Source organism: Pseudodesulfovibrio sp. (assembly GCF_028692895.1).
GTDB lineage: Bacteria > Desulfobacterota > Desulfovibrionia > Desulfovibrionales > Desulfovibrionaceae > Pseudodesulfovibrio.
Genome location: NZ_JAQUWN010000015.1, coordinates 1 through 45,476 on the forward strand (window position 1 = coordinate 1; position 45,476 = coordinate 45,476).

Below are 45,476 nucleotides of genomic sequence, written 5' to 3' on the forward strand. Positions count from 1 at the left end.
CCACCCAGGGGCGCGGCCAGGAGCTTGGCCAGGTAGTATCCGGCAAAGGCGCTGCCCAGCCAGGCCCCGCTGATGCGCGCATCCAGGCTGGCCAGGGGCACCACGAACGAGAAGAGCGCCACCCCCAGGGTGGCCAGGAATCCGCTCGCCAGGATGGCGGCCACCGCCCTGCGCCGGGCCGGGCCGCCGCCCGGATGCTCCTGTCCAGTCTCCATCCGCCGAATCCCTCTTGTTGCCGGTCGATCGTCACCCCGCCGCGCGCGGTCCGCCCGTTGCGGGAGGTTCCGGTATAGCCCTCGCCCGCCCTTCCCGTCAAAGGCGGCGGGCGGCTTTCCCGCGTCGCCCTCCGCCCCTTCGCGCCGGCCGACGGCATTATGTCCATATTGACATAGTAGTGGGTTGGACCTATCCAGAGTTTTTTCAGAGCCTGTCCGAAAACGCTCCATCTCCACGGAGGCCATATGAGCACCGAACAGCAACTTCTCGCCGCCTTTCCCGTCAAGGGCGGCCTCCCGGACGAATACACGGCCGTCATCCCCAAGGACTATCCCCGCTATCTCATCGACGGCGAGCTGCTCGAATGGGACGGCGAGATGCAGGACATCCATTCCCCCATCGAGATCAACGACAACGGCGAGTTCTCGCCGCTGCCCATCGGTCGCTGCCCGGTGCTGGACGCGGACGCGGGCATGCGCGCCCTCAAGGCCGCGTCGGCCGCCTACGACAACGGCATGGGCCGCTGGCCGACCATGGGCGTGGCCGACCGCATCCGGCACATGGAGGGCTTCGCCGCCCGCCTGGCCGGGGTCCGCGACGAGGTCGTCCGGCTGATGACGCTCGAAATCTGCAAGCCCCGGCGCGAGTCCGAGATCGAGTTCGACCGGACCGTCGAATACATCGACAACACCCTCTCCGCCCTCAAGGACCTGGACCGGTCCTGCTCGCGCATGGTCATCGACGGCGGCATCTACGCCCAGATCCGCCGCGCGCCGCTGGGCCCGGTCCTGTGCATGGGCCCGTACAACTATCCGTTCAACGAGACCTTCGCCACCCTGATCCCGGCGCTGGTCATGGGCAACACGGTCATCGTCAAGACCCCGCGCATGGGCAAGCTCCTGCTCTCGCCCATCCTTGAGGCCCTGCGCGACAGCTTCCCGCGCGGCGTGGTCAACGTGCTCTTCGGCGACCGGCGGGTGGTCCAGCCCATCCTGGAGGCGGGCGGGGTCAACGTCCTGGCCTTCATCGGGTCCAGCGGCGCGGCCGACGCGCTCCGGCTGCTCCACCCCCATCCGCACCGGCTGCGCTGCGTGCTCGGGCTGGACGCCAAGAACCCGGCCTTTGTCCTGGAGACCGCCGACATGGAGCTGACCGCGCGCGAGATTCTCTCGGGCAGCCTCTCCTTCAGCGGCCAGCGCTGCACGGCCATCAAGATCGTCTTCGTGCACCGCAGCCGGGCCGAGGAGCTGCTCTCCCGCCTGGACGAGGGCATCGCCGGGCTCAAGGTGGGAATGCCGTTCGAGGCCGGGGTCAACATCACGCCCATGCCCGGCAAGGGCAAGATCCAGTACCTGACGGACCTGGTGGAGGACGCCGTGGCCAAGGGCGCGCGGGTGGTCAACGCGGGCGGCGGCGCATCGGGCCGGACCCTGTTCCACCCGGCGCTGCTCTACGACGTCAAGCCGTCCATGCGCGTGTACCAGGAGGAGCAGTTCGGCCCCGTGGTGCCGGTGGTGCCCTTTGACGACGAGCGCGAGCCCGTGGAGTATCAGGTCAATTCCAAGTACGGCCAGCAGATGAGCATTTTCGGCAGCGATCCCGACCAGGTGGCCCGGTTCATCGACCCCATGGTCAACCAGGTCTGCCGGGTGAACATCAACAGCCAGTGCCAGCGCGGGCCGGACACCTTCCCCTTCACCGGACGCAAGGACTCGGCCGAGAGCACCCTCTCGGTCAGCGACGCCCTGCGCTGCTTCTCCATCCGCACGCTGGTGGCGGCCAAGGGCACCGAGGGCAACAAGGAGCTGATCTCGCGGATACTCCGGCAGCGCAGCTCCAACTTCCTGACCACGGATTACATCCTGTAGTCCCCGCCCTGCGAGGGACGGGAATTGGGCGGCGACTCGGGGGAGGCCGCCCTGTTCCTTGCCGGTCCGGTTGAGGCGGCGGCGCGCCGCAACCGGCGGGGGATCACGCTTCGGGGGACAGCTCGGCGCACTGTACCTGGTCCCGGCCATTGCTCTTGGCCCGGTACAATGCCTGGTCCGAGGCCTTCAACAGGGCCTCCAGCAACGCCTGGCCGGACTCCTTCCACATCCGCTCGCCTGTCGAGAAGAAGGCGACGCCCACGCTGATGGTCACCTTGATGGCGTCGCCGTCGCAGCTTGTCGTCGTGGACCGAACCTCGTTGCACAGCCGCTCGGCCAGGCGCCTGGCGCCTTCCAGATCCGTTTCGGGGAGCAGGATGGCGAATTCCTCGCCGCCGTATCGTCCGATGATGTCGCTGGCGCGCAGGACCTTGCGGAACGTCGACGTCACGTTTTGCAGCACGAGATCGCCGGCGATGTGGCCAAACGTGTCGTTGACCTTCTTGAAGTGGTCGATGTCGATGAGCAGGAACGGCAGGTTGCCGCCGTACCGGACGACCCGGTTGATTTCGATCATGCAGGAGTCCATGAAAAAACGCCTGCTGCACACCTGGGTCAGGGCGTCCAGCGACGCCATCTTGTGCAGCGCCTTCATCAGGCGCTTGTTCTCCGTGATGTCGTAGAGCAGGACGGCGAAGCCGAGGTCGTTGCCGCGTGACGAGAGAATCTTGGTGGCGGACACGCTGAAATGGATCGTGTCGTCGCGGTAGCGGAGCTCGACCTCCGTGGGGGCGTCGCCCGCCGTCGTGATCCTGTCCATGAACCCGTCGCGTTCTTGCAGCACTTCGCGGGCGCCGAGGCCGATGGAGGCCTGGGTCAGCTCCGGCAGCACCTTGCTCGCGAACTCGTTGAAGTCGGCGATGTTGAAATCCTTGTCCAGGACCAGAACCGGCGTCTGCATGGTCTCGAAGACCTTGGTCCTCGCGATGGGGGCGATGTTGAACATCATCATCCGCGCCATGGCCAGGGAGAAGGCCGGTATCGGAAGCGCGAGATAGAAAGGGATCATATCGATGCCGGGCAGCGTGACGCCCAGTTGTTCCAGCGCGTTGCCGCACCAGGGGATGATGGAAGCGAGGAAAATGACGTTCGCCTGCCTCTTGCGGTATCCCTTGGACTTTCGCGTCATGTCGAAAAAGAGGACGACGCCGGCCAGGCTCAGCGCCTGCGCATAGGCGAATTGCACATAGTACCAGGCTCCCTTCGCAAAGGACGCGACCGGGAAAGAACCGCTGACGTCCACGTCGAACTTACTGTAATATAAATGATATTCATTGGTAGTGTAGAACAGGACAAGGGTGATGGCGGGGATGGTGAACAGCGAGGCGTGGAGGAGCCGGCTTTTGATCCGGTACTGGTTGTATTCGAAGGCGAAGAGAAACCAGAACACGGGTATGAAGGGAATGCCGAGGTATTCGATTTTCAGTGCGAAGAAGATGCTTTCGGCGGAATTGCCGGACAGTTCCAGCATGTAGCCGAGCGAATAAATGAAGACGCTCGCCATGAAAAAAACGAACGGTCTGCCGCCTGCCGTCTTGATGATCCGCAAGGAATAGCAGATGAGGCTCAGTATCCCCGAGCAGGAAAGGCATAAAAACAGTATCCCGACAAATCTCAGCGTCATCGCGTTGCCCCGGAGGGTCTCGCCGTTGGTCGATCCGCTTGACGCGGGCGCTGCGGGCGTGCGTCCCGTTGCGTCCGCCGCCGTTTCCGATCAATCGGCCGGGCCGCCTGCTTGAAGGTGTCGCAACCCTCTGGCGGCCTGCATGGCCATTCCCGGCGGTTGGGAACTCAAGTGGTTGCCCGTTTTTTTGCAAATGGCGGCCCCGCGCCGCGCTGTCCGGTCCGGGAAACGCTTCCCTGGTGCGCCGCCGCATGGTTTTGCCGTTTTCTCGGGTGAACTCCATGCGCCAAAAACAAGGCGGCCGACGCGCGGCCGGCCGCCTTTTCTTGTCTGGGGAGGGTCAGCTCCACCGGATGAGACGGGGTTCGTACTTGTTGTTCAACCCCGGATGGACCGGAATCACCCTGACGCCATACCGCAGGGGGCCTGGGTGCGTCGGTTCGTAGCCAGCCTGGTATTCCAGGGTGTTGCCCTCGGTGTGCTTGAGCACCATGGGCACGCAGCCGATGACCGCCTCCTCGTTGGGCGTGGCGGCGATGAACTCGGCCAGTATCTCCTCGGTCAGGAGCTGGCCCCGGTCCACCTTGGCCCGGATGGTCAGCCGGTTGCCCAGCTTGAACACGTCGCCCGAGATGCCCTCCACGCTGACCTCCTTGATGGTCACGGTGGAGAACCGGCCGGGGATGCGCTTCTTCCATTCGGCCACCTCGCGGGAGAGCTCGAAGCGGGACTTGGCGCGACGCTTGGCCATGGCCATGGCGGGCAGGTACATGTCCCGGATGTAGTCGTTGACCATCCGGTGGGTGCCGTACTGGATGAAGGCCGTCTTCATGGCCTCCTTCATCCGGTGTATCCAGGAGTGGGGGATGCCGTCGCCCGGGCGGTCGAAGAACTCCGGAACCACCTCGGTCTCCAGGGTGGCGTAGAGGTTGTCCGCGTCCACGATGTCCTGGCTGACCTGGTTTTCGTAGACCAGTCCGCTGCCCACTGCCCAGCCGTTCCTGCCGTCAAAGGCTTCGTCCCACCAGCCGTCCAGGATGGAGCAGTTGGGAACGCCGTTGACCGCCGCCTTCATTCCGCTGGTGCCGCTGGCCTCCATGAGCCGCGTCGGGTTGTTCAGCCACACGTCCGCGCCGGAAACCAGCAGCCGGGCCAGCCGTATGTCGTAGCCCTCCAGGAATATGACCCGGCCCAGGAAGTCGTCCTGCTTGGCCAGGCGGCAGATCAGGTTGATGTAGCTCGCGCCGATGGTGTCGGCCGGGTGGGCCTTGCCCGCAAAGATGACGTTGACCGGCCGCTGCGGGTTGCAGAGGATTTCCTTGATCCGCTGGAGGTTGTGGAAGAGCAGGGTGGGCCGCTTGTAGGCCGTGCACCGCCTGGCGAAGCACAGGGTCAGGTGGTCCGGGTTCAGGGCGTCCAGGAAGGCGCGCAGCCGGTTGGGCGGCTCGCCCTCGCGGGTCCACTGACCGGAGATGGAGCGTCGGACCTCCTCGTAGAGCCGGTGCTTGAGGGCGACGTGGGTGTCCCAGAGCATGCGGTCGTCCAGGGTGTCGAGGCAGCCCCAGTCCTGGCCGTCGGCCAGGGACCGGTGCACCGAGATGCGGCAGGAGGACTCGATGTCGCGGCGCATCCGCTCGTCGAGCCAGGAGGGAATGTGCACGCCGTTGGTGACGTGGCCCACCGGCACCTCGCCGAGCAGGAACCCGCGCCACAGGTCCATCCACATCCGGCGCGACACGTCGCCGTGCAGCCTGCTGACGCCGTTGCGGTAGCAGGAGAGCTGGAGGGCGAGCACGGTCATGTTCAGGTGGTCCGCCTCCTCGGCGTAGATGTGGCCGAGATTCCAGAGGGCGTCCCAGGGTACGCCCATCTGGTCGGCATAGCCCCGGAAGTAGTTCTCGACCAGCGAGCGCTGGAACCGCTCGTTGCCCGCCGGGACCGGGGTGTGCATGGTGAATACCGTTGAGCCGCGCACGATTTCCTTGGCCGTGGCGAAATCCACGCCCTCGGTCTGCATGAGCTGGCGGATGCGCTCGAAGAGCAGGAAGGCGGAGTGGCCCTCGTTCAGGTGGTAGAGGGAGGGCTCGATGGACAGGGCCCGGAGCATCCGGATGCCGCCCACGCCGAGGACGATCTCCTGCTCGATGCGCCCCTTGGACGAGGGCTCGTAGAGCTTGGAGCAGATGTCGCGGTCGGTGCGCGAGTTCTCGGTGATGTCGGTGTCGAGCAGGTAGAGGGTGGCGCGGCCCACATGGACTTCCCATATCTGGGCCTGGACCGTGCGGCCAGGCAGCTCCACGGCCACCAGGATCTTCTCGACCCCGCCGTTGTGCACCGGGGTGATGGGCATGGCCGCGAAGTCGTTCTCGCGGTATTCCACCACCTGCTCGCCGTTGCCGTTGATGCGCTGGTGGAAGTAGCCGTTCTTGTAGAGCAGGGAGATGCCGACAAAGGGCAGGTTCAGGTCGCTCGCGGACTTGATGTGATCGCCCGCCAGCAGCCCGAGGCCGCCGGAGTAGATCGGGATGGACTCGTGCAGGCCGAACTCCATGGAGAAGTAGGAGACCGGATTCTTCCAGGTAATGCCCTGGATGTCGGCCTTCGCCTTCTGGGCCATGTAGTCGTCGAACCGCTCCAGGACCGAGGCGAAGCGGCCCATGAACTCGTTGTCCTCGGCCACCTGGTTCAGGCGGGTGGCGTCCATGGTGTCCAGGAACAGGACCGGGTTGTGGCCGCAGCGGTGCCAGCGGTCCTCGTCGATCCACTCGAAGAGCTCCTGGGAGTCGCGGTGCCAGACCCACCAGAGGTTGTTGGCCAGGTCGCGCATTCGGCCGAGGGAGGGCGGCAGCTCGGTGATGACGGTGAAGGGCCGGAGCCGGGGCTGGGTGGTGTTGACGCCGGAGAAGCTGATCTCGCCCGCCGGGGCCCGGGTCATGCGCTGCACGCCCGCGATGCGCTCGGTGCGGATTTCGGCCGCAGCGTCGTAGGCCTCCAGGTAGCGGGGGTAGAAGTTCTCCCAGGACGCCTCCTCGGCGATGCGCCGGGTCTCGGCGCTGCGGTAGGCGCGCTCGTCCGGGGTCCAGCGGGTGAAGGTGACCAGGTGCTCCGCCAGCTTGGCGCGGGCGATCTCGTAGCTGTCCTCCAGCCGGTTCAGGACGTGGACGCCGGGGTGGCCGCCGGGGTGCTTGCCCATGACCCACTGGCCGAACCCGGCGCGGTCGGCCGTGACCGTGGGCACGGAAAAGGCCGCGCTCTCCATGGGGGTGTAGCCCCACGGCTCGTAGAACGAGGGGAAGACCGTCAGGTCCATTCCGGCCAGGGCGTCGTAGTATTCCAGGTTGAGCACGCCGTCGTTGCCGTCCAGGTAGACCGGGATGAAGATGACGCAGCAGTGGTTGTCCGTGGTGTTGTCGAGCTTGAGCTCGCGGCAGCGGCGGACGATGGGGTCCTGCTCGGCGTCGCCCAGGTGGTGGGTGGCGATGCCCGCGTATTTCTCGATGTTGTACTGCTCGGTCCTGAGGCGCTTGCGGGTCTCGTCGCTGAAGCCCGCGTAGCCGGAGGAGACCAGGAGGAATGCGACCACGGTGACGTCGTTGTCCGTCTCGGCGAGCTTGCGGTCCGCGTCGCCCAGGGCGTCGAGGAGCAGGTCGATGCCCTTGTTGTGGAATTCGTATCGGCCGCTGGTGGCCAGCAGCAGCGTTTTTTCGGGCGTGAGCGGGCGGTCCAGGAACCGGGCGGCCAGGTCCACGAGCCGGGCCCGGGCCTCGGTGCGGGTGGCGGCCACGATGTCGGGCTCGGCGAAGCCCTCCAGGTTGAAGCCGTTGACCGTGACCACGGCCGGGTTGGTGCCCAGCAGGTTGGCGGCCTCGCGCTGGGTGATGTTGGACACGGTGGTGAAGCAGTCGGCCTCGCGGGCGGACACGGACTCCATGGAGTGCTTGGCCGTGACGCCATAGGCCTTGGCCTCCTGGCTGGGCTCGATCTCCTCCAGCCGCTCGTAGATGTCCACCCCCGCGCCGGACATTGCCCGGCCGAGCATGGTGGCGTGGGTGGTCAGCACCGTGGAGACGGACGGCGCGTGCTTCTTGAGGAAGAGCACGCCCGCGCCGGACATCCACTCGTGGAAGTGGGCGAAAACGTCGGCCGTCTCGGCCGCGTCGTCGCCGAATTCCTTGATGATCGTGGCCGCCGCCGAGCTGAACAGGACCGGCTCGATGTAGTCCCAGGCCCCGGCCATGGAGTCCACGCCGAAGTCGTTCCAGAACTGGAAGAGGAGTTTGTCCGGCTCGGGAAAGGCGTTCTGGAAGCCGATGAGCAGGACGTAGGGCTGGCCGGGGATGTCCCAGCGGCCGAATTTGGTCTCGATGCCAGCCGCCTTGGCCCTATCCAGGGCCGGGGCGAGTTCCTCGGGGGCGTCGCAGGGCTCGAACCCGGGGTTGCGGTCGAGCAGCGGGCCCATGGCTACGTATCGGCCCTCGAAGGCCGCGACGGCTTGCGCGGCCTTGCTGCTGATGACGGTGAATATCCCGCCCACCTTGTTGCAGACTTCCCAGGACACTTCAAACAGCCAACGGGTTTCCATGTTTTGATCTCCTGTTATTCCCGGCCGTTGCCGTTGCGGTTGTTGACGGTCAGGGCGAGGTCGTTGAGGACGTTCATGTAGGTGATGAACGCCTGGTGCGGGGTTTCGTAGGGGTTGAAGTACTTGTGCACGTCGCCGTCCGAGAACCACTTGGTGCACATGTAGTAGAAGTGGTCGCTGGTCAGCAGCTCGCGCCAGGTGGCGATGAGCTCGTCGTCGCCGGTGTCCAGGACCTTGTCCTCCAGGGCGTAGGCCAGCTCGGCTGCCTGGTCCTGCATGGAGTTGCCGAGCCAGGCCGAGACGTCGCGCTCCAGGTCGGCCCAGGAGGTGAAGTAGGGCACGTCCAACTGGGCCATGGGGTCCAGGTCGGCCGCGGCCTCGGCCGGGGTGCGGAAAATGAAGTCCGGGTGGGCGAGGATGGCGCGCGGCAGGCTGCGGAAGAACTCGAAGATGCCGGTGTCCGCCCACTGGTGCTCGCCGATGGTCTCGTAGTCCATGAAGAGGTTGACGATGTCGCCGTTGCCCGCGATGGCGTGGACCCAGCCCGCGAACTTGTCCGCGTCGACCGGCCATTCGTCCCAGCCCCGGTCCGAGAAGCGGAAGGCCACGTCGTCGGAGAGGCGGTAGTTCTTGAGCAGGGCCTTGAGCCTGGTGCAGCCGGCGGGCTGGTAGACGTAGTTGGGCGAGCGCCAGCCCAGGACCTGGTCCGCGCCCTCGCACAGGATGTTCTTGTACCCCATCCGCTCCACTTCGAGGGCGAGGTCGTTGCTGTAGATCAGCTCGGTGTTGCGGAAGGTCACGGGCTTCTTGCCGAAGAACTCCTCCAGCACCTTGGCGTGCATCCTGACCTGCCGCCGGAACTCCTCGCGGGAGAAGAGGAAGGACAGGGAGTGGTAGTGGGTCTCGCCGATGAACTCCACGCACCCGGTCTCGGCCAGTTCGCGGAAGGAGTCCAGCACCTCGGGGCAGAACTCCTGGAACTGCTCCATGGCCACGCCGGTGATGGCGAAGGAGATGCGGAAGTCGCCCCGGAACTCGTTGATGAGGTCGAGCATCATCCGGTTGGCCGGGAGATAGCACTTCTCGGCCACCTTGCGCAGGATGTCGCGGTTGGCGTCGTCGTCGCGGTAGTGGTGGCTCACTCCCATGTCGAAGAAGGAATAGCCCTTGTTCAGGCGCATGGGCTGGTGCACCTGGAAATAGAAGCAGACAGGGATCACTGCGCACCTCCGGTCAGTTGCCGGTAGACGTCCAGCACCTTGGCCGCCGCCCGGTCCCATTGGATTTTCTTGAGGCTGCGCCGCCCGGCCTCGACCAGCTTTTGCGCTCGCTCCTTGTTGCCGAGGATGTCGAGAATCTCCCAGGCCAGCCGGTCCACGTCCCAGAAGTCGATCTTGACCGCGTCCTCCAGGACCTCGGCCACGCCGGACTGCTTGGAGACGATGGAGGGCACGTCGTAGACCATGGCCTCCAGCGGGGTGATGCCGAAGGGCTCGGACACGCTGGGCATGACGTAGAGGTCGCTCATGGCGTAGATGCGCTCCACGTCCGCGCCACGGACGAAGCCGAGGAAGTGGAACTTGTCGGCCATGCGCAGCTCGGCCATGCGCTCCACCATGCGCGGAAACATGTCGCCCGACCCGGCCATGGCGAAGCGGACGTTGGGGTTGCGCTCCAGGACCTTGGCCGCCGCCTCCACGAAATAGTCCGGCCCCTTCTGGAAGGTGATGCGTCCCAGGAAGAGGACCAGCTTCTCTTTGAACGGCTTTTGGATGCGCATCTGGCCGATGCGCCGCTCCTTGGAAACGGCGTTGTGGACCACGGTGACCTTGTCCGGCGCGATGCCGTAGCGGCGGACGATGGTGTCCTTGGTGAAGTGGCTGACCGCGATGATCCGGTCCGCCGCCTCGAAGCCCGCGCGCTCGATCTCGTAGACCTGCTGGTTGACGTGCTCGCCGCTGCGGTCGAACTCCAGGGCGTGGGCGTGGACCACCAGGGGCTTGCCCGAGACGCGCTTGGCCTCCATGCCCGCGGGCGCGGTCATCCAGTCGTGGGAGTGGATGACGTCGAACTTCTCGCTGTTGGCCAGGTGCGCGGCCACCAGGCCGTAGCGCACGATCTCGGCCATGAGGTTCTCGCCGTAGCCCCCCGCGAAGTCGTTGGAGAGCTCGCCCATGATCTCCCTTGCGGAGATGGTCTCGGTCTTCTCCAGCAGGGACCGGTACTGCTTCTCCGTCAGGTAGGGCCGAAGCGGCGAGAGCACCTCCAGCACGGAGACCCGCTCCTGGAGTTCGAGGATTTCGGCGACGCCCACCTTGGCCCGGACGCGGTTGGCGCCCACCAGGGAGAGGTGGCGCCCCTCCTCGTCGGAGTCGAGCCGGGGCAGGACGAAGAGGATGTCGGCGCCGAGGCTTGCCAGGCCCTTGGTCAGGCCGAGGCACGCGGTGCCGAGTCCGCCGGAGATGTATGGCGGGAATTCCCACCCGAACATGAGTACTCGCATGGTCACTTTTCACTCAGGAGTTTGTTGAGGCGCACGGCCTCGGCCACGGACCAGGCCTGGGCGATGGTGCCCTTGGGCTGGTGGGGCGGGTTGCCGGTATAGAGCTCGGGCACCGAGGCGATGCCGAAGTTGTCCGGAAAGGCGCGCAGAATGGGCCTCAGGTAGACGCGCAGGAATTCCCTGGCCCCGTCCTTGTCCTCGGCCTGGCGCAGCAGCGCCTCGCCGAAGTGCCCGGCCAGCCAGGGCCAGACCATGCCCTGGTGGTAGGCGGAGTCCCGCTCGTTGGCGTCGCCCCGGTAGAAGGGCGAGTAGCGCGCGTTGCGCGGGGAGAGGGTGCGCAGGCCGAAGGGCGTCAGCAGGTGGGCCTGGACCACGCTGATGACCGCGCGCATCTGCGCGGTGTCGAGCATGGAGTGGGGCAGGGAGATGGCGAAGATCTGGTTCGGGCGGATGGAATGGTCCTGGCCGTGCTCGTTCACCACGTCGCTCAGGCAGTTGTCGTCGCTGTTCCAGAACCGTTTGACGAAGTTGTTCGCCAGGACGTCGGCCGCGCCCCCGGCGCGGTCGGCCAGTTCGGCGTCCACGTCGGCGGCCAGCTCCTGGAAGCAGCGCAGGGCGTTGTACCACAGGGCGTTGATCTCCACGGCCGCGCCGTGGCGGGGGGTGACCGGCCGCCCGTATGCCTGGGCGTCCATCCAGGTCAACTGGGTGTAGGCGTTGCCCGCGTGGAGCAGGCCGTCGCCGTCCAAGCCGCAGAGGTTGACCCGCCCCTCCAGGTGGGCCAGGACGATGTCGCTCAGGGCGGGGTAGAGCCTTTCCATGACGAAGCGTCGGCTGCCGCGGGCCTTCAGGTACTGCTGGACGGTCCAGAAGAACCAGAGGGAGGCGTCCACCGAGTTGTAGGCAAGGTGGCTCGACGCCTGGTCCAGGTAGTTGGGCAGGAGCCCGTCGCGCGCCAGCCCGGCGTAGGCGGCCATGACCTCCTCGCCGAACTTCATCCGGCCTGAATGGAAGGCCAGGCCTGGCAGGGCGATCATGGTGTCGCGCCCCCACTCGCCGAACCAGTGGTATCCGGCGATGACCGAGGCGAACCCGTCCTGGTTGCGGATCAGGAACTGGTCCGAGAAGTACTTGAGCCAGCGGACCTGCTTGCTGCGGTCCTTGCAGGCGGCGAAGAGGGCCTCGCGCCGCTCCGTCTCCTTTTTGCGCAGCCGCTCCAGGTTGCCCGTCTTCTCCACCGAGGCGGCGAAGATGACCGGCTTGCCCTTCTGCAGGGTGAGCTCGAACACGCCGGGCGAGAAGAGGTCCTCCTGGTAGTCGAAGCCCCGGGCGCGTTCCATCAGGTATTCGATGTTGTACGTCCACTTGGGGCCGGGGAAGAATTCCGAGGCGCGGTTGGTGGCCATGTAGAGCGGAGGCATTCCCTCGTAGGGCTGGATCTTGCGTCCGTTTTTTTCGGGATAGGACTTGGGGCGCAGGAACATGTTCTCGCGCGTCAGGGTGTGGATGTCGCGATAGGCCAGCAGGGGGCGGATGCGCAGGGTGGGCTTCACGTTGCCCTCGACCATCTCGTAGCAGACCAGGACGGTGTTCTCCCCGTGGACCGCCAGGATGGACTCGCGCACGAGCACGTCGCCGATGCGGTAGGTGATGGAGGGGCAGAGGCCCTGCTCGAAGCATTCCACGAACTGGTGCCCCGTGGGGTGGTATACGCCGGGGTATTTGTTGGTGGAGAGGTGGAACTCCTTGCCGTTGTGGAGCAGGGAGGTCTCCAGCTTGGAAAGGAGGACGAAGCGCCCCTTGGGCTGTTCGAGGGCCGCCACCAGCAGGCCGTGGTACTTGCGGGTGTGGCAGCCTATGGCCGTGCTCGACGCGTATCCGCCGAGGCCGTTGGTGTCGATCCACTCCTTGCGGGTCGCCACTTCGGTGTTGATGCATTCGTCTCTGGGAATTCGAATCATGATCCACCGCCTGTGATGATGTGTGGTGCGGACTGAACGGGATAAGACCACTTAGTTTTAGATAGGAAAAGGATGTCCCTTGCAAGGGGAAATTGCAAGGATTCGGTTATAATTATGCGAAGAAAGCCCCGGTGTGCAACGAATTGCCCGGACCCGGCGGAGGCGGGCGCCGCGCGGAAATCCGGCCCGCATGTGCGCCCCATGCCACGTCCGCCCGGCCGATATGCGGGGGTGCGTATAAAATTTATTTTTGTCACGGGGTTGCCAATGGCGCGAATCGAGATGATAAATAGGGTAGAGCCTGACTGGAACCTCAAACAAGGAGAGCGGCCATGTGCAAGACCTGCGGTTGCACCACCGGCAAGGACAAGCGGGCGCACCAGCACGCCCACGGCAAGGGCGGCGACCACGAACACGTGCATGAGCACGAGCACGCCCACGTGCACGAGCACACCCACGAGGACGGCGTCACCCATACCCATGAGCACACCCATACCCACAGCCATGAGCACGGCCACGCCCACGAGCACGGCGAAGGCGGCGAGCACGTGCACGAGCACGGCTCCCACAGCCACGACGCGGGCCACGCCCACGAAGACGGCGACGGGCACAACCACAGCCACGGCTGATCCCACGGCGGGCGGCGCAGGACTTTTTCCCCGCCGCCCTTTCTTTCGCCCACGCCCCGGCCGCGCAGGACCGTTCCCGACGCGGCGATCCCCCCTCCCGCGCATTTCCCGTCCCCTGCCGCGTCCTGTGGCCGACGGGCAAAAAATCATCGCCAGATCGGTGCGGCCCGCCGTATTGCTGAATCCTCCGGGTGCGCTCCGCGCGGGCGGCCGTCCTGTCCTTTCCGGACGCCCGGACCGCGTATTTTTTTTCAGTTCACTGGAGAAATGTGCGGCGATGTGTGCTAACAATAGGGCCGAACAAACAGGGGGGACAGCGCTATGCATTTGAAAAACATTCTGAAATGTTTCCCGCTGATCGTCGTGCTGCTGGGTTGCGCGGCATGGACGCCGGCCTCGGCCGCTTCTTCGGACCTGGACGGCGTCAAGGCGCGCGGCGAGCTCCGTCACCTCGGCATTCCCTACGCCAACTTCGTCACCGGCCAGGGGGACGGGCTGAGCGTCGAGCTCATGCAGCGCTTCGCCGCGCATCTGGGGGTGAAGTACCGCTTCGTGCCTTCGGCCGGGTGGGACGAGGTGTTCGGCGAGCTGACCGGCTCCCGGGTCCGGCCCCGGGGCGACGGCGTGGAAGTCCTGGGCCGGGCCGAGATCCGGGGCGACGTCATCGCCAACGGCCTGACCGACCTGGCCTGGCGGCGCAAGGTCGTCGATTATTCCGACCCCACCTTCCCCACCCAGGTCTGGTGCATCGCCAGGGCGGACTTTCCGGCCAAGCCCATCGCCTTCTCGGGCGACATCGGCAAGGACATCGGGGCGGTCAAGGCGCTGCTCAAGGGATACCACGTCATGGGCAAGAACGGGACCTGCCTGGCTCCGGGGCTCTACGGCATCGAGGCCGCAGCGGCCCGCGCCACCAGCTTCCCCGGCAGCCTCAACGACATTGCCCCGGCCATCATCAAGGGGGACGCGGATCTGGCCCTGCTCGACGTGCCCGACTCCCTGGTCGCCCTGGAGAAATGGCCGGGCAAGATCAAGGTCCTGGGGCCCATCTCGCCCGAGCAGGCCATGGGCGTCGGGTTCCGCAAGGACTCCCCCCGGCTGCGCGAGGCCTTCAACGCGTTTTTCGCCCGGCTCAAGGCGAGCGGCGAGTACCGCATGATGGTGGCCAAGTACTATCCGGCGGTCTTCGGCTATTACAAGGCGTTCTTCGAGGGCCGCTAGGCCCGTCGGCGCGGGGAGGGACGGGTTGCTCCGGAGAAACGTGATCGTGGCGGCGGCCGTCATCCCGCTGGCCGCCCTGCTCATGTACATGGTCTGGGGAAACTACTCTTCCCAGGTCAAGCTGCAGCAGGCGGCCAAGGAGCGTTTCGCCGAATTCTCGGCCAGGGAGGCCTCTTCCCTGGCGCATTTCCTGATGGACCGCCGTAACGACATCGAGGACCTCTCCTCCAGTCGGGAGCTTCTGGCCTATTACGAGAACAAGGGACTGGGCATGTCCAAGGAGTACGGCCTGTGGGCCAGCCAGGTGGCCATCGCCGAGCTGCTGGACCGGTTCGTGCGCCGCAAGACAATGCACGGCAAGCGCCTCTACCGGCGGATGGCCTATGTGGACGAGGACGGCAACCTCCTGGCCGACGACCAGGGCGTTCCCGAAGACCCGACCTGCTGTACTGTGGCCGTTCCGGCCGTGCTCGACTCCGCCTCGGCGGCCATCCGCCTGGAGGACGAGGACGGGGTGCGCCGGATGGCCTTCTACCTGCCCTTCGTCTTCCGGAGCAAGCGGGTGGGCACCCTGGTGGCCTGGCTGAACACCGAGGCCATTCTTTCACTCGTCATGGAGGACCTGGGCCGGCGGCGGGAGCACTGGTTCAACTACCTGGTGTTCGGCCCGTCCCTGTACTCCCCGCTGCACACGGTGCCCGCGCCCCTGGCCCGGCTGGCCGCCTCGGGCTGGCCGCAGCGGCCCGGCGAGGTGGTCGCCCGGGTCCTGCCGGTGGACACCGGCGAGGACATGGCGTTCCTGGCCGTCCGCTCCGAGGTGGCGGGAACGGATTTCAGCCTGCTCAGCCTCGCGTCCGAGCCCAAGCTGCTGGGAACCCTCAGCCCGGGCGAGCTGCTGGTCTACACCATCCTGCTGGCCCTGCTCCTGCTGGGCGGAGCCGCGACCATTCTCTGGTCCAGCGCCCGCAACCTGGTCCTGGGGGCCAAGGTGGAGGAGGCGGGACGCCAGGCCCTGCGCATCGAGGAGAAGAACCGCCAGTTGGAGGAGGAGGTGACGGCCCGCAAGGCGGCGGAAGCGGCCCTGCGCGAGAACAACGACGCCCTGGAGGAGCGGGTGGGCAAGCGGACCGCCGCCCTGGAGGATCAGGCCCGCGCCCTGAGCCGGGAGGTCGCGGAGCGGCGCGAGGCCGAGTCGATCATGCGCTTCATCTTCAACAACACCCACGACGCCATCATCATCCACGACCTGGAGGGCAAGGCCCTCGACGTCAACGAGCGGATGCTCGAACTCTACCGGATGAGCCGGGAGGAGGCCCTTTCGCTGGACATCCCCGGCGATATTTCCGGGCCCGGCGTTACGCCCGGGGAGGTGGAGACGATCTGGAAGCGGGTGGTCGGCGGCGAGAGCGTGACCCGCGAATGGGTCGCCCGGCGGCCCGAGGACGGCCACCTCTTCGACGTTCTGGTCAGCCTGAACCGCATCGACATGGGCGGCAAGGCCGTAGTCTTCGCCAACGTGCATGACATCTCCGAGGAGAAGCGACGCCTGAACGAACAGCAGGAGCACCAGGAGTTCCTGAACACCATCTTCGAGGGCATCGGCGCGGCCATCTTCGTCTTCGACCCCGGGACGGGGAAGACCGTGGACTGCAACGTGGTCGGCGAGCGGCTGCTCTCCATGACCCGCGAGGAGATTCTGGACGCCTCCTGCAAGGCGCACATCCAGTTTTCGGGCCAGGCCGCACAGGACCTGCTCTGCCCCGAGCGGCACGACCGCAACGAGTATGAGGAGGGGGCGCTGGCCCTTTCCGACGGCACCTCGCTGCCCGTGTCCCTGCACTCCTTCGACATCCTCATCGGCGGCAAGGAGCACATGGTCCAGGTGGTCTTCGACATCGCCGAGCGCAAGACCCTGGAGCGCAAGCTGAACATCGCCCAGAAGCTGGAGTCCCTGGGCCAGCTCGCCTCGGGCATCGCCCACGAGATCAACACGCCCATCCAGTACGTGGGCGACTCCATCCATTTCGTCAAGGACGCCCTGGAGGACATGTTCAATCTGGTCGGCCTGTACGAGGGCGGCGCGGAAAAGGCCGGGGCCGTGGAGGAGCAGCGGGAGGAGATGGACTACGAGTTCGTGCGCGAGGAGATGCCCAAGGCGTGCGACCGCGCCCTGGATGGCGTGCGGCGAGTGGCCACCATCGTCCTGGCCATGAAGAACTTCTCCCATCCCGGCGAGGAGGAGGCCCGGCCCGTGGACATCAACCGGGCCATCGAGAACACGGTCATCGTCACCCGCAACGAGTGGAAGTACGCCGCCGACCTGGAGACCCGCCTCGCCCCCGACCTGCCCCTGGTCACCGGCTTCCCCGGCGGCCTGAACCAGGTCCTGCTCAACATCATCATCAACGCGGCCCACTCCATCGCGGGCAACGAGGCCACCGGCGACAAGGGGCTGATCACCGTGGCCACGTCCGTCGACGGCTCGTTCGTCGAGGTCCGCATCACGGACACCGGATGCGGGATTCCCAAGGAGAACCTGCCCAAGATCTTCGACCCCTTTTTCACCACCAAGGAGGTGGGCAAGGGCACGGGCCAGGGGCTGGCCATCGTCCACGACATCGTGGTCGAGAAGCACGGCGGCACCATCGACGTGGAGTCCGAGGTGGGCGTGGGCACGACCTTCATCGCCCGCCTGCCCATCGACGGCCCTCCCGCCTAGGCCCGGCTAGTCGAGGGAGGCGACCATGCTCTCCAGCAGGGACGACTGGCTGTCGTAGGTGGCGAGCAGGGCGTCCAGGGCCGCGTACTTGCGCGTCAGCGACGTCTCCAGGATGTCCAGGCGCTCTTCTTCATTGTAAATCTGGTTGTCCAGGCTGGTGGAAATCTCCTCGTAATGGTCGATGAGGATGGTCAGGGTGCCGGTCTCGCCGTCGGTCATGTCGTCCAGGGCGTCGGAGAGGGCGCCGACGATCCCCTGCTTGACCCGCGCCGAGCCCCCGTAGTCGCCGTCCGCCTCCTCGGCCACGGAGAGGTAGAGGCCCTTGGCGCTCGTCCCCGTGCCGGTGATGGTCCAGCCGTCGATGAGCGCGTCCTCGCCGTCGATGGTGGCCGAGACGATCTCCCCGCCCGAGATGGTGTATCGCACGTCGTGCTCCCCCGCCGGGGTCACGGTGTCGATGACCGAGATGACCTGGAAGTGCTCGCTGTCGGACTCGCCCGTGCCCCGCGCCGCGAAGAGCGCGGCCACGGCCGCCGGGTCGTTGTCCAGGGCGTCCTCCAGCTCGTCCTCGTCGAGGAGGATCTGGCCGTAGGTGTCCGAGCCCTCGTCCGTGTCCGTGGCGAAGCCGATCTGGGAGAGGGCGCTGTAGTAGTCGCCGCCCTCGTCCTCGTCGTAGGTCAGGAACCCGAGGGCGCTTGAGGAGACGATGGACTTGATCTGGTTGTACATCATGTCCAGCGTGCTGCTGTTGATGGTGTATGTGTCGTCGTCCCCGTCCTCGGATTCCGAGACCCGGCCGGTGAGCAACTGGATGTCCAGGATGATCTGGTTCAGCCCCTCCACGAACTCGGTGATGGTGTCGTACATGCCGTCGGCGTCGTAGTCGACGGCGACGCGCACGCCTTCGCTGTCCGTGGTCTCCTTGAGGTCGAAGGTCAGGCCGTCCACCACGTCGTCGATGGAGTTGTCGCTGCGTTCGATCCACTGGTCGGCCGCGGACGGAAATCCGTCCACTTTGACCTGGGCGTTCTGGGCGGTCTGGGTGTTGGTGAACCCGGCGGCGCTCATGCCGGAGAGCGAGCCGGTGTCCAGGACGGAGATGGCGTTCTCCTCGCCCATGTCCGAGCTTTTCAGCACGAAATAGTAGCTGCTGCCGTCGTACATCAGGGAGGCCTCGAACTTGTCGCGGGCGTCCAGGCTGCCGTTGACGGTGGAGACCAGCCCCTCCAGGGTGGTCCCTGCCGAGACGTCGATGGAGATGGTCTCCCCCTGGTGCTCCACCTGCAGGGTGGTGGCCGAGGCGGCGACAACGTCCTCCTCCGAGCCGTAGCCCTGGGCGTCGGCGACCCAGATGTCGGCCTGGGCGAGCTGGTTGACGATGATGGTGTGGATGCCGACCTCGGCGTCGCTGTCCGCGGTGACGGCGACCTCGCCGTCGCCGGTGACGGTGGCGTCCATGGAATAGAACTCGTCCAGTTCGTCCATGTCGTCCAGGGTGTCGTTGAAGTCGTCGATCTCGTCGCCGATCTGCTCCAGCAGGTCGATGACGTAGTCGTTCTCCTCCTGCTGGGCCTCGTAGTCCTCCAGCTTGTAGCTCTGGGAATCGATGATGGCGTCGATGATCTCCGAGAAGTCCGTGCCGTTGCCCAGGCCGGAGAAGGTGACCGAGCCCGAGGTGGAGACCGGCTCGTAGGCCGAGATGTCGCTCGAAACCGAGGTGATGTATCCCATGACGGCCCCCTAGATGTAGTTGAGCAGGCTCATCTTGATGATGTCCGAGGAGGAGGAGAGCACGGCCTCGTATACGTAGTTGGCCTGCTCCAGCTCGACCACGAGCTGCGCGGAGTCGGCGTCCTCGATGCCGCTGATGTTGTTGGCGGTCACGGACTTGACCACGGATATGGCGCTGCCGATGTAGGTGGTCTTGTTCTCCCGCGCGCCGATGTCGGCGGCCGCTGTCTCCACGTTCTCGTGGGCGTCGCCGAGCTTGGCCAGGCAATCGGCCACGCCGTCGTAGTCCCCGTTTTCCAGGTAGACGATGCAGTCGCTGATGGTTTCGAAGAGGTTGTCGCCGTCGTAGGCGAGGCCGGTGGAGCCGTCCACGCCGCCGAAGATTTCGCCGCCCACGGAGTTCATGTCCACGTCGGTGCTCTCGGAGATGGCCACGGACATGGCGTTTTCGCTGCCGGTGTAGACCACGGCCTCCCGCAGGTGGAACTGCGTGCCGTTGCCGTCGTCGTCGGCGGCGGTGACGGCGGCGCCGCTCGCCAGCTCCGCCTGGGCCGCGCCCAGGTCGAGGGTGGTGTCGCCGGCGGCCAGGGTGGCGGTGGTCCAGGTCTCGCCGTAGTCGGTGGAGTAGCTGTAGGTCAGCTCGTCCGTGCCCACGGCCCCGTCGCTGTCGAAGCGCACGGCGATGGAGGAGTCCAGTTCACCGGTGAGGCTGACGAAGTCGGCCCGGGTCAGGGAGTCGTTGGGCAGGGTGACACCCAGCCCCTTCTCGTAGGGGGCCTCGCCCGAGTCGTCCCCGCCGAAGACGTAGTCCTGGGCCGAGAACTTGGTGTTGGCGATGGTCATCAGGCTGTCGAGGTAGCCCTCCATCTCGATGGCCATGGCCTGGAGCTGCACGGCGGTGTAGGTCTCGGTGGAGCCCTGCTCGGCAACTTCCTTGGCTGCGGTGATCTGCTCGCTGGCCTGGGACAGGGCTTCGTCGGCCAGGGAGAGGTGCTCGCCGCAGACGGTGCAGTTGTCCGAGTAGCCGGACAGGGCGCTGTTGTAGGCGCGCAGCTCGATGACCTTGCCCATGCCCGTGGGGTCGTCCGAGGGTCTGTTGAGTTTCTTCTGCGAGCTGGTCATGCTGTTCAGCTCCGCGATGTCGCTCAGGGCGGCGTTCATCTGCAGGAGCGACTGGGAGTATATCTGGGAAGTGCTGATCCGCATGGGTCCCTCCTGTCCTAGACCATGTCCAGGATGGTGTCGAAAAGGGTCTGGGTCACGGAGATGATCTCCGCCGCCGCCTGGTAGGCCTGCTGGTGCTTGGTCAGGTCGATGAGCTCCTCGTCCACGTTGACCTCGCTGGCCGAGGCCTGCTGGTTGTAGAAGTAGTCGGAGGCGGTGGCGGCGTAGACCTGGCGGACCTCCGCCGAGGACGCGGCCGAGCCCGCCGAGGCCACCAGGGAGGCCAGTGCGCTGCTCAGCGAGGTCTCGGAGCCGCCCACGGCCACGGGCTCCTCGGCCAGCTCGAAGATGGCCGAGGCCGCGTCGTTGCTTCCTGTGGCCACCAGGCCGTCGTCGCCCACCACGCCCGCGTTGATGTGCGAGACGTCGGACGCGATGGCGCCGTCCACCGCGATGTCGGACGCGCCGGACCCGCTGAAGTAGGTGTTGAGTCCCAGGGCGGCCAGGAGGTTGGAGGCGTCGCCCGTGATCTCGAATTCGTAGTCGCCGGTGGCCGCGATGACGAGCTGGTTGTCGCCGTTGATGGAGGCGGTGACCTCGCCGGTGGCCAGGAAGGCGGCGTTGACGTGATCCGCCACGTCCTGGAGGGAGTCGGAGGGATCGACGGAGACCAGGACCGAGGAGGCCAGGGCGCCGTCGCTGTCGTAGGTCTGGATTTCCAGTTGGTCGGAGGTGATCCTGTCGCCGTAGGCCAGGCCAGCGTTGCTCAGGGCGGCGGCGGTGTCGTCCACGGAGTAGCTGCCGGTCAGGGCGGAGTGGTGCTCCAGGCCCGCGCCCGTGGAGTGGACCGAGTTGACCTCCCAGACCAGGGCCTCGGTGAACTCGTCCAGGTCGTCCAGGGTGGGGATTACGGTGTCGTCGCGGGAGCTGAACAGGCCCGCCAGGCTGCCGCTCGACGTCCGGCCGTCCACGCTGGAGCCGGACGCGTCGGTCATGGGCGTGATGTTCTGGAGCGAGCCGTCGGAGGACTCCCAGTAGAGGCCGGTCTTGGCCACGATGGTGTAGCGGTCGCCCGCCATGTGGTCCTGGGCGCCGTCCTCGAACCAGATGGATACGCCCGCGACCTCCACGGCGGCGTCCTCGTCCCCGGCCGTGTAGAGCATGGTGTCGCCGTCCTCGTCCTCCACCCAGGTCTCGCCGCCGTCCAGGGAGACGCGGAACTGGGCCGCGCCGTCCGCGCCGCCGGTGACGAAGTCGATGAGGATCTCCTCGCTGGACGCGCCCGAGTAGGCGATGGAGCCGTCGTAGTCCGAGGCGCGGAGCAGGGACTGCGTCGCCTTGGCCTGGCCGTAGACGAGGTCGTGGGTCTGAGTGCCGTCCACCAGGGTGTATCCCTCCTCCGTCTGGATGAAGACTTCGCCGTTTTCCTTGTACTGGACGTCCACCCCGATGATGGCGTTGAGCTCGCGGATGAGCTGGTCGCGCTGGGAGATGGAGTCCTGGTCGTCCGGGTTGGCCACGATGGAGGCGTTCAGGTCGGCGATGTCGCCGATGATCTGGTTGGCGCTCTTCACCTGGTCCCGGATTTCGTCGTTGATGGTGTCCGCCACCTCGCCGAGCTGCCCGGCGGCGGTGTTCAGGGCGTAGGCCAGGGTCTCGCTCAGGCCGAGGAGTTCCTCGCGGGCCGACTCGGAGTCCGGGTCGGTGACCAGGCCGTTCCAGGCGTCGAAGAAGTCGCTCAGGATGGCGGAGAGGGTGTTGTCCTCGTCGCTCTGGTTGAGCAGTTCGTCGAGCTGGGAGAGGTACTCGTAGGCCGAGCTCTCCTTGGCCAGGTCGGCGGAGGCGTCCAGGTACTGGGCCTCGATGAAGGCGTCGAGGGTCGACTGGATGGAGGTGATGTCCGCCCCGGTCCCCACGCTCAGCCCGCTGATCGTGATGGAGCTCGTGCTCTCGTATACCGTGACGGTCTTCTGGTAGCCCTCGGTGTCCGCGTTGGCGATGTTGTTGGACGCGTTGTCGATGGACACCTGGGCGTTGGTCAGGGCCCGGGAGGCTATGGAGTAGAGATTGCTGAGCATGGGGGGACCCTCCGGTTCGCCGGGGTTAGCGCTTCATGCTGATGGCCGTGGACAGCAGGGTGTCCGCCGTGGTGATGACCTTGGAGTCCGCCTGGTAGGCCGCCTGGAGGATTATCAGGTTGGTCAGCTCGGTGGCGGTGTCCACGTTGGACTGCTCCAGGGCGTTGGCCACGGTGGTGCCGAACCCGGCGGACCCGGCCGTGCCGATGATGGCCTGGCCCGATTCCGTGGTGGCCGAGTAGAGGTTGCTGCCCTCGAAGTTGAGCCCCTGGAGGTTGGTGAAGTCGGCCAGGGCGAAGGTGTAGAGGTCCACGGTCTGCCCGTTGGTGTAGGTGCCGGAGAGCACGCCGTTTTCATCGATGGACACGTCCACCAGGGTGCCGGGCGCGTATCCGTCCTGGAGCAGGTTGTAGGTGGCCGATGAGTCGCTGTAGCTGGTGGTGGCCGTGGTGCTCAGGACCGAGTTGTTGAAGGTCGGCAGGTCGTCCGGGTCGCTGGCGCCGATGTCGGCCAGGCTGGTGATGGTCGCGGTGTTGGACCAGCCGGAGCCGGTGGAGAAGTCGGTGTTGGTCAGGCCGATGTTGAAGCCGATGTCCTGGTCCGTGTCCGAGCCGGTGAAGTTGGCGGAGAGGAGCGGATTGCCCTCGCTGTCGAAGTCGGCCAGGGTCCAGTTGGACATGTTCATGGCGTCGGCCGTGCCGCTGTTGCTCAGGGTGAAGGCCGTGGTGGAGATGAGCTGGCCCGAGGTGTCGAAGGTGATGGTCCCGGCCATGAGCAGCCCGGCCGCGCTGGTGGTGTTCAGGTCCGAGCCGTTGTAGGTCCGCTGGTCCTCGGACGGGTCGCAGGTGACGAGGTATTCCCAGACGATCTTGTCGTCGTCCGTGGTGACCCTGTCGAAGTACACGGTCAGGTCGTGGGCCGAGCCGTTCTCGTCGTAGACCGTGATGCTCACCGAATAGGAATAAAGGGAGTCGCCGATGGGCGGGTCCTGGGCGCCGTCGTAGTAGGCGAAGAGCGCGGAGTACGGGTCGGTGGAGGAGGTGGCGTTGTCCGTGGAGGTGGAGTCGAGGTTCAGGTAGAGCGAGACCTCGCTGGTGGCGCTGGGCGGCGACTGGGACTGGTCGAGCTGGATGTCGGTCAGGGTGCCGGAGATGGAGCTGTTCTCCATGGCCCACCCCTGGACGCGGTCGCCGTGGGAGTCCACGAGGTAGCCTTCGGTGTCGAAGGAGAAGTTGCCCGCGCGGGTGTAGTAGGTGCTGCCGGTGTCGGGGTCCACCACGATGAAGAAGCCGTCGCCGTTGAGGGCCACGTCGGTCACCGAGTTGGTGGACTCGTATGAGCCCTGGGAATAGTCGGTGCAGACCGTGGCCACGGCCACGCCGTTGCCCACCTGGTCGGCGCTGCCGCCCGCGTACACGGTGGAGTAGAAGACGTCCTCGAACTGGATGGACGAGCCCTTGTAGGCGGTGGTGGTGGAGTTCGCCAGGTTGTTGCTGACCACCGAGGTGGCCTGGCTCTGGGCCTGGAGGCCGGAGATGCCGGTGTACATGGAACCGGTGATGCTCATGTCAATGCTCCTTTTTCAGGTGGTCAGTTGGTTGCGTAGGTGACGTCGGACATGTTGACCGTGCGGCCGTCGGAGAGCGTCAGCAGGACCCCGTCGTCCGTGGTCTCGATGCCGGTGACGGTGCCCGTGGTGGTCGTGGAGACGTCGATCTCGTCGCCGTCGCTGTCGTAGGCGGTGAAGAGGATGGTGTAGGTGCCGTTGGCCACGGTCTGGCCGTCGGCGCCGGCGCCGTCCCACTGGAAGGTGTGGCTGCCGGTCTCGACGTCGGTCATCTCCATGGTGCCTACGATGTTGCCGTCGGAGTCGTAGACGTTGGCGACGATGGCGGCGGCGTCCTCGTCCAGGGTGAGGTAGATGTAGGAGGCTTCGCCGTCGCTCACGCTCACGGTGTGGCCGGTGGCCTCCACTTCCTTGCCCAGGTAGTCCAGGCCGCTGGTGGAATACAGCGTGGACATGACGTCGGAGAAGTCGCCCAGCTTGTCGTCGATGCTGGTCAGTTCGTCGAGCTGGGAATACTGGGTGAGCTGGTTGACCATCTCCACGTTGTCCATGGGCTCGGTGGGGTCCTGGTACTGAAGCTCCGTGACCAGCAGGGTCAGGAAGTCCTCCGAGGTCAGCGTGGCGCTGCTCGTGCTGGCGGTCGCGGTCGTGTCCGAGGACGACGAAAGCAGCGACTCGTAGTAGCTGGTGGAGTCGACGGTGCTCATGAGGCGTTCCTCCGTGTTTCGGGGGCGGCTTCGTGGCCGGGCGGGGGCGCGGCGGCGCCGTAGTGGGCGCGGAGCCGGGCCAGGGCCTGGAACTTCAGGCTGCGCACCGTGCGGGTGGTGATGTCGAGCCGGATGGCCGTCTCGCCGGTGGAAAACCCGTCGCGGAAGAGCAGGGTGATGATCTCGGCCTGGCGTCCGGTCAGGACGCCCGCGGGCAGGCTGAAGGCCGGGGGCGTCTCCTCGGCGCGGTCCAGGGCCTCTTCCTCGCCCAGGACGAATTCCATCCAGCGCAGGTTCTTTCTGTAGTAGTCGATGGCCGTGGTGCGGCAGATGATGTTCAGCCAAGTGATGAAGGAGCTCTTTTCCTTCTTGTACTTGGAAATATAGTCGTACTTGAATATCTTCATGGCCACTTCCTGGTAGATGTCGTCTACTTCGGAAGGGTGAAGATCGATATTCTGGCTTTTGACGAAGTCGTTGATGAGCTTGAATATCAGTTTAGAGTATTTGCTGAACAACACATTGTATGATGCTTCATCGTGAACTTCATTGATATCGAGTGTAATGTTGCTCATATTTGCCTCCTGGTGCGTATTGAGCAACGTGGATGCCAGAAAATATTAGCAACATTGAAAGTAATATTTTATTTTATTCGCTATTTGTAAAACATATGTAAGTTTTATTGATGTAAAGTGTACGCTGTTTTATGTTGTGTTAATGAAACTTGATGAAGAAAGTGATGGTGCTGGCGTTCGCCTGGATGAGCGGGCGGCGGTGAGGAGGGAGGAATCTTCCCGCTGGGGTGCAACGAAGGAGAGGGGCGGGACGATTATATACGCAGGGCCGGCCCGGGAGCCGGGCCGGCCCTGGTTGGAAGGCTGTGGCCCTATCCGATGAGGGACAGCGCCATCTGCGGAAGCGAGTTGGCCTGGGACAGCATGGCCACCGCGGACTGCGTGATGATCTGCTGCTTCGTGTAGTTGGTCATTTCCGTGGCCACGTCCACGTCGGAGATCTGGGACTCTGCGGACTGCTCGTTGTCGGCCTGGGTCTCCAGGTTGGAGATGGTGGCCGAGAGGCGGTTCTGCATGGCTCCCAGGTTGGCGCGGATCTTGTCCTTGGACACGATGGCCGCGTCCAGGGCCTCCAGGGCGGCCTGGGCCAGGGCCTGGGTGGAGACGGCGCGCCCGGCGCTGCCGGAGGCCGCGCCGAGGCCGACGCCGAAGGCGGACGCGGTGCTGGTGTCGATGACCACGTTGTACTTGTCTTCGGCCGAGTCGTTGCCCGTGCCGAAGTGGACGGTCAGGCCGGTGCCGGAGAGGTTGCCGTTGAGCAGGTGAATGCCGTTGAAGTCCGTGGCGGCGGCGATGCGGGTGATCTCCGAGGCCATGGCCTGGTACTCGGAATCGATGATCAGCCGCTGGGCGCTGGTGTACGTGCCGGTGGCGGCCTGCTCGGCCAGCTCCTTCATGCGGATGAGCTTCTCATCGATGACGGAGAGGGCGCCGTCGGCAGTCTGGATCATGGAGATGCCGTCGTTGGCGTTGCGGACGCCCTGGTTGATGGTTGAGATGTCCGACCGCATCAGTTCGCGAACGGCGAGCCCCGCGGCGTCGTCCGATGCGGAGTTGATGCGGAGTCCCGAGGACAGGCGTTCGGTGGACTTGCTCAGCGCGTTGTAGGAAGCGTTGAGGTTCAGCGACGCGTTCGCGGCCATCTGGTTGTGATTGATGATCAGGGACATACTTTCCTCCTTGAAAGTTTGTGCATCCATGCGTGTCCGGACCCCCATGGCCCGAACGGTTTGCCCACTTATACGGAGGAAGGTGGCCGAAACGTTCACGGGGAAAATTTTACCTGGGAAAAAAGTTGCATCGACTGTATATGAAAGTGCTGACGATCTTTATGTATCTTAATGTTTTTTACATTTATTTATGAAAAAGTTGTTTCAATTCTTATTCTGAATACCTACCTTTGTCAGTATAAGGAGGACGCTTATGAACGAAATACTGTTGATCGACGACGACCCGGAGCTGGGCGAACTGTTGACCAGCTACCTGGGCGGCGAGGGGTTTCACCTCGATGTGGCCCATGACGGGGAACGCGGCCTGAAACTGGTCGAGGAGCGGGAATACCGGCTCGTCCTGCTGGACGTGATGCTGCCGGACATGAGCGGGTTCAACGTCCTTTCCGCCCTGCGCGCCGCCTCCCTGGTGCCCGTGGTCATGCTCACCGGCCGGGGCGAGGAGATCGACCGCGTGGTCGGGCTGGAGATGGGCGCGGACGACTACGTGGCCAAGCCCTTCCCCCTGCGCGAGCTGCTGGCCCGCATCCGGGCCGTGCTGCGCCGCTACTCCGCCGCCGCGGCCGAGGACGGCGAGGCCCAGGCCCGCCCCGCCAAGCGCAACATCGAGCTGGGCGAGGTGGTCATCAACCGGGGCGCGCGCCACCTCTCGCTGTGCGGGCGCGACGTGCACCTGACCTCCACGGAGTTCGACCTGGTGGAGCAGCTCGCCCTGAACGCGGGCAGCGTGGTGGAGCGCACGGCCCTGATGGAAAAGGCCCTGGGCCGGGGCGAGGATTTCGACGACTACGTGCTCAACGTCCACATGAGCAACCTGCGCAAGAAGCTCGGCGACGCCCTGGTCATCAAGACCATTCGCGGCCGGGGCTACCTGCTGGCCCAGCCCCAGGGGTCCGCCGCATGAGCATCCGGCGGGCAATGGCGGCGCCCGGATGGATTCTTGCGGCGGCCCTGGCCCTGTGCTGCCTTCTCTCGCCCCGCGCCGTCCGCGCCGACGAGCCGGACGGGAGCGACATCCAGGAGCTGATGGATATCCGCGTGACCACGGCGTCGCGCCGGGCCGAGCCCCTGAGCCGGGTGGCCGGGGCGGTGACCGTGCTTACGGAGGAGGACATCTTCCACTCCGGGGCGACCTCGCTGCCCGAACTGCTCCGGCTGGCGCCGGGCGTCCAGGTCTCGCAGATGGACACGGGCATGTGGGCCGTGGGCGTCCGTGGCTTCAACGGTCGACTCAACAGCAAACACCTGGTCCTCATCGACGGGCGGCCCATCACCTCGCCCGCCACGGCCGACGTGGACTGGGGCAAGGCCGTGCCCATCGGCCTGGTCAAGCGCGTGGAGGTGGTGCGCGGCACCTGGACCCACCTCTGGGGCGCGGACTCCTTCACCGGCGTCATCAACGTCATCACCAAGAACGCGGAGGAGACCCAAGGCGGCCAGAGCGTCACCCTGGCCGGCACCACCGGGGCCGAGCAACTGGTCCGCTACGGCGGGACCATGGGCGATTCCGGGTTCTACCGCGCCTACGTGGGCGGCGAATACCAGACCGGCAATTGGGTCACCGGCGACGGCGACGGCCGGGGCTCCACCGACTGGCGGCGGGAGCGGGCCGGGGTGCGCATGGACTGGGAGAACGCCTACACCGACGCCTTCTCCCTCCAGGGCGCCATGGTCGCGTCGAGCATCCGCGACAACGCCTCGGGCGATCACCAGGTCTACCAGCCGCATACCCGGCGCAACTACAACGGCTACGCCCAGCTCGTCTGGGACCGGGCCACCGGCCTGGACTCCGGGCTCAAGGCCCGGACCTCCTTCACCCGCGACGCCGTGTCCGTGTCCGACCTCTCCGGCGGCTCCAACGCCCTGGACGCCGAGCTCCAGCAGGCGGTGGAGCAGTGGGGCCGCCACCGGTTCACCTGGGGCGCTGGCTCCCGCTACATCTGGTACGACATCGAAAACGGCGACTTCGCCTCCTTCGAGCCCCGGCAGCGGGATTCGTTCACGTCCAACGCCTTCGCCCAGGACCGGATCACCCTGTTGGACGACACCCTCTACTTCATCCTGGGCACCAAGCTCGACTACTTCGGCCGGGGCAACGTGGAGTTCCAGCCCACGGCCCGGCTGCTCTACACCCTGGACAACTCCGAATACTGGCTGGCCGTGTCGCGGGCGGTGCGCGCGGACAACGAATGGATTCGGAGCGGCGGCTACGTCTTCGACCACCACGGGACCGGCTTCGCGGTCAGCCCGTCCTCGGACCTGACCACCGAAAAGCTCGTCGCCTACGAGGCGGGCTACCGGCAACGCCTCTCGAACGACCTGCGTTGGGACGTCTCGCTCTACTCCAACCGGTACAGCGAGCTGGCCATGCTCGAACTCGACCCCGTGGCCAGGACGGCCACCCTGGTCAACTCCCTCTCCGGCGCGTCCTACGGCATGGAGGCCCAGGTCAACTGGACCGTGACCCCGTGGCTGGGCCTGGTCCCGTCCGTGAGCACCGTGTATCAGGACATCTACGGCCTGCACTCGCCGCCCCAGGGGGACTCCGTGCCCGACCGGGGCCTGACCACCGAGTGGAAAACGCAGATCCTGACCAAGCCCCTGAAGGACGTCGGCCTCGACGTGCTCGTGGGCTACCTCGACGGCCCGAGCGGCCAAGACTCCCATCCCGACTACCTCCTGCTGGAAGCGCATGGCTCCTGGAAGGTCTCCGAGAGCCTCATGCTGGAACTCATCGCCCGGAACCTGGGAGGATCGCGCCGCCAATATTCCACGCTGCGCATCGGTCCGAGCGTCGACCTGCGGGTGACGTGGAACTTTTAAGATGGTCCGATCCCGCGTCCAGGCCACCTTCCTGCTCTCCTTCGCGCTCCTTCTGGCGCTCGCCCTGCCGTCTTCACCGGCCCTGGCGGGCGGCCCGGCCGCGACCGATCCCGACCAGCTCGAAGCCCTGTTCGTCCAGCGCCTGACCCGCTACGTGACCTGGCCCGAGGCGGCCCGGCCCGGACCGGACGGCCCGGTCATCGTGGCCGCCACCGACGCCCGGCGGCTCAGGCCCTACTTCGCCGACCTGCCCCCGGGCCGGTTCCGCCTGGTCCAGTGGCCCGCCGACGAATTCCACGTCCTGATCGTCAACGGCGCGCCCGGCCGCGAGGCCGCCGCCATCCTCCGGCGCGCGGCCGGACGCCCGGTCCTGACCATCGGCCAGGGCCCGGAAAGCCTGCGCCTGGGCGCGGTCATCGCCTTCCGCCGCGTGGGCGGGCACATCCGGCTGGAGGTCAACCCGCGCGCCGCCGCCCGGTCCGGCCTGTCCATCAGCTCGCGCCTGCTGTCCATCGTCCGCATCTACGGGGGGGCCTATGAGTGATCGCGCCATCACCCCCCTGGGACGCAAGATCATGGCCGCCATCCTGGGCTCCACCCTGATAGCCCTGGCCCTGGCGTTCCTCCTTCACCTGGGCCCCACCGTCTACGCCTTCCGGCAGGAAGTGGCCGCCCGGGTCTCGGCCCAGGCCGAACTCATGGCCGCCTCCCTGGCCGCGCCCGTGGACTTCGACGACGCCCAGGCCGCCACCGAAAACCTGGCCACCCTCTCCCTGGTGGGCAACGTGCGCGGCGCCGCCGTCTACCCGGACGAAGGCCCGCCCCTCGCCGTCTACGCCCAGGCCCCGGAACGCCTGGCGTCCGACCGGGCCGTCTGCCGCTTCGGCCTCTCCTCCCTGCGCGTCGCCTGTCCCATCCCGGCCCAGCGGCCCGGCGCGGTCCTGGTCATGGAGGTCACCCTGGAAGACCAGTGGAACCTGCTGCGAGACGCCTTCCTCATCGGCCTGGCCATCCTGCCACTCATCCTGGTCTTCAGCTACCGCCTGGCCGGACGGTTCCGCCACAAACTCGGCGACCCCCTGGGCGCACTCACCGCCGCCGTGCGCGACATCTCACGCAACAAGGACTTCACCCGCCGCGTCGACTACCGGAGCGACGACGAGATCGGCCTGCTTGTGGCCGAGTTCAACGCCATGCTCGACCACATCGAAGACCGCGACGCCCGCCTCAACCAGCACCGCGAACAACTGGAACGCACCGTGGACGAGCGCACCGCCCAACTGCGCGAAAAACAACGGGAACTTCTGCGCAACAACCGGCTGCTCAAGGCCGAAATCCGCAAGCGCGTCCGCGCCGAAATGATCCGCGAGGAGGTCGAACGCATTAACCGGCACGACCTCAAGTCCGGCCTGAGCCTGGTCATCGGCTACCCCGAGCTGCTCCTGAACGGGGGCGGCCTCAACCCCGAACAGGAACAATACGTCAAGCGCATCCGCTCCGCCGGTTACCGCATGCTCGACATGATCCGGAATCAGCTCGACATCTTCAAAATGGAAAAAGGTTTCTACGCCCTGAAAAAGGCCGACGTGGACCTCGTCGAGCTCCTCTGCGACCTCGAAGAGGAATTCCTCCCCCAACTCCGCACTTCCGGCGTCACCCTCGAAATGCTCCTCGACAACCGCGAAGTCGAAGGCCGCGAGGAATTCATCGTTCAAGGCGAACGCCAACTCCTGCGCGCCCTGCTGCGAAACCTCATCCTCAATGCCATCGAAGCCTCCAACCCCGGCCAACACGTCACCGTCATCCTCGACGGCTCCGGCCCCAAACGCGTCACCGTGGCCAACCCCACACCCGTCCCCGAAGAAGTCCGCCCGCGCTTCTTCGCCAAATACGTCACCCACGGCAAAGAAAACGGCACCGGACTCGGCACCTACTTCGCCGCCCTCATCGCCCGTACCCACGGCGCCGATATCGCCATGCACACCAGCCAGGCCGACGGCACCGCCGTCAACGTCGTGTTCCGGTAAGCACGGCAAGGGAAGGCCTCCGGCGGCGCTTGCCAGCGGGGCCGCCTCGCCGGCGGGGCGTCTCCGACGGCCAGGGCGCTGCCCTGGACCCGGCAGGGACGAAGCCCCTGCACCCCCATCTCCGCTGCGCGGGCGAGTAGCGTGGGGGTGGGAGTTGTTGGCGGGAGGATCGGCGGGCGGCGGCTGATCGGCGTCCGCGAAGACTCGAACGGTCCGCTTTCGCCCTCCGGGACGAAAACGGACCGTTCGAATCTTCGCGGACACTAGCCCACGCCGTGTGAACTGCTTGGTGAAGACTTGAAAAGCTTGTCGTTACGGCGTCTGAGACATTGGCAGAAGCGAGTTTCTTGATTTGAAGACTTGTCCTTTTCTTTTCCCCTAAAAACACCCCGGCTGGGGCCGAGGGGGCGGCGGGCGGTGTTCCGGCAAGCCGTACGTACTTCCAGCCGCCCCCTTCGGCCCCAGCCGTTAACCGGCAGGGCGGGGGTGAGCGGGCAGTCCGTCCCCGCGGGCGTGAGTCGCCTTATTGAGCTATGCCCCCGCGAAAGCGGAGAGTGGATTCCAAAGGCTCGCCTTTGGCGGGTCCAGGGCCGCGCCCTGGTCTCCCCGAAGGGGCCCCCGGAGGGCCGCCGGAGGCATTCCCCTTGCCGTATCCTGCGCCGCCGCGCGCCTACACGCCGCAGCGCAGGTCGGGCATGCCCATGGAGAGGCCGGGCAGGTGTGGTTCGGCGAAGAGGGGGGTGAGTTCCATATCGATGCTGACGGGCGGCTGATCGGGGAGTTGTCGGATGCGGGCGATGCCGCCGCCGAATTCGATGGTCATGGGGATGATTTCCCGTTCGCTGTCGCCGCAGAGGCTTTCGCGGAATTCGGGGGTATAGCGGGTGACGGCGCCGTCGGGGCTGACGGCTTTGACGGTGGTGAGGGTGGTGACGACGCGGGCTATGGAGCCGTCGTCGTGGAAGAGCAGGGAGTTGACGTCGCCGTTGACGCCCACGGCGTCGGGGTCGAAGGCGGTGATTTGGCCTGCGGGGGTGGTGACGGGGGTGGGTTTGGCGGGTTCGACGGAGCGCAGTTTCCCTTTGGGGGAGAAGCTGACGCCCATGCGGGCGCGGATGCCTCCGGCGGGTGTGGCGACCATGACGGATTCGTCGGGCCAGAGGGTGACGGAGCGCAGCGCGCCGTCGGGGTAGAAGCCCAGGCCGATGACGTGGGCGGTGATTTGTCCTGCGGGTGTATTCAGGGTGACGGGTTTGGAGAAGCCTTTTTCGTCTTCCTGGGCCCAGTAGCCGGAGAGTTTGCCGTTGAGGGGGAAGACGCGGTTGATGGTTCCGGCGGGGTGGAAGGTGACCAGTTCGGCGGGGATGGGCCCGGCGGGGGTCTTGACGACGGTCTGGTTCTCCAGGGGCAGGGATTTGAGGGCGCCGTCGGGGTGGAAGGTGACGGGCAGGACTTCTTTTTTGCGCAGGTCGTCGGTGGAGAACTGGGGCACGAGTTCGCCCAGCGGGGTGGCGAGGGGGCTGGCGGACGCGGCGGTGCAGGCCTGGGGCGAGCCGTCGGGGAAGCGTTCCATGTGGCGGGTGCAGTGCAGGACGCCGTAGGGGGTGGAGACATCTGGCATGGCGTTACCTCGCGGTGAGGGAGGGGGGCGCGGCGTGTGTCGCGGCCGGGGTGGCGGAGGGCGGCGCGGGCAGGGTCTGGGCGGTGCCGGACAGGAGGCAGAGCCAGAGGAGCGCGAAGGCGAGTTTTTTCATCAGCATGGCATATCCTTTCCGGCGGAGCGGGCGAGCCGGGCGAATTCGCCGGGAGTCAGGGGGCGGCGCAGGCGGTGGGCGTGTTCCCTTACCGCGCGGAGAAGGGTCGGGATGTCGTGGTCCTGGCGCGCCAAACCCGTCTGGTCCAGGGCGTCGGCGATGGCGGCGCGGCCGCTTTTGCCGCCCACGGCGACGGTTCGGCAGGCCCCGACCCGATTCGGGTCATAGGGTTCGAAGAGGGCCGGGGATTTGGTGAGCGCGTGGGCGTGAATGCCCGATTCGCAGGCGAAGATATCCTTGCCCGCAACGGCCTTTGTCCTCGGGATCGGTATCCCGGCAGCCTGAGAAACGGTGTCGCAGAGGTTGCGGATCGCTTCGGTGCGGTACGCATGTTCGGCCTCCTTTCTGAGAGTAATGTGCGCGGCCAGTTCCTCGGTGGCGGCGATGCCGGAGCGTTCGCCGATGCCGAGCACGGAGGCGTCGGCGTAGTCCGCGCCCGAGGCCAGGGCGGTGGCCGCGTTGGCGGTGGCCATGCCGAAGTCGTCGTGGCAGTGCACGGCCAGGTCGGTCTTTGGCAGCTCGGCGCGGAAGATGCTGACGAGGTTGGCCATATCGAGGGGGGTGAGAATGCCCAGGGAGTCGGCCAGGCGGATGCGCGACGCGCCCATGTCGGCGGCCAGGCGGGCCGCTTCCAGAGAGAAGGCGAGGTCCGCGCGGGAGACGTCCTCCAGCCCTACGGAAATGTAGGAAATGCCCATGAGCCTGGCGGTGAGCACGGTGGAGGCCAGCCGTTCCTTGAGGGTGTCGCGGTCGGCGTCCAGCCGTTCGGCCATGTGCAGTTCGGACACGGGCACGCCGATGTTGACGCGGTTGACGCCCAGGGCGGAGGCCGCGCGGATGTCGCGTTCGCGGCAGGGGGTCCAGACGCTGAGGTGGGTCCGTCCGCAGCGCGGGCGGATGGTCCGGATGAAATCCCCAAGCCCGTCCTGGCCCACCCAGCCGATCTCCAGCTCGTCCACGCCCAGGGCCAGCAGGCCGTCGACGATGGCCTCCTTGGCCGGGCCGGAGAAATAGGCTCCGAAAAGTTGCGCTCCTTCTCTCAGTGTCGTGTCGATCAGCATGTGTTTTCTCCAGCCGTTGGTTGTTGCTCCGTCTTATATGAAGCAGAAACGGTGCCAATGTTGGTTTTCCAGTTTATCCTATTTAAATCATTGACTTTATGAGCGCAACCCTGGTCGCGGCAACCTGCATACACTTTTGTGGGAAACTACACCTTTGTGGTTCCGCAGGGTGTTTTCCTACACATCTTGTCGGTGATTCATTGGTATCGAATTTAAATTAAACTTCTGTAAGAACAGTGTGTTAAGAGCTGCCGTCAACAATGGCACGTCCTTTGCCTTAGGGGGTTCATCATCATCGCTTTCAAACCCCATAGGAGGATTATCATGAGGAAAGTAGCCATTTACGGGAAGGGCGGAATCGGAAAGTCCACCACCACCCAGAACACGGTCGCCGGCCTGGCCGAGATGGGCCGCAAGGTCATGGTTGTGGGTTGCGATCCCAAGGCCGACTCCACCCGCCTGCTGCTCGGCGGCCTGGCCCAGAAGTCCGTTCTCGACACCCTTCGCGAGGAAGGCGAGGACGTGGAGCTCGAGGACATCCGCAAGCCCGGCTACGGCGGGACCTGGTGCGTGGAGTCCGGCGGCCCGGAGCCGGGCGTCGGTTGCGCCGGTCGCGGCATCATCACTTCCATCAACATGCTGGAGTCACTGGGCGCCTACGAGGAGTCCGAGGGGCTGGACTACGCCTTCTACGACGTCCTCGGCGACGTTGTCTGCGGCGGTTTCGCCATGCCTATTCGTGACGGCAAGGCTCAGGAAATCTACATCGTCTGTTCCGGCGAGATGATGGCCATGTACGCGGCCAACAACATTTGCAAGGGCATCATGAAGTACGCCGAGTCAGGCGGGGTTCGCCTGGGCGGCCTGATCTGCAACTCCCGCAACACCGACCGCGAGGCCGAGCTCATCACCGAGCTGGCCAGCAAGTTGGGCACCCAGATGATCTACTTCGTCCCCCGCGACAACGACGTGCAGCGCGCCGAGATCAACCGCAAGACCGTCATCGAGTGGGACGGCACCGTGCCGCAGGCCGATCAGTATCGCGGCCTGGCCAAGGCCATCGACGAGAACCAGATGTTCGTCATCCCCAAGCCGCTGCAGATCGAGGACCTGGAGCAGTTGCTGATGGAATACGGCATCATGGACGCCTAGCCTCGGCCGGGCGAATTACAAACGAAATTAATCAATTCAAAACGATATCAATCAAATAGGAGATCACTGAAATGATGATCATGATTCGAGCGATTGTTCGGCCCGAGAAAGCGGACGACGTGCTGGCCGCCCTGATGGACAACGGTTTTCCCGCCGTCACCAAGTTCTCCGTGGCTGGTCGCGGCAAGCAGCGCGGCATCAAGATCGGCGAGGTCACCTACGACGAGATCCCCAAGACGATGCTCATGAGCGTGGTCAACGCCGCCGACAAGGACTTCGTCATCAACACGATCATGGACGCCGCCCGCTCCGGCGCCAAGGGCGCCTTCGGCGACGGCAAGATCTTCGTTTCCGACGTGGATGACGTCTACACCATCAGCTCCGGCGTCAACGAGACCGCCGCAGCCAGCGAGGGGGCCGCGTAATGAAGGAAGTCATCGCAGTGGTGCGCATGAACATGATGAACAAGACCAAGGCCGCCCTCACCAAGGCCGGTGTGGACGCCTTCTTCGCCCACGAGGCGCAGGGGCGCGGCAAGGGGTTCGTCAATGCGAGCATCCTCTCCGGCGTGGAGAAGGGCTACGAGGAAGCGGCCGAGGTGCTGGGCGAGAAGGGCAAGCTCTACGCCAAGCGCGTCGTGACCGTGGTCGTCCCCGACGACATGGTCGAGGACGTCGTGGAGGCCATCATGACGGTCAACCGGACCGGCAAGCCCGGCGACGGCAAGATCTTCGTACTGCCCATCGGCGACGCCGTGCGCGTCAGGACCCATGAAACCGGTGAAAAGGCGATTGTCTAGCGCCGCTTTTGAAGGAGACAGCATACATGGCTAAGACGAAAAAGCTCGTGCAGCTCAAGCCCACCGACATCAAGGAAGAGCTTCTCGCGAAGTATCCTCCCAAGGTGGCCCGCAAGCGCGCCAAGCAGATCATGATCAACGAGGCCACGGGCAGCGGGACTGCTCCCGAGATTATGGCCAACGTCCGGACCATCCCGGGCATCATCACCATGCGCGGCTGCACCTACGCAGGCTGCAAGGGCGTCATCATGGGCCCCACCCGCGACATCGTGAACATCACCCACGGCCCCATCGGCTGCGGCTTCTACTCCTGGCTCACCCGCCGCAACCAGACCGATCCGGGTCCCGACGGCGACAACTACATGCCCTACTGCTTCTCCACGGACATGCAGGATCAGGACATCATCTTCGGCGGCGAGAAGAAGCTCGCCGCCGCCATCCAGGAAGCCTACGACCTCCTGCACCCCAAGGGCATCTGCGTTTTCGCGACCTGCCCGGTGGGCCTCATCGGCGACGACATCCACGCGGTGTCCAAGAAGATGAAGGAGAAGTTCGGCGACTGCAACGTCTTCGCCTTCTCCTGCGAGGGCTACAAGGGCGTCTCCCAGTCCGCCGGCCACCACATCGCCAACAACCAGGTCTTCACCCACCTGGTGGGCGAGAGCGACAAGGAAGAGGAAGGCGAGTTCAAGGTCAACCTGCTCGGCGAGTACAACATCGGCGGCGACGCCTTCGAGATCGACCGCATCTTCCACAAGTGCGGCATCACCTGCCTGTCCACCTTCTCCGGCAACTCGTCCTACGACCAGTTCGCCCGGGCCCACCACGCCGACCTGAACCTGGTCATGTGTCACCGGTCCATCAACTACGTGGCCGACATGATGGAGACCAAGTACGGCATCCCGTGGTTCAAGGTGAACTTCATCAGCGCCAACTCCACGGCCAAGTCCCTGCGCAAGATCGGCCAGTACTTCGGCGACCCGGCCCTGATCGACCGCATCGAGGCCGTCATCGCCGAGGAAATGCCCGCCGTGGAGGCCGCCCTGGCCGAGCACAAGCCGCGCACCGAAGGCAAGACCGCCATGCTTTTCGTCGGCGGCTCCCGCGCCCACCACTACCAGGACCTGTTCGGCGAGCTGGGCATGAAGACCCTGTCCGCCGGTTACGAGTTCGCCCACCGCGACGACTACGAAGGCCGCCAGGTCATCCCGGACCTGGTCCCGGACGCCGACTCCCGCAACATCGAGGAGATCGAGGTTACGGCCGATCCCAAGCTCTACAGCCCCCGCAAGACCGAGGCCGAGATCAAGGCCCTGGAGGATTCCGGGTTCGAGTTCAAGGACTACGAAGGCATGAACACCCAGATGGACGAGGGCTCCATCGTCATCGACGACCTCAACCAGTACGAGGCCGAGAAGCTGGTGGAGCTCTACAAGCCGGACATCTTCTGCGCCGGCATCAAGGAAAAGTACTCCATCCAGAAGTGCGGCGTGCCCATGAAGCAGTTGCACAGCTACGACTACGGCGGACCCTATGCGGGCTTCAAGGGCGCGATCAACTTCTACGCGGAGATCGACCGGCTCGTGAACAGCAAGGTCTGGTCCTACACGAAGTCCCCCTGGCAGAAGTCCCCCGAACTCATCGGCACCTTTGTGTGGGAATAAGGAAGGATAACAGACATGGCATTACTCAGACACACCCCCGTTGAAGTGATGGAGCGCAAGGCGCTGACCATCAACCCGGCCAAGACGTGCCAGCCCATCGGCGCCATGTACGCCGCCCTGGGCATCCACGGCTGCCTGCCGCACTCCCACGGCTCGCAGGGCTGCTGCGCCTATCATCGCTCGGCGCTGACCCGGCACTACAAGGAGCCCGTCTCCGCGTCCACCAGCTCGTTCACGGAAGGCGCGTCCGTCTTCGGCGGCCACGCCAACCTGCTCCAGGCGATCAACAACATCTTCACGGTCTATGACCCCGAAGTGATCGCCGTGCACACCACCTGCCTGTCCGAGACCATCGGCGACGACCTGAACCAGATCTTCGACAAGGCGCGAAAGGAGGGCAAGGTGCCCGAGGGCAAGACCCTGCTGGGCGCCGCCACCCCGAGCTACGTGGGCTCCCACGTCACCGGCTTCTCCAACATGGTCAAGTCCATGGCCATGCTGGCCGAGCCCACCGGCAAGAAGACCCACAAGGTCAACGTCATCCCCGGCTGGGTCGAGCCATCGGACATGGCCGAGATCAAGCGGTTGGCCGCGCTGGTCGGCGTTGACATCACCCTGTTCCCGGACACCTCCGGGGTGCTCAACGCGCCCCTGACCGGCGAGTACAAGATGTTCCCCGACGGCGGCGTGACCATCAAGGAGCTCAAGGCCTGCGGCGACGCCATGGGCACCCTGGCCCTGGGCGAGTGGTGCTCGGCCGACGCGGCCCGCTGGCTCGACGCCAAGTGCAAGGTGCCCTGCACCGTGCTCGACATGCCCTTCGGCCTGGCCGCCACCGACCGGTTCATCGACGTGCTGCGCACCGTGGCGGGCGTCCCGGTTCCGGACGCGGTGGACTACGAGCGCGGCCAGTTGGTCGACATGATCTCCGACATGCACCAGTACTTCTACGGCAAGCGCGTGGCCCTCTGGGGCGACCCGGACCAGCTCATCTCCATGTGCGAGTTCCTGGTCTCGCTCGACATGCAGCCCGTCTACGTCGTCACCGGCACCCCGGGCAAGTCCTTCGAGCGGCGGATCAAGGACATCTGCAAGGACCAGCCCTTCGAGGTCAAGGTCAAGGCCAAGGGCGACATGTTCCTGATGCACCAGTGGATCAAGAACGAGCCCGTGGACCTGCTCATCGGCAATACCTACGGCAAGTACATCGCCCGCGACGAGGACATTCCTCTGCTCCGGTGGGGCTTCCCCATCCTGGACCGCCAGGGCCATCAGTACTTCCCGACAGTCGGCTACAAGGGCGGCCTCCGGTTGCTCGAAAAGATGTTGGACCTGCTCCTGGATCGCAAAGACCGCGATTCCTCCGAACAGGCGTTCGAGCTCGTCCTGTAGCTTGAAAAGTCCCCGCGGCGGAGACCTTCCCCCTCCGCCGCGGGGCCCAAACCCGGCCCGGGCCCGGCCGCCCGCCCCCGGCGGCCCGACCCGAAAAACCCAAGGATGAAGGCGCATGACACCGACCGCCGTCTCATACGAGTCCCACCCCTGTTTCGGCATGACGTCCCGCAGCAAGGTCGGCCGCCTCCACCTGCCCGTGGCTCCGCGCGCCAACGCGCGCATCCGCTTCGCCCCCGGGGCCAAGGCCGCTCCGGCCATGCTCCCCGAGGAGGCCGTCTCCTGGCTGGAAGGCGAGCTTTCGGCCGGGGGGACCCCGGTCGGCATCGTGGGCATCACCGGCCCCGGCGACCCCATGGCCACGCCCGACGCCACCCTGCGCACCCTCCGGATGGTGCGCGGGCGGCACCCCGAAATTTCCCTGTGCCTGACCACCGTGGGCATCGGCGTGGAGCGCTATGCCGAGGCGCTCAAGGCGGTGGGGCTCTCCCACGTCACCCTGCTGGTGGACGCCGTGGACCCGGCCGTGGCCGAAGGCCTGTACGCCTGGATTCGCCCCTCCACCAGGACCATGCCACTGCCCGCCGCGGCCAGGGTGCTGGTGGACGAGCAGACCCGTGCCGTGAAGGCCCTCAAGGCGGCCGGTGTGGCCGTCAAGGTCAACACCACGGTCTATCCCGGCCACAACGCCGACCATGTGGAGGCCATCGCCAAGACCATGGCCGGGCTGGGCGCGGACATCATGGCCGTGGTCCCGTTCTGGCCCGGCAAGGAGGGCGGCGAGTTCCCGGCCACGCCGGACATGGACCTGCTGGCCCGGGTGCGCGACCAGGTCGCGCGCCACATCAATCTCATGCCTTCCTGGGAGGAGTGCGGCGAGGTCGTTTCCGGCCTGGAGAAGCGCCGGTCCCAGGGCGGCGTCTCCGCGACACTGCCCCGCCCGACCGGGGAGCGGCCCAACGTGGCCGTGGTCAGCGCGAACGGTATCGACGTGGACCTGCACCTGGGCCAGGCGGCCAGGGTGCTCATCTACGGTCCGCGCGAGGACAGGCTGCCCTGCCTGCTCGAGGTGCGCGACGCGCCGGATGCGGGCACGGGCGCCGCCCGCTGGCAGGAACTCGGCGAGCTGCTCGCCGACTGCTTCGTCCTCCTGGCGGCCAGCGCCGGGCCGAGCCCGCGCGAGCTGCTGGCCCGCGGCGGGCTGACGGTCATGATTACCGATGGTGAGATCGCCCCCACCGTGGACGTTCTCTACGGCGGCGGGAAAGGCAAGAAGTGCAAGAAGTAAAACACGACATCACGAGGAGTTGAAGAAATGGCTGTACCCCAGAGAATGATCATTTGCTGCCAGTCCTTCCGCGCCGCGGGCGACAAGAAGGGCATCTGCCACAAGCAGAGCGAGGGATTCCTCCAGTACATCGAGGAGGAGATCCTGGATCGCGGCATGGACGCGCTGGTGGTGGCCTCCACCTGCCTCAAGCAGTGTGAAAACGGCCCCATCATGGTTGTCCAGCCCGACAACTACTGGTTCAAGGGCGTGGATTCCGAGGAAGCCATCGATGCGATTTTGGACGGCCTCGAAGACGGCGAAGCCTGCGCCGACTACCTGCTGTCCTAGGCGAAAGAGAGTCGCCCGATGCCCGAAGCCGCCGTCATCCGTTCCTCAAGCGCAGCCTGCCCGCGTCCCCTGGCGCGGCGCGGCGGCCCGGAACTGATGCCGAACAACGGTCGGGGACGCATCCCGGCCGCCCGCACCGTCGACAGGACTGTGGTCGGCGAGCGCACGGGGCGGTTGACGCACTCCACGGCTGAAGGCGGTCCCGCCGCTCCCTTCGGGGAGGTCCGGCGGGGCCAGGGCGGGGGCGGAACGCGCCGGGAAGCGGGTCCGGAGCCCGCGCTCCCCGAAGGCGCAAGGACCATATATCCCCAAGTCCCGGCTCGCCGGGCGTAACCGACTGTTCCAAAAGGGGGAAGCCATGACGGAAACGACAACCATACTCGAAGAGAGAAAGGACCAGATCCACCTCACCGGCCAGGGCGCCATCGACATCGCCTGCAACCGGGAATCGCTGGCCGGGGCCGTGAGCCAGCGCGCCTGCGTCTTCTGCGGATCGCGCGTGGTCCTGTATCCCATCGCCGACGCCCTGCACCTGGTGCACGGGCCCATCGGCTGCGCGGTCTACACCTGGGACATCCGTGGCTCGCTCTCCAGCGGCCCGATGCTGCACCGGCTCTCCTTTTCCACCGACCTCCAGGAGACCGACGTGATTTTCGGCGGCGAGAAGAAGCTCGAAGCCGCCCTCATCGAACTCATCGACCGCCACCACCCCAACGCGGCCTTCGTCTACTCCACCTGCATCGTCGGCATCATCGGCGACGACGTGGAGGCGGTCTGCCGCCGGGTCGGCGAGCAAAAGGGCATCCCGGTCCTGCCGGTCCAGTCCGAGGGGTTCAAGGGCAACAAGCGGGCCGGGTACGAGGCCGCGTGCAAGGCCATGTTCAAGCTGGTCGGCACCGGCGACGTCGGCGACGTCCCGCCCGTTTCCGTGAACATCCTGGGCGACTTCAACCTGGCGGGCGAGATCTGGATCATCCGCGACTATCTCGAACGGATGGGCGTCCAGGTGGTGGCCAACATCACCGGCGACGGCCGGGTGGCCGACATCCGCCGCTGCCACGGCGCGGCCCTGAACCTGGTGCAGTGCTCCGGCGCGACCATGGAGCTGGCCAAGATGATGGAGGAGCAGTACGGCACGCCGTTTGAGCGCGTCTCCTACCTCGGCATCGAGGACATGGCCGAATCCCTCTACAAGGTGGCCGACTTCTTCAAGGACAAGGACCCCGGCATCGTCGAGCGCACCCAGAAGCTGGTCAAGGAGGAGCTGGAGAGGCTCATGCCCGAGCTGGCCCGCTACCGCAAGGACCTGGAGGGCAAGAAGGTCGCCATGTACGTGGGCGGCTCCTTCAAGGCCTTCTCCCTGGTCAAGGCGTTCCGCCACCTGGGCATGAAGGTGGTCATGGTCGGCTCTCAGACCGGCACCAAGGAGGACTACGCCGAACTGGAGCAGATCACCGATCCCGGCACGGTCATCATCGACGACGCCAACCCGCTCGAACTCTCCCACTTCATCAAGGAGAAGGACGTGGACGTGTTCGTGGGCGGGGTCAAGGAACGGCCCATCGCCTACAAGCTGGGCGTTGGCTTCTGCGACCACAACCACGAGCGCAAGGAGGCCCTGGAGGGGTTCGTGGGCATGCTCAACTTCGCCCGCGAAATTCACTCCTCGGCCATGTCCCCGGTCTGGCGGTTCGCGCCCCGTCGCGCCAACCGCATCGCCGCCGAAAAGAAGGAGGCCGTCAATGAGTAGCGCCGCCATCATCCGGAAGAAGCCCAATTTCGTCTCCACCACCAACGCCTGCAAGCTCTGCACGCCCCTCGGGGCCTCCCTGGCCTTCCGGGGCGTGGAGGGGGCCATACCCTTCCTGCACGGCTCCCAGGGCTGCGCCACCTACATGCGGCGCTACATCATCTCCCACTTCCGCGAGCCCGTGGACATCGCGTCCTCGGCCCTGGGCGAGAAGCAGGCCATCTACGGCGGCGGGCCCAACCTCAAGAAGGGCATCCTCAACGTGATGAAGAAGTACGAGCCCGCCCTGGTCGGCATCGCCACCACCTGCCTGACCGAGACCATCGGCGACGACGTGCCCCGCGCGCTTCTCGAATTCAAGAACGAATTCGGCGACCTGGACCTGCCCGAGACCGTCTACGTCAACACCCCGAGCTACAGCGGCACCCACATGGACGGCTGGCACGGCGCGGTCCGCTCCCTGGTGACACAGCTCTGCACCGGGAAGACGCCGGACAACGGCCGGGTCAACATCCTCCCGAGCCTGGTCTCCTGCGAGGACGTCCGCCACCTCTTCGACATCTGCCGCGACTTCGGGATCAAGGCCACCATCCTGCCCGACATCTCCGAGACCCTCGACGGCCCGGCCCTGGAGGACTACGTCAGGATTCCCACCGGCGGCACGCCCATCAGCGAGATCAAGGAGATGTCCGGCGCCCGCGCGACCATCGAGTTCGGCCGCTGCATGCCCCCCCAGTCCGGCGGAACCAGCCTGGAGGACCGCTTCGGCGTGCCCAACCACCGCATCGGCCTGCCCATGGGCCTGCGCGAGTCCGACCGCTTCTTCGAGACCCTGGAGGACGTCTCCGGCACGCCCATGCCCCGGCGCTACGAGCTGGAGCGCGGCCGGTTGGTGGACGCCTACGTGGACGGCCACAAGTACATTTTCGGCAAGCGGGCCGTGGTCTACGGCGAGGAGGACCTGGTGGTCGGGCTGACCGCCTTCCTGTCCGAAATCGGCGTGGACGTGGTCCTGGCCGGCACCGGCGCGCGCAGGAAGGGGCTCTCCGAGGCCATCGCCCGGGTCACCGACGGCGTGGCCCGCATCGCTCCCGAGGTGCGCGAGGGCGTGGACTTCCACGACATCGCGGCCGAGGCCGGAACCCTGGCCCCGGACCTGCTCGTGGGCCATTCCAAGGGCTACCGGTACGCCAAGGAGTGGAACGTGCCGCTCGTCCGGGTGGGCTTCCCCATCCACGACCGTTTCGGCGGCCAGCGCACGCCGACCCTCGGCTACAAGGGCGCGCTCACGCTCTTCGACCGCGTGGTCAACGCCGTGCTCGAAAAGAAGCAGTCCGATTCCCCCATCGGCTACGGATACCTCTAAACCGGAAGGATTTCAGGAGACCGCCATGATAAAGGATACCACCCGCCACCCGTGCTTCAACAAGGAATCCGCCGGTAGCTGCGGCCGCGTCCATCTCCCGGTCGCGCCCAAGTGCAACATCCAGTGCAACTACTGCAACCGCAAGTACGACTGCGTCAACGAGTCGCGCCCCGGCGTGACCAGCGGGGTGCTGAAGCCCTTCCAGGCCGCCGAATACATGCACAAGGTCCTGGAGAAGGAGCCGCGCATCACCGTGGCGGGCATCGCCGGTCCAGGCGACCCCTTCGCCAACCCGGCCGAGACCCTGGAGACCATGCGCCTCATCAACGCCGAGCACCCCGGACTGCTCTACTGCCTGTCCACCAACGGCATGGGCATCCTGCCGTACCTGGACGACATCGCCGAGATCGGCGTCTCCCACGTCACCATCACCATCTCGGCCGTGGACCCGGCCATCGGCGCCCGGATTTACGCCTGGGTCAAGGACGGCAACGTGGTCTATCGCGGCGAGCAGGGCGCGGCTCTGCTGCTGGAGCGCCAGATAGCGGCCATCAAGGGCCTCAAGGAGCGCGGCGTCACCGTCAAGATCAACTCCATCGTCATCCCCGGCGTCAACGATCACCACATCGTGGAGGTGGCCAGGGTCTGCGCCGGGCTGGGCGCGGACATCCAGAACATGATCCCGCTCAAGCCCACGGCCGACACCCCCTTCGCCCACCTGCCCGAGCCCGGAAGCGAGACCGTCCTGCCCCTGCGCAAGGAGGCGGGCAAGGTCATCGCCCAGATGACCCACTGCCGCCGCTGCCGCGCCGACGCCGTCGGCCTGCTCGGCGACGACCAGTCGGCCGCCCTGTGCGGCGCCCTCCAGGCCTGCTCCAAGCTCAAGCCCCTGGAGGCCAACGCCTCGAAGCCTTACGTGGCCGTGGCCACCCGCGAGGGCATGCTCGTCAACCAGCACCTGGGCGAGGCCAAGTCCTTTCAGATCTGGGGCGAGGCCGAGGGCGGCATCTACCGGCTCATCGGCGAGCGCCCGGCCCCGGACGCGGGCTGCGGCCCCAAGCGCTGGACCAGCCTGGCCGCCACTCTGCACGACTGCCGCGCCGTGCTCTGCGCCGCCGTGGGCGAGACGCCCAGGCTCATGCTGGAGGAGCACGGCATCGCCGCCCACGTGGTGGACGGCTTCATCCAGGATTCCCTGCGCGCCGTGTTCACCGGCGGAGACCTGCGCCTGTTCAAGGGACGCCGCGCCGGAATCGGCGGGGCCTGCACCGGCACCGGCGGCGGCTGCGGCTAGGGCCGGATATCGGCACGATGGCTGCGTTGCCGCGCTTCGGCCGGACCCTTGCGCAGGAGGACTGCGCCGCGGCCCCGGCCGAAGCTTGCGCCTTGCCCTCGCACCGATCTCCGGCCCTAGCCGGGATCGGAGGGGCGCGCTGGCTGAGATGGTCGCGATGGCTGCGTTGCCGCGCTTCGGCCGGACCCTTGCGCAGGAGGACTGCGCCGCGGCCCCGGCCGAAGCTTGCGCCTTGCCCTCGCACCGATCTCCGGCCCTAGCCGGGATCGGAGGGGCGCGCTG

At 66.0% G+C, this 45,476-nt stretch carries 34 protein-coding genes; 18 read left to right on the forward strand and 16 right to left on the reverse strand.

The features are described 5' to 3' along the window. Nucleotides 1-215 (reverse strand): hypothetical protein (locus PHP91_RS05565; RefSeq protein ID WP_300138089.1); only part of this gene is annotated, 215 nt, incomplete at its 3' end. Nucleotides 216-461: 246 nt separating this feature from the next. On the opposite strand from PHP91_RS05565, the gene PHP91_RS05570 reads away from it, so the two are divergent. Continuing rightward, complete coding sequence (locus tag PHP91_RS05570; protein WP_300138092.1) at nucleotides 462-2,084, forward strand: NADP-dependent glyceraldehyde-3-phosphate dehydrogenase; 1,623 nt, start codon at nucleotides 462-464, stop codon at nucleotides 2,082-2,084. 103 nt (nucleotides 2,085-2,187) lie between these two features. Here the strand turns inward: PHP91_RS05570 and PHP91_RS05575 are convergent, their stop codons facing one another. From PHP91_RS05575 to PHP91_RS05595, 5 genes are all read right to left on the reverse strand, one after another. Further along, nucleotides 2,188-3,768, reverse strand: coding sequence for a histidine kinase N-terminal 7TM domain-containing protein (locus PHP91_RS05575; RefSeq protein WP_300138095.1), 1,581 nt, complete (start codon nucleotides 3,766-3,768; stop codon nucleotides 2,188-2,190). 340 nt (nucleotides 3,769-4,108) lie between these two features. Continuing rightward, complete coding sequence (glgP, locus tag PHP91_RS05580) at nucleotides 4,109-8,350, reverse strand: alpha-glucan family phosphorylase (RefSeq protein WP_300138098.1); 4,242 nt, start codon at nucleotides 8,348-8,350, stop codon at nucleotides 4,109-4,111. 14 nt (nucleotides 8,351-8,364) lie between these two features. After that, nucleotides 8,365-9,570, reverse strand: a complete 1,206-nt coding sequence (locus PHP91_RS05585) for a glycoside hydrolase family 57 protein (protein WP_300138101.1) — start codon at nucleotides 9,568-9,570, stop codon at nucleotides 8,365-8,367. Beyond that, entirely contained in the window at nucleotides 9,567-10,853 is a 1,287-nt protein-coding gene (locus PHP91_RS05590; protein WP_300138104.1) for a glycosyltransferase family 4 protein, read from the reverse strand. The genes PHP91_RS05585 and PHP91_RS05590 overlap by 4 nt, the downstream gene beginning before the upstream one ends. 2 nt (nucleotides 10,854-10,855) lie before the next feature. Next, entirely contained in the window at nucleotides 10,856-12,814 is a 1,959-nt protein-coding gene (locus PHP91_RS05595; protein ID WP_300138107.1) for an amylo-alpha-1,6-glucosidase, read from the reverse strand. A 332-nt stretch (nucleotides 12,815-13,146) separates the two neighbouring features. On the opposite strand from PHP91_RS05595, the gene PHP91_RS05600 reads away from it, so the two are divergent. The 3 genes from PHP91_RS05600 to PHP91_RS05610 all read left to right on the forward strand — a co-directional run bounded on the left by PHP91_RS05600 (nucleotide 13,147) and on the right by PHP91_RS05610 (nucleotide 17,383). Further along, entirely contained in the window at nucleotides 13,147-13,443 is a 297-nt protein-coding gene (locus tag PHP91_RS05600) for a hypothetical protein (RefSeq protein WP_300138110.1), read from the forward strand. Nucleotides 13,444-13,770: 327 nt separating this feature from the next. After that, the gene (locus PHP91_RS05605; RefSeq protein WP_300138113.1) at nucleotides 13,771-14,664 is read left to right on the forward strand and encodes a transporter substrate-binding domain-containing protein; all 894 of its coding nucleotides are present in this window, start codon (nucleotides 13,771-13,773) and stop codon (nucleotides 14,662-14,664) included. 25 nt (nucleotides 14,665-14,689) lie between these two features. Next, nucleotides 14,690-17,383, forward strand: a complete 2,694-nt coding sequence (locus tag PHP91_RS05610) for an ATP-binding protein (RefSeq protein WP_300138116.1) — start codon at nucleotides 14,690-14,692, stop codon at nucleotides 17,381-17,383. 6 nt (nucleotides 17,384-17,389) lie between these two features. Here PHP91_RS05610 and fliD read toward each other — a convergent pair whose 3' ends face one another. From fliD to PHP91_RS05645, 7 genes are all read right to left on the reverse strand, one after another. Further along, nucleotides 17,390-19,114 carry a flagellar filament capping protein FliD gene (gene fliD / locus PHP91_RS05615; protein ID WP_300138119.1) on the reverse strand — a complete coding sequence of 575 codons (1,725 nt, stop codon included), beginning with the start codon at nucleotides 19,112-19,114 and terminating at the stop codon, nucleotides 17,390-17,392. A gap of 9 nt (nucleotides 19,115-19,123) precedes the next feature. Continuing rightward, a complete protein-coding gene (locus PHP91_RS05620; RefSeq protein WP_300138122.1) occupies nucleotides 19,124-20,320 on the reverse strand; it encodes a flagellin in 1,197 nt (398 codons plus the stop codon). 14 nt (nucleotides 20,321-20,334) lie between these two features. Next, nucleotides 20,335-22,356, reverse strand: a complete 2,022-nt coding sequence (gene flgK / locus PHP91_RS05625) for a flagellar hook-associated protein FlgK (RefSeq protein ID WP_300138125.1) — start codon at nucleotides 22,354-22,356, stop codon at nucleotides 20,335-20,337. 25 nt (nucleotides 22,357-22,381) lie between these two features. Next, nucleotides 22,382-23,923, reverse strand: a complete 1,542-nt coding sequence (locus PHP91_RS05630; RefSeq protein ID WP_300138128.1) for a flagellar hook protein FlgE — start codon at nucleotides 23,921-23,923, stop codon at nucleotides 22,382-22,384. Between the two features lie 23 nt (nucleotides 23,924-23,946). Then, nucleotides 23,947-24,630: a flagellar hook assembly protein FlgD gene (locus PHP91_RS05635; protein WP_300138131.1), complete on the reverse strand. Its 684-nt coding sequence runs from the start codon at nucleotides 24,628-24,630 to the stop codon at nucleotides 23,947-23,949. Continuing rightward, nucleotides 24,627-25,205, reverse strand: a complete 579-nt coding sequence (locus PHP91_RS05640) for a sigma-70 family RNA polymerase sigma factor (RefSeq protein ID WP_300138134.1) — start codon at nucleotides 25,203-25,205, stop codon at nucleotides 24,627-24,629. Before PHP91_RS05640 ends, PHP91_RS05635 begins: the two co-directional genes overlap by 4 nt. A 311-nt stretch (nucleotides 25,206-25,516) precedes the next feature. Beyond that, nucleotides 25,517-26,374 (reverse strand): flagellin, encoded by an 858-nt coding sequence (locus PHP91_RS05645; protein ID WP_300138137.1) that lies wholly within the window; start codon nucleotides 26,372-26,374, stop codon nucleotides 25,517-25,519. Nucleotides 26,375-26,627: 253 nt separating this feature from the next. Between PHP91_RS05645 and PHP91_RS05650 the strand changes: the two genes are divergently transcribed. From PHP91_RS05650 to PHP91_RS05665, 4 genes are read left to right on the forward strand one after another with little or no spacing between them, the layout of a single operon-like run. Further along, nucleotides 26,628-27,338: a response regulator transcription factor gene (locus tag PHP91_RS05650; protein WP_300138140.1), complete on the forward strand. Its 711-nt coding sequence runs from the start codon at nucleotides 26,628-26,630 to the stop codon at nucleotides 27,336-27,338. Continuing rightward, nucleotides 27,335-29,257, forward strand: coding sequence for a TonB-dependent receptor plug domain-containing protein (locus PHP91_RS05655; RefSeq protein WP_300138143.1), 1,923 nt, complete (start codon nucleotides 27,335-27,337; stop codon nucleotides 29,255-29,257). Before PHP91_RS05650 ends, PHP91_RS05655 begins: the two co-directional genes overlap by 4 nt. A gap of 1 nt (nucleotide 29,258) precedes the next feature. Then, nucleotides 29,259-29,801 carry a YfiR family protein gene (locus tag PHP91_RS05660; protein WP_300138146.1) on the forward strand — a complete coding sequence of 181 codons (543 nt, stop codon included), beginning with the start codon at nucleotides 29,259-29,261 and terminating at the stop codon, nucleotides 29,799-29,801. Then, on the forward strand, nucleotides 29,794-31,284 hold the full coding sequence (locus PHP91_RS05665) for a CHASE sensor domain-containing protein (RefSeq protein ID WP_300138149.1): 1,491 nt from the start codon (nucleotides 29,794-29,796) through the stop codon (nucleotides 31,282-31,284). Before PHP91_RS05660 ends, PHP91_RS05665 begins: the two co-directional genes overlap by 8 nt. 670 nt (nucleotides 31,285-31,954) lie before the next feature. Here PHP91_RS05665 and PHP91_RS05670 read toward each other — a convergent pair. Genes PHP91_RS05670 through PHP91_RS05680 form a run of 3 tightly spaced genes read right to left on the reverse strand, consistent with a single transcriptional unit; the run spans nucleotide 31,955 to nucleotide 34,159 of the window. Continuing rightward, complete coding sequence (locus tag PHP91_RS05670; protein WP_300138152.1) at nucleotides 31,955-32,905, reverse strand: hypothetical protein; 951 nt, start codon at nucleotides 32,903-32,905, stop codon at nucleotides 31,955-31,957. Nucleotides 32,906-32,909: 4 nt separating this feature from the next. After that, nucleotides 32,910-33,044 carry a hypothetical protein gene (locus PHP91_RS05675; protein ID WP_300138155.1) on the reverse strand — a complete coding sequence of 45 codons (135 nt, stop codon included), beginning with the start codon at nucleotides 33,042-33,044 and terminating at the stop codon, nucleotides 32,910-32,912. Beyond that, nucleotides 33,038-34,159: a pyruvate carboxyltransferase gene (locus tag PHP91_RS05680; protein ID WP_300138157.1), complete on the reverse strand. Its 1,122-nt coding sequence runs from the start codon at nucleotides 34,157-34,159 to the stop codon at nucleotides 33,038-33,040. Before PHP91_RS05680 ends, PHP91_RS05675 begins: the two co-directional genes overlap by 7 nt. A 324-nt stretch (nucleotides 34,160-34,483) precedes the next feature. On the opposite strand from PHP91_RS05680, the gene nifH reads away from it, so the two are divergent. The 10 genes from nifH (at nucleotide 34,484) to PHP91_RS05730 (ending at nucleotide 45,194) form a co-directional block, all read left to right on the forward strand. Then, entirely contained in the window at nucleotides 34,484-35,311 is an 828-nt protein-coding gene (nifH, locus tag PHP91_RS05685; protein ID WP_300138160.1) for a nitrogenase iron protein, read from the forward strand. 71 nt (nucleotides 35,312-35,382) lie between these two features. After that, entirely contained in the window at nucleotides 35,383-35,736 is a 354-nt protein-coding gene (locus PHP91_RS05690; protein WP_300138163.1) for a P-II family nitrogen regulator, read from the forward strand. Beyond that, a complete protein-coding gene (locus PHP91_RS05695) occupies nucleotides 35,736-36,110 on the forward strand; it encodes a P-II family nitrogen regulator (protein ID WP_300138166.1) in 375 nt (124 codons plus the stop codon). The genes PHP91_RS05690 and PHP91_RS05695 overlap by 1 nt, the downstream gene beginning before the upstream one ends. A gap of 26 nt (nucleotides 36,111-36,136) precedes the next feature. Beyond that, entirely contained in the window at nucleotides 36,137-37,774 is a 1,638-nt protein-coding gene (gene nifD / locus PHP91_RS05700; protein ID WP_300138169.1) for a nitrogenase molybdenum-iron protein alpha chain, read from the forward strand. Nucleotides 37,775-37,789: 15 nt separating this feature from the next. After that, nucleotides 37,790-39,166 (forward strand): nitrogenase molybdenum-iron protein subunit beta, encoded by a 1,377-nt coding sequence (nifK, locus tag PHP91_RS05705; protein WP_300138172.1) that lies wholly within the window; start codon nucleotides 37,790-37,792, stop codon nucleotides 39,164-39,166. A gap of 115 nt (nucleotides 39,167-39,281) precedes the next feature. Continuing rightward, nucleotides 39,282-40,454 (forward strand): radical SAM protein, encoded by a 1,173-nt coding sequence (locus PHP91_RS05710; protein WP_300138175.1) that lies wholly within the window; start codon nucleotides 39,282-39,284, stop codon nucleotides 40,452-40,454. Between the two features lie 27 nt (nucleotides 40,455-40,481). Continuing rightward, complete coding sequence (locus PHP91_RS05715) at nucleotides 40,482-40,784, forward strand: (2Fe-2S) ferredoxin domain-containing protein (protein ID WP_300138178.1); 303 nt, start codon at nucleotides 40,482-40,484, stop codon at nucleotides 40,782-40,784. A 358-nt stretch (nucleotides 40,785-41,142) separates the two neighbouring features. Then, nucleotides 41,143-42,534 (forward strand): nitrogenase iron-molybdenum cofactor biosynthesis protein NifE, encoded by a 1,392-nt coding sequence (gene nifE, locus PHP91_RS05720; protein WP_300138180.1) that lies wholly within the window; start codon nucleotides 41,143-41,145, stop codon nucleotides 42,532-42,534. Next, a complete protein-coding gene (locus PHP91_RS05725) occupies nucleotides 42,527-43,900 on the forward strand; it encodes a nitrogenase component 1 (RefSeq protein ID WP_300138183.1) in 1,374 nt (457 codons plus the stop codon). The genes nifE and PHP91_RS05725 overlap by 8 nt, the downstream gene beginning before the upstream one ends. A gap of 25 nt (nucleotides 43,901-43,925) precedes the next feature. Beyond that, nucleotides 43,926-45,194, forward strand: coding sequence for a radical SAM protein (locus tag PHP91_RS05730; RefSeq protein WP_300138186.1), 1,269 nt, complete (start codon nucleotides 43,926-43,928; stop codon nucleotides 45,192-45,194). The last annotated feature ends 282 nt before the right edge of the window (nucleotides 45,195-45,476 follow it).

Excerpts from the sequence above, each read along its gene's own strand:
- PHP91_RS05660 (WP_300138146.1), top strand. The coding sequence starts at position 29,259 with ATGGTCCGATCCCGCGTCCAGGCCACCTTCCTGCTCTCCTTCGCGCTC.
- nifH (WP_300138160.1), top strand. The coding sequence starts at position 34,484 with ATGAGGAAAGTAGCCATTTACGGGAAGGGCGGAATCGGAAAGTCCACC.
- PHP91_RS05665 (WP_300138149.1), top strand. The coding sequence starts at position 29,794 with ATGAGTGATCGCGCCATCACCCCCCTGGGACGCAAGATCATGGCCGCC.
- PHP91_RS05680 (WP_300138157.1), bottom strand. The coding sequence starts at position 34,159 with ATGCTGATCGACACGACACTGAGAGAAGGAGCGCAACTTTTCGGAGCC.
- nifK (WP_300138172.1), top strand. The coding sequence starts at position 37,790 with ATGGCATTACTCAGACACACCCCCGTTGAAGTGATGGAGCGCAAGGCG.
- PHP91_RS05690 (WP_300138163.1), top strand. The coding sequence starts at position 35,383 with ATGATGATCATGATTCGAGCGATTGTTCGGCCCGAGAAAGCGGACGAC.
- PHP91_RS05570 (WP_300138092.1), top strand. The coding sequence starts at position 462 with ATGAGCACCGAACAGCAACTTCTCGCCGCCTTTCCCGTCAAGGGCGGC.
- PHP91_RS05715 (WP_300138178.1), top strand. The coding sequence starts at position 40,482 with ATGGCTGTACCCCAGAGAATGATCATTTGCTGCCAGTCCTTCCGCGCC.
- PHP91_RS05600 (WP_300138110.1), top strand. The coding sequence starts at position 13,147 with ATGTGCAAGACCTGCGGTTGCACCACCGGCAAGGACAAGCGGGCGCAC.
- PHP91_RS05670 (WP_300138152.1), bottom strand. The coding sequence starts at position 32,905 with ATGCCAGATGTCTCCACCCCCTACGGCGTCCTGCACTGCACCCGCCAC.
- PHP91_RS05675 (WP_300138155.1), bottom strand. The coding sequence starts at position 33,044 with ATGCTGATGAAAAAACTCGCCTTCGCGCTCCTCTGGCTCTGCCTCCTG.
- fliD (WP_300138119.1), bottom strand. The coding sequence starts at position 19,114 with ATGGGATACATCACCTCGGTTTCGAGCGACATCTCGGCCTACGAGCCG.
- PHP91_RS05725 (WP_300138183.1), top strand. The coding sequence starts at position 42,527 with ATGAGTAGCGCCGCCATCATCCGGAAGAAGCCCAATTTCGTCTCCACC.
- PHP91_RS05630 (WP_300138128.1), bottom strand. The coding sequence starts at position 23,923 with ATGAGCATCACCGGTTCCATGTACACCGGCATCTCCGGCCTCCAGGCC.
- PHP91_RS05655 (WP_300138143.1), top strand. The coding sequence starts at position 27,335 with ATGAGCATCCGGCGGGCAATGGCGGCGCCCGGATGGATTCTTGCGGCG.
- nifE (WP_300138180.1), top strand. The coding sequence starts at position 41,143 with ATGACGGAAACGACAACCATACTCGAAGAGAGAAAGGACCAGATCCAC.
- PHP91_RS05730 (WP_300138186.1), top strand. The coding sequence starts at position 43,926 with ATGATAAAGGATACCACCCGCCACCCGTGCTTCAACAAGGAATCCGCC.
- flgK (WP_300138125.1), bottom strand. The coding sequence starts at position 22,356 with ATGCTCAGCAATCTCTACTCCATAGCCTCCCGGGCCCTGACCAACGCC.
- PHP91_RS05575 (WP_300138095.1), bottom strand. The coding sequence starts at position 3,768 with ATGACGCTGAGATTTGTCGGGATACTGTTTTTATGCCTTTCCTGCTCG.
- PHP91_RS05595 (WP_300138107.1), bottom strand. The coding sequence starts at position 12,814 with ATGATTCGAATTCCCAGAGACGAATGCATCAACACCGAAGTGGCGACC.
- PHP91_RS05645 (WP_300138137.1), bottom strand. The coding sequence starts at position 26,374 with ATGTCCCTGATCATCAATCACAACCAGATGGCCGCGAACGCGTCGCTG.
- PHP91_RS05640 (WP_300138134.1), bottom strand. The coding sequence starts at position 25,205 with ATGAGCAACATTACACTCGATATCAATGAAGTTCACGATGAAGCATCA.
- PHP91_RS05710 (WP_300138175.1), top strand. The coding sequence starts at position 39,282 with ATGACACCGACCGCCGTCTCATACGAGTCCCACCCCTGTTTCGGCATG.
- PHP91_RS05620 (WP_300138122.1), bottom strand. The coding sequence starts at position 20,320 with ATGCGGATCAGCACTTCCCAGATATACTCCCAGTCGCTCCTGCAGATG.
- PHP91_RS05695 (WP_300138166.1), top strand. The coding sequence starts at position 35,736 with ATGAAGGAAGTCATCGCAGTGGTGCGCATGAACATGATGAACAAGACC.
- PHP91_RS05650 (WP_300138140.1), top strand. The coding sequence starts at position 26,628 with ATGAACGAAATACTGTTGATCGACGACGACCCGGAGCTGGGCGAACTG.
- glgP (WP_300138098.1), bottom strand. The coding sequence starts at position 8,350 with ATGGAAACCCGTTGGCTGTTTGAAGTGTCCTGGGAAGTCTGCAACAAG.
- PHP91_RS05590 (WP_300138104.1), bottom strand. The coding sequence starts at position 10,853 with ATGCGAGTACTCATGTTCGGGTGGGAATTCCCGCCATACATCTCCGGC.
- nifD (WP_300138169.1), top strand. The coding sequence starts at position 36,137 with ATGGCTAAGACGAAAAAGCTCGTGCAGCTCAAGCCCACCGACATCAAG.
- PHP91_RS05635 (WP_300138131.1), bottom strand. The coding sequence starts at position 24,630 with ATGAGCACCGTCGACTCCACCAGCTACTACGAGTCGCTGCTTTCGTCG.